This is a genomic window from Phaeobacter piscinae (genome assembly GCF_002407245.1).
GTDB lineage: Bacteria > Pseudomonadota > Alphaproteobacteria > Rhodobacterales > Rhodobacteraceae > Phaeobacter > Phaeobacter piscinae.
Genome location: NZ_CP010681.1, coordinates 400,537 through 457,210, shown reverse-complemented (window position 1 = coordinate 457,210; position 56,674 = coordinate 400,537). Strand labels below are relative to the sequence as shown.

At 57.8% G+C, this 56,674-nt stretch carries 56 protein-coding genes, 1 tRNA gene and 1 riboswitch (2 of these 58 running past the window's edge); of the genes, 28 read left to right on the top strand and 29 right to left on the bottom strand.

The genetic code is table 11. From position 1 onward, the window contains the following. From phaeop14_RS02115 to phaeop14_RS02100, 4 genes are all read left to right on the top strand, one after another. Positions 1–1,263, top strand: partial view of a UvrD-helicase domain-containing protein gene (locus phaeop14_RS02115; protein ID WP_244905797.1) — the 3' portion only. The gene continues 1,746 nt to the left of window position 1, outside the view; only the last 1,263 of its 3,009 coding nucleotides appear in the window; its start codon lies beyond the left edge, outside the window; its stop codon occupies positions 1,261–1,263. Positions 1,264–1,680: 417 nt separating this feature from the next. Continuing rightward, positions 1,681–2,940: an ABC-three component system protein gene (locus phaeop14_RS02110; RefSeq protein WP_158524504.1), complete on the top strand. Its 1,260-nt coding sequence runs from the start codon at positions 1,681–1,683 to the stop codon at positions 2,938–2,940. Further along, a complete protein-coding gene (locus phaeop14_RS02105; RefSeq protein WP_145957387.1) occupies positions 2,933–3,448 on the top strand; it encodes an ABC-three component system middle component 5 in 516 nt (171 codons plus the stop codon). Before phaeop14_RS02110 ends, phaeop14_RS02105 begins: the two co-directional genes overlap by 8 nt. Further along, a complete protein-coding gene (locus tag phaeop14_RS02100) occupies positions 3,445–5,340 on the top strand; it encodes an AAA family ATPase (RefSeq protein ID WP_096788614.1) in 1,896 nt (631 codons plus the stop codon). The genes phaeop14_RS02105 and phaeop14_RS02100 overlap by 4 nt, the downstream gene beginning before the upstream one ends. A gap of 231 nt (positions 5,341–5,571) precedes the next feature. Here the strand turns inward: phaeop14_RS02100 and phaeop14_RS02095 are convergent, their stop codons facing one another. Then, positions 5,572–5,979 (bottom strand): hypothetical protein, encoded by a 408-nt coding sequence (locus phaeop14_RS02095; protein ID WP_096788613.1) that lies wholly within the window; start codon positions 5,977–5,979, stop codon positions 5,572–5,574. Between the two features lie 94 nt (positions 5,980–6,073). Further along, a complete protein-coding gene (locus phaeop14_RS02090) occupies positions 6,074–6,451 on the bottom strand; it encodes a hypothetical protein (RefSeq protein ID WP_096788612.1) in 378 nt (125 codons plus the stop codon). Positions 6,452–7,259: 808 nt separating this feature from the next. On the opposite strand from phaeop14_RS02090, the gene phaeop14_RS02085 reads away from it, so the two are divergent. Together phaeop14_RS02085 and phaeop14_RS02080 are read left to right on the top strand one after the other, a co-directional pair. After that, positions 7,260–7,445 (top strand): hypothetical protein, encoded by a 186-nt coding sequence (locus phaeop14_RS02085; RefSeq protein WP_096788611.1) that lies wholly within the window; start codon positions 7,260–7,262, stop codon positions 7,443–7,445. Next, positions 7,445–8,497, top strand: coding sequence for a tyrosine-type recombinase/integrase (locus tag phaeop14_RS02080; protein ID WP_096788610.1), 1,053 nt, complete (start codon positions 7,445–7,447; stop codon positions 8,495–8,497). Before phaeop14_RS02085 ends, phaeop14_RS02080 begins: the two co-directional genes overlap by 1 nt. Positions 8,498–8,576: 79 nt before the next feature. On the opposite strand, the gene phaeop14_RS02075 is transcribed toward phaeop14_RS02080, so the two are convergent. The 3 genes from phaeop14_RS02075 to ychF form a co-directional block, all read right to left on the bottom strand. Continuing rightward, positions 8,577–8,666 (bottom strand) — tRNA-Ser (locus phaeop14_RS02075). Between the two features lie 176 nt (positions 8,667–8,842). Beyond that, positions 8,843–9,763 (bottom strand): nucleoside hydrolase, encoded by a 921-nt coding sequence (locus tag phaeop14_RS02070; protein WP_096788609.1) that lies wholly within the window; start codon positions 9,761–9,763, stop codon positions 8,843–8,845. A gap of 155 nt (positions 9,764–9,918) precedes the next feature. Continuing rightward, complete coding sequence (gene ychF, locus phaeop14_RS02065) at positions 9,919–11,016, bottom strand: redox-regulated ATPase YchF (protein WP_096788608.1); 1,098 nt, start codon at positions 11,014–11,016, stop codon at positions 9,919–9,921. Between the two features lie 296 nt (positions 11,017–11,312). On the opposite strand from ychF, the gene phaeop14_RS02060 reads away from it, so the two are divergent. The 7 genes from phaeop14_RS02060 (at position 11,313) to phaeop14_RS02030 (ending at position 17,365) form a co-directional block, all read left to right on the top strand. Beyond that, positions 11,313–11,825, top strand: coding sequence for an acyloxyacyl hydrolase (locus phaeop14_RS02060; protein WP_096790200.1), 513 nt, complete (start codon positions 11,313–11,315; stop codon positions 11,823–11,825). A gap of 112 nt (positions 11,826–11,937) precedes the next feature. Next, positions 11,938–12,729 (top strand): tryptophan synthase subunit alpha, encoded by a 792-nt coding sequence (gene trpA / locus phaeop14_RS02055; RefSeq protein ID WP_096790199.1) that lies wholly within the window; start codon positions 11,938–11,940, stop codon positions 12,727–12,729. A gap of 136 nt (positions 12,730–12,865) precedes the next feature. Continuing rightward, positions 12,866–14,032: an alpha-hydroxy acid oxidase gene (locus phaeop14_RS02050; protein WP_040170984.1), complete on the top strand. Its 1,167-nt coding sequence runs from the start codon at positions 12,866–12,868 to the stop codon at positions 14,030–14,032. 124 nt (positions 14,033–14,156) lie between these two features. Continuing rightward, positions 14,157–14,786, top strand: a complete 630-nt coding sequence (locus phaeop14_RS02045) for a 50S ribosomal protein L25/general stress protein Ctc (RefSeq protein ID WP_040170986.1) — start codon at positions 14,157–14,159, stop codon at positions 14,784–14,786. A gap of 198 nt (positions 14,787–14,984) precedes the next feature. Further along, a complete protein-coding gene (gene pth, locus phaeop14_RS02040; protein ID WP_096788607.1) occupies positions 14,985–15,731 on the top strand; it encodes an aminoacyl-tRNA hydrolase in 747 nt (248 codons plus the stop codon). A 77-nt stretch (positions 15,732–15,808) separates the two neighbouring features. Beyond that, positions 15,809–16,972 (top strand): serine hydrolase domain-containing protein, encoded by a 1,164-nt coding sequence (locus phaeop14_RS02035; protein ID WP_096788606.1) that lies wholly within the window; start codon positions 15,809–15,811, stop codon positions 16,970–16,972. Positions 16,973–16,981: 9 nt separating this feature from the next. Continuing rightward, complete coding sequence (locus tag phaeop14_RS02030) at positions 16,982–17,365, top strand: DUF2237 family protein (protein WP_040170993.1); 384 nt, start codon at positions 16,982–16,984, stop codon at positions 17,363–17,365. A 77-nt stretch (positions 17,366–17,442) separates the two neighbouring features. Here the strand turns inward: phaeop14_RS02030 and trpB are convergent, their stop codons facing one another. The 17 genes from trpB to miaB form a co-directional block, all read right to left on the bottom strand. Then, the gene (gene trpB / locus phaeop14_RS02025; RefSeq protein WP_096788605.1) at positions 17,443–18,696 is read right to left on the bottom strand and encodes a tryptophan synthase subunit beta; all 1,254 of its coding nucleotides are present in this window, start codon (positions 18,694–18,696) and stop codon (positions 17,443–17,445) included. A gap of 155 nt (positions 18,697–18,851) precedes the next feature. Beyond that, positions 18,852–19,505, bottom strand: coding sequence for a phosphoribosylanthranilate isomerase (locus phaeop14_RS02020; RefSeq protein ID WP_096788604.1), 654 nt, complete (start codon positions 19,503–19,505; stop codon positions 18,852–18,854). A 7-nt stretch (positions 19,506–19,512) separates the two neighbouring features. Beyond that, positions 19,513–19,863 (bottom strand): lipopolysaccharide assembly protein LapA domain-containing protein, encoded by a 351-nt coding sequence (locus tag phaeop14_RS02015; protein ID WP_014879148.1) that lies wholly within the window; start codon positions 19,861–19,863, stop codon positions 19,513–19,515. Continuing rightward, entirely contained in the window at positions 19,863–20,147 is a 285-nt protein-coding gene (gene ihfB, locus phaeop14_RS02010; RefSeq protein WP_008560927.1) for an integration host factor subunit beta, read from the bottom strand. Before ihfB ends, phaeop14_RS02015 begins: the two co-directional genes overlap by 1 nt. Before the next feature lie 333 nt (positions 20,148–20,480). Further along, entirely contained in the window at positions 20,481–22,160 is a 1,680-nt protein-coding gene (rpsA, locus tag phaeop14_RS02005; protein WP_014873584.1) for a 30S ribosomal protein S1, read from the bottom strand. A gap of 326 nt (positions 22,161–22,486) precedes the next feature. Next, positions 22,487–23,092 (bottom strand): (d)CMP kinase, encoded by a 606-nt coding sequence (cmk, locus tag phaeop14_RS02000; RefSeq protein WP_040180445.1) that lies wholly within the window; start codon positions 23,090–23,092, stop codon positions 22,487–22,489. Further along, a complete protein-coding gene (gene aroA / locus phaeop14_RS01995; RefSeq protein ID WP_096788603.1) occupies positions 23,089–24,438 on the bottom strand; it encodes a 3-phosphoshikimate 1-carboxyvinyltransferase in 1,350 nt (449 codons plus the stop codon). The genes cmk and aroA overlap by 4 nt, the downstream gene beginning before the upstream one ends. A gap of 133 nt (positions 24,439–24,571) precedes the next feature. Further along, positions 24,572–25,336: a tRNA (guanine(46)-N(7))-methyltransferase TrmB gene (gene trmB, locus phaeop14_RS01990; protein WP_096788602.1), complete on the bottom strand. Its 765-nt coding sequence runs from the start codon at positions 25,334–25,336 to the stop codon at positions 24,572–24,574. A gap of 92 nt (positions 25,337–25,428) precedes the next feature. Then, positions 25,429–26,148 (bottom strand): COG3904 family protein, encoded by a 720-nt coding sequence (locus tag phaeop14_RS01985; RefSeq protein ID WP_040171749.1) that lies wholly within the window; start codon positions 26,146–26,148, stop codon positions 25,429–25,431. Between the two features lie 165 nt (positions 26,149–26,313). Further along, positions 26,314–27,495, bottom strand: coding sequence for a methionine adenosyltransferase (gene metK / locus phaeop14_RS01980; RefSeq protein ID WP_096788601.1), 1,182 nt, complete (start codon positions 27,493–27,495; stop codon positions 26,314–26,316). Positions 27,496–27,501: 6 nt separating this feature from the next. Beyond that, positions 27,502–27,550: riboswitch (SAM-SAH riboswitch) on the bottom strand. 61 nt (positions 27,551–27,611) lie between these two features. Continuing rightward, positions 27,612–29,123, bottom strand: a complete 1,512-nt coding sequence (gene lnt / locus phaeop14_RS01975; RefSeq protein WP_096788600.1) for an apolipoprotein N-acyltransferase — start codon at positions 29,121–29,123, stop codon at positions 27,612–27,614. Then, complete coding sequence (locus tag phaeop14_RS01970; RefSeq protein ID WP_040171029.1) at positions 29,120–30,019, bottom strand: hemolysin family protein; 900 nt, start codon at positions 30,017–30,019, stop codon at positions 29,120–29,122. Before phaeop14_RS01970 ends, lnt begins: the two co-directional genes overlap by 4 nt. A 5-nt stretch (positions 30,020–30,024) precedes the next feature. Further along, the gene (gene ybeY / locus phaeop14_RS01965) at positions 30,025–30,555 is read right to left on the bottom strand and encodes an rRNA maturation RNase YbeY (RefSeq protein WP_096788599.1); all 531 of its coding nucleotides are present in this window, start codon (positions 30,553–30,555) and stop codon (positions 30,025–30,027) included. Between the two features lie 122 nt (positions 30,556–30,677). Further along, positions 30,678–31,685, bottom strand: coding sequence for a PhoH family protein (locus phaeop14_RS01960; protein WP_096788598.1), 1,008 nt, complete (start codon positions 31,683–31,685; stop codon positions 30,678–30,680). A gap of 153 nt (positions 31,686–31,838) precedes the next feature. Next, the gene (locus phaeop14_RS01955) at positions 31,839–32,135 is read right to left on the bottom strand and encodes a hypothetical protein (RefSeq protein ID WP_096788597.1); all 297 of its coding nucleotides are present in this window, start codon (positions 32,133–32,135) and stop codon (positions 31,839–31,841) included. 11 nt (positions 32,136–32,146) lie between these two features. Further along, complete coding sequence (locus phaeop14_RS01950; RefSeq protein WP_096790198.1) at positions 32,147–32,707, bottom strand: OmpA family protein; 561 nt, start codon at positions 32,705–32,707, stop codon at positions 32,147–32,149. Between the two features lie 214 nt (positions 32,708–32,921). Further along, positions 32,922–34,247 carry a tRNA (N6-isopentenyl adenosine(37)-C2)-methylthiotransferase MiaB gene (gene miaB, locus phaeop14_RS01945; protein WP_040180449.1) on the bottom strand — a complete coding sequence of 442 codons (1,326 nt, stop codon included), beginning with the start codon at positions 34,245–34,247 and terminating at the stop codon, positions 32,922–32,924. Positions 34,248–34,390: 143 nt separating this feature from the next. Between miaB and phaeop14_RS01940 the strand changes: the two genes are divergently transcribed. After that, the gene (locus phaeop14_RS01940; RefSeq protein WP_192870580.1) at positions 34,391–35,260 is read left to right on the top strand and encodes a glycosyltransferase family 2 protein; all 870 of its coding nucleotides are present in this window, start codon (positions 34,391–34,393) and stop codon (positions 35,258–35,260) included. A 39-nt stretch (positions 35,261–35,299) separates the two neighbouring features. Here phaeop14_RS01940 and phaeop14_RS01935 read toward each other — a convergent pair whose 3' ends face one another. Next, a complete protein-coding gene (locus phaeop14_RS01935; RefSeq protein ID WP_096788595.1) occupies positions 35,300–36,097 on the bottom strand; it encodes a phytanoyl-CoA dioxygenase family protein in 798 nt (265 codons plus the stop codon). A 124-nt stretch (positions 36,098–36,221) separates the two neighbouring features. Here phaeop14_RS01935 and phaeop14_RS01930 point away from each other — a divergent pair, with 124 nt between their 5' ends. Next, a complete protein-coding gene (locus tag phaeop14_RS01930) occupies positions 36,222–37,130 on the top strand; it encodes a LysR family transcriptional regulator (protein ID WP_096788594.1) in 909 nt (302 codons plus the stop codon). 6 nt (positions 37,131–37,136) lie between these two features. On the opposite strand, the gene irrA is transcribed toward phaeop14_RS01930, so the two are convergent. After that, positions 37,137–37,553 (bottom strand): iron response transcriptional regulator IrrA, encoded by a 417-nt coding sequence (gene irrA / locus phaeop14_RS01925; RefSeq protein ID WP_014873568.1) that lies wholly within the window; start codon positions 37,551–37,553, stop codon positions 37,137–37,139. 235 nt (positions 37,554–37,788) lie between these two features. Here irrA and fabA point away from each other — a divergent pair, with 235 nt between their 5' ends. Genes fabA through phaeop14_RS01910 form a run of 3 tightly spaced genes read left to right on the top strand, consistent with a single transcriptional unit; the run spans position 37,789 to position 40,373 of the window. Further along, on the top strand, positions 37,789–38,298 hold the full coding sequence (gene fabA, locus phaeop14_RS01920; protein WP_014879135.1) for a bifunctional 3-hydroxydecanoyl-ACP dehydratase/trans-2-decenoyl-ACP isomerase: 510 nt from the start codon (positions 37,789–37,791) through the stop codon (positions 38,296–38,298). 47 nt (positions 38,299–38,345) lie between these two features. Next, positions 38,346–39,575 (top strand): beta-ketoacyl-ACP synthase I, encoded by a 1,230-nt coding sequence (gene fabB / locus phaeop14_RS01915; RefSeq protein ID WP_040171054.1) that lies wholly within the window; start codon positions 38,346–38,348, stop codon positions 39,573–39,575. Between the two features lie 6 nt (positions 39,576–39,581). Beyond that, the gene (locus tag phaeop14_RS01910) at positions 39,582–40,373 is read left to right on the top strand and encodes an enoyl-ACP reductase FabI (RefSeq protein WP_096788593.1); all 792 of its coding nucleotides are present in this window, start codon (positions 39,582–39,584) and stop codon (positions 40,371–40,373) included. Between the two features lie 54 nt (positions 40,374–40,427). On the opposite strand, the gene phaeop14_RS01905 is transcribed toward phaeop14_RS01910, so the two are convergent. Further along, a complete protein-coding gene (locus phaeop14_RS01905; protein ID WP_096788592.1) occupies positions 40,428–41,522 on the bottom strand; it encodes an NAD(P)H-dependent flavin oxidoreductase in 1,095 nt (364 codons plus the stop codon). 83 nt (positions 41,523–41,605) lie between these two features. Continuing rightward, positions 41,606–42,034: an FKBP-type peptidyl-prolyl cis-trans isomerase gene (locus phaeop14_RS01900; protein ID WP_024098385.1), complete on the bottom strand. Its 429-nt coding sequence runs from the start codon at positions 42,032–42,034 to the stop codon at positions 41,606–41,608. 187 nt (positions 42,035–42,221) lie between these two features. Between phaeop14_RS01900 and phaeop14_RS01895 the strand changes: the two genes are divergently transcribed. The 8 genes from phaeop14_RS01895 (at position 42,222) to phaeop14_RS01860 (ending at position 50,904) form a co-directional block, all read left to right on the top strand. Then, positions 42,222–42,908 (top strand): haloacid dehalogenase type II, encoded by a 687-nt coding sequence (locus phaeop14_RS01895; RefSeq protein WP_096788591.1) that lies wholly within the window; start codon positions 42,222–42,224, stop codon positions 42,906–42,908. Between the two features lie 52 nt (positions 42,909–42,960). Then, positions 42,961–43,779: an alpha/beta fold hydrolase gene (locus phaeop14_RS01890; protein ID WP_096788590.1), complete on the top strand. Its 819-nt coding sequence runs from the start codon at positions 42,961–42,963 to the stop codon at positions 43,777–43,779. Beyond that, positions 43,776–44,750 (top strand): threonine ammonia-lyase, encoded by a 975-nt coding sequence (locus tag phaeop14_RS01885; protein ID WP_096788589.1) that lies wholly within the window; start codon positions 43,776–43,778, stop codon positions 44,748–44,750. The genes phaeop14_RS01890 and phaeop14_RS01885 overlap by 4 nt, the downstream gene beginning before the upstream one ends. A 37-nt stretch (positions 44,751–44,787) precedes the next feature. Beyond that, entirely contained in the window at positions 44,788–45,990 is a 1,203-nt protein-coding gene (locus phaeop14_RS01880) for an endonuclease/exonuclease/phosphatase family protein (RefSeq protein ID WP_096788588.1), read from the top strand. Positions 45,991–46,084: 94 nt separating this feature from the next. After that, complete coding sequence (pcaD, locus tag phaeop14_RS01875; protein WP_040180467.1) at positions 46,085–46,873, top strand: 3-oxoadipate enol-lactonase; 789 nt, start codon at positions 46,085–46,087, stop codon at positions 46,871–46,873. Between the two features lie 181 nt (positions 46,874–47,054). Then, entirely contained in the window at positions 47,055–48,404 is a 1,350-nt protein-coding gene (locus phaeop14_RS01870) for a lyase family protein (protein ID WP_096788587.1), read from the top strand. Positions 48,405–48,550: 146 nt separating this feature from the next. Then, positions 48,551–49,642, top strand: coding sequence for a Zn-dependent alcohol dehydrogenase (locus phaeop14_RS01865; RefSeq protein WP_096788586.1), 1,092 nt, complete (start codon positions 48,551–48,553; stop codon positions 49,640–49,642). Between the two features lie 29 nt (positions 49,643–49,671). Further along, positions 49,672–50,904 carry a mandelate racemase/muconate lactonizing enzyme family protein gene (locus phaeop14_RS01860; protein WP_096788585.1) on the top strand — a complete coding sequence of 411 codons (1,233 nt, stop codon included), beginning with the start codon at positions 49,672–49,674 and terminating at the stop codon, positions 50,902–50,904. A gap of 99 nt (positions 50,905–51,003) precedes the next feature. Here phaeop14_RS01860 and phaeop14_RS01855 read toward each other — a convergent pair whose 3' ends face one another. Next, positions 51,004–51,852 carry a fumarylacetoacetate hydrolase family protein gene (locus phaeop14_RS01855; protein ID WP_096788584.1) on the bottom strand — a complete coding sequence of 283 codons (849 nt, stop codon included), beginning with the start codon at positions 51,850–51,852 and terminating at the stop codon, positions 51,004–51,006. A gap of 70 nt (positions 51,853–51,922) precedes the next feature. Further along, positions 51,923–54,880, bottom strand: a complete 2,958-nt coding sequence (locus phaeop14_RS01850) for an ABC transporter transmembrane domain-containing protein (RefSeq protein ID WP_096788583.1) — start codon at positions 54,878–54,880, stop codon at positions 51,923–51,925. A gap of 351 nt (positions 54,881–55,231) precedes the next feature. Here phaeop14_RS01850 and phaeop14_RS01845 point away from each other — a divergent pair, with 351 nt between their 5' ends. Next, on the top strand, positions 55,232–55,567 hold the full coding sequence (locus tag phaeop14_RS01845) for a DUF3307 domain-containing protein (RefSeq protein WP_241770559.1): 336 nt from the start codon (positions 55,232–55,234) through the stop codon (positions 55,565–55,567). Positions 55,568–55,616: 49 nt separating this feature from the next. On the opposite strand, the gene phaeop14_RS01840 is transcribed toward phaeop14_RS01845, so the two are convergent. Beyond that, positions 55,617–56,087 carry an Lrp/AsnC family transcriptional regulator gene (locus phaeop14_RS01840; RefSeq protein ID WP_096788582.1) on the bottom strand — a complete coding sequence of 157 codons (471 nt, stop codon included), beginning with the start codon at positions 56,085–56,087 and terminating at the stop codon, positions 55,617–55,619. A gap of 139 nt (positions 56,088–56,226) precedes the next feature. On the opposite strand from phaeop14_RS01840, the gene phaeop14_RS01835 reads away from it, so the two are divergent. Then, positions 56,227–56,674: the start of an indolepyruvate ferredoxin oxidoreductase family protein gene (locus phaeop14_RS01835; protein ID WP_096788581.1), read on the top strand. 2,975 nt of this gene lie beyond the right edge of the window; the window shows 448 of its 3,423 coding nt (coding positions 1–448); its start codon is at positions 56,227–56,229; its stop codon lies off the right edge, out of view.

The window sequence follows — 56,674 nt, the reverse complement described above, 5'->3', positions numbered from 1 at the left end:
CTCAAGATTTTCGGCGCGGTCTTTCGCGAGTATCAGTCCCGCCTTGGCGACCGCATCGACTTCGAGGACATGGTGAACCGCGCCACGGAGTTCGTCGAGAGCGGGCGCTACCAGAGCCCGTTCCGCCACATCCTCGTCGACGAGTTTCAGGACATCTCGACAGGTCGTGCGAGGCTGATTCAGGCACTAAAACGCCAGCACTCCGATGCCAAGGTGTTTGCCGTCGGCGACGATTGGCAGTCGATCTACCGCTTTGCCGGGTCGGATATCCACATCATGCGCAACTTTGGAGCGGAATTCGGTGGCACCTATTCAGGGGCTACTGGAGTCCATCGCACCGTCGATCTCGGTCGAACCTTTCGGTCGGTGGACAAGATCGCTCTGGCCGCCCGTCGCTTCGTTCTTCGTAACCCCGCTCAGATCACCAAAACGGTGATACCGGCAGGCAAAACTGACGAACCTTCGATCAGGATCGCTTGGACGCGCCGCGACAACGGGGAGAAGACCTTGAGCGACGCAGTGGCCGCTCTTGCCGCCACTGAAGGTAAAGAAGGCCGGAAGCCGTCCATCCTTATCCTCGGGCGGTATCGTTTCCTGAGGCCCGATATAGAGCGTCTCCAGCGTCAGAACCCCGGGGCGACGATCAACTTCAAGACCATCCATGCATCGAAAGGCCTGGAGGCCGATCACGTCATCATCCTCGGAGCCGACAACGCAAGGATGGGCTTTCCGTCCATGATCGTCGACGACCCTCTGCTCGGCCTGGTATCGCCCGAGGCCGAGCCATACCAAAATGCCGAAGAGCGGCGAGTCATGTATGTCGCCGTGACCCGGGCCCGTCGGACTGTGACCATACTCGCTTCCGAGGCCCGCCCCTCCGTCTTCGTCGAAGAGCTGATGAGTGAACCTGAGTTCGGCGTAGTGGTGCCTTTGGATGCTCAAAAGCATACCCACACCTGTCCGGCTTGCGGTGGGCGTCTGCTACATATGGCCGGAAAGGACGGTCGCGATTGGTATCGCTGCGAGCACGTGAAGCTGTGCGGCAGCAGCATGTCGGCTTGTCCGGCCTGCGGTGTCGGCCTTCCGATCCATTCCCAGACCAAGGGAGAACTTGTTTGCACTGATTGCGGGGAGACCCAGCAGGCTTGCCCCAGTTGTGAAGCAGGATGGCTTGTCGAACGGCGCGGCCGCTTTGGAGCATTTCTCGGCTGTGTCCGCTTCCCTGACTGTGCTGGAAAAGCCAAGCTAAAGAAAAGCGCATGACAGGCTGAAAGAGCACGCCCCAGCCGCCATTGGCACGACCTTCGACAAAGGTCCACAGGCAGCGCATTCGGGACGTTCATGATCGCCGCAGCGAAGGGTATCCGCGTCGCCTAAGTGTAGAAGGAATAGGGGTAGTCAGGCTTCAAGAGGGAGTTCTGCAATGACGTCGGCTGGCAAGCAACTGCCCTACCCAGCCACATAATTTGCTAAAAAAACGATGATCGGAACTTTCCAGGCGGTGAGACAATAGCGGTATCCTAATCTGCATATCTTGCGGTGGTGGATTTCAAAGGTCACCCAGGACAAGGCGAGCCGAAAAACTTGACTATTTTCTCTTCGCGAAACAATTACTGGTTGCGCAGAGGGAGCTTCTGACTATCCTCTGATCCAAGAATTCAATCAACACAGAGCAATGAATTGAAACAAGTTTTTCCCGAATGCTCAGCTGAGACCGAACAAGCCCCAATTTTGGACGTTGTATATATCCACGGTCTTGGTGGTGACATTGAGAAAACTTGGCAACGAGACCCCAAAACCTTCTGGCCGAAGTGGATTGCCTCCGACTTTCCTGAGTGCCGAGTATACGTTGCCGGATACGACTCTACAAAATTTGCGGGATTTCTTTCGGGTGGCGGAGCGTCGCTACAGGACATCGCGACAATGATGGCAGACGAGTTGATCAGCAGGGAGCATCCGGCGCCAAATTTGCTACTCATATGTCACAGCCTGGGCGGGTTGATCGCCAAACAGTTGCTCCGGAAATGCGAGGATTCTCTGGACACGGACTTTAATGAACTCGCCAGCTCTATTCGAGGTTTTGTATTTTTGGGCACTCCTCATCAGGGATCGCAACTGTCTTCATCCATAGATGCGATCCTCAAAAACTTCACAAGCACACAGGCAAAACAGCTTCGATACTCTGACGATGCCCTGATAGACTTAAACAGCCACTTCAAGGGCGCCATGTCCCGAAGCGATATCGTTGTGAAATCCTACTACGAAACGAAGAAAACTTGGGGCGTGATGGTGGTCGATAAAGTCACGGGTAACCCTGGCGTGCTTGCGAGCGAACCCGTTGCCGTAGAAGCCGACCATGCAAAAATTTGCAAGCCCAAGGACCGGGAAGCGAAAGTCTACAAATCTGTTTGTGCAACCATCAGAAAGATCCTTGGGAAAGTCGGCCCTCCTATTAACGATGGAGGACAACCTAACCCCTGCATCCCTGCCTCATCCAGTCAAAATGGTGAAACCGAGAATGCAGAACAGCCATCGGTAATCATGAGCGATTATGAGTATTTTACCACGGCGGCCACGGATGACAGAAGAGACTTAGAAACCAAACTCAAGGATGCCAATCGAGCCTATCTATCGCGCGATGCACGAGGGAAAAAAGAAAGGTTTGCGATGGAATTGAGAAGCCGAATTGCTCAACCATCAGCAATAACCAGATACACGAAGCTGATGTCTGACGTGGATTCTCGATACAAGCGGCATGTTTCAAGGGTCATCGCGGAATCTGGTAATGCAGAAGACATAGATGAGGAAATCCAGAAAAAAGTGATCAATCCATGCGTTGAGCTTCATTCTACCAAGGATCACGAAATCACCGCTAAGCATGTAGACGAAGTTCTCTATTACCTTGCTGGCAATTGTCATTTGGCTTGGGACAATGACTGAATTTAGAATTTGGCACTCCTCGCGTGACCCATATCACTGTGCATTTCGAGTGATTTCTCTACTGCTCGCGTGTCGGCAAAGCCTGCCAATTGGGAAACTGCGCATTCTCGATATGTATTTTCTATACCCACCGCTCCTCCACAGGCTCTCGTTACCAACTGAAGAAAAAGCCAAGTTTCGCGATCTGAAGATCACAAGACCCGAAAAAAACTTTGTGCGCCTTCCAGGCACTGCTTCAGTTTGGCAAGACCTCCAGGTTTTCCAGTCAACCGCCCTAAAGCAACTCGCGGGAAGAGGGCTGCTCAAACGTGACGCTTTGGAGAGTCAAAACGCGTTACTCGATGTTGACTTGGTGCCTCCTACTCTCGTTCGTAGAGCTGGTGAACAAAGCCATGAAGAGAAGAAACTATTGAATTTCTTGACCCAAGACATCGCCAAAATCCCTTTCAGTGGTAAGTCCGGGTTAATCAAACGGGCCGGAATTCCAGCAAGGGGGCCAGTTCAATGAACGCAAGACTTCGCATTGATCGTTTGCTCGTAACACGAGGAAGCTCGGTTTTGTTTGATGAGAAGTTCCATGAAGGTGTGAACATCATCCATGGCTCGAATGGGGGCGGCAAATCGACTATTGCCGACTTTATTTTTTTTGGACTTGGAGGAGATCTTCGAGAATGGAAGCCGTCTGCATCTCGTGCAGAAAAGACTATTCTCGAGATAACCACTCCCGCAGGGAAGATGACGCTTCGCCGTGATAGATCTGAAAAAAGTGGCCGTCCCATGGATATCTTTTTTGGGAGCATGACGGACGCGCTTCAAAGTGGTGAGGACAGCTGGCAGACACAGCCATACAAACGCACGGAACAAGGGTATAGTTTTAGTCAAATATTGTTCAGAGCCATGGGCTTGCCAGAAGCCATCAGCGACGGCTCAAGCAACATCACTATGCATCAAATCTTGCGCTTGCTGTATGTTGACCAGCTAACACCAGTTCAGAGGATTTTTCGGGTCGAAAGCTTTGACACTTGGCAAACTCGCCAAGCTGTTGGCGACCTGTTATCAGGTGTCGGCGGATATGACCTCTTTGAAAAGCAGCTCAAACTACGCGAGGTATCGAAAAGGTATGACGACGCGAACGCACAATACAAAAGCTTGGTAGCGGTTGCATCGGGATACGGAGAACAGGTTCTCACTGAGCATATTGAACTTGCTATGGAGAAAACAAAGAAAGAGCGGAAAACTCTTCTCGGTGTAATCGAAAGCTTGATGGCTACGACGGCGAGTGAGGGCCGACTGCCAGAGGTTGAGAGAAACAGGAAGGACGCAGCGAGATCCTACAACGCGGCACGCAAGACGGTCAGCAACCTTGAGGAGCAGATTGAGACGCTTTCATATGAGATTTCAGATGCGGACCAATTTGTTGACCACCTGAGACAATCTCTGCGCGACTTTGAAGCTGCGTCAGAAACCTTCTTAGCTCTGGGTCATTTGGATTTCGAACTCTGCCCTTCATGCTTCTCACCGGTAACCGAAAAGCCGATAGGCCATTGCCAGCTGTGCAATACGCCGCGATCAAAAGAGGACGATGACTCAAGAACCCTGGCCGTGAAATTGGACCTTCAGATGCAGTTGCGAGAGTCACTCTCGCTGCAAGCCGCGCGGAAATCTGAATTCACTGAAAAAAAATCTGCGCTTCGCGTAGCTAAGAGATCCCTGCAGAAGGCTTCAGCCACAATGGAGTTTGTTCGCTCCGGTCCCTCAAGTGGTAGAGAGGCAGAGATCGCGGAACTGAGTCGGAAGATTGGATTTATTGACAGCGAACTTGAAGGCTTACAAAAGCGCCTTGAAATAGCAGCAAAAATTAAAGCTGCCTCGACCGCCAAGGATGATCTTAAAAATCAGCTCACACGCCTAAAGAAAGAAATTGAATCCATTGAGCGAAGTCAGGGGTTGCGCAAAACCAAGGCATACTCGCTGATATCCAAAGAGGCCAAGAAGCTTCTGGACTTGGATATGGCGGAACATAGCGACTTCGGAGACATTGATCATGTGAGCTTCAATTTTGCAGGTGATTGGATCGCAATTAACGGCGAAAAAAACCGTGCAGGTAGTGCCAGCGGTATGGTGGTTCTGAAGAACAGTTTTGCGGCGGCAATGTTGAACGCCTCTCTGATAGACAAGGGCTTCAACTTGCCTCGCTGGATGTTGTTCGACAATGTTGAAGACAAGGGGATGGTTGAGGAGAGATCTTGGAACTTCCAGCGTCAGCTCGTCAGTTTGTCGTCGAAAGCCAAAACACCTCATCAAATCATCTTTACTACCTCAAAGATCGCGCCCGAATTGGATGGTTCCAACTTTGTTGTTGGAAGAAAATACACCCGTGCGCAACGCTCATTGAACTAAGTTTCCTACAGCAGTGAGCAGGTCTCATGGCCGGTCCACAGAGACCAGAACTGCTCAGTTTTGGTCCCTCAATCTGCCGGCAGGACCGCCTCCCTTCAGCGGTCGCTTTGAGACGAAACCGAAATGCTGGGATCAACCAATGATCGTGATTGTTTGATCCCAGCAATGCGGGCCACAGTAATCATGCTGCCCAATGCAGAAATATTATGAAGTGTTCCAGGTTTCGAAAACTCAACTTCTGTGCTGTTCCAATGAACTTGCCCACCGCCGAGCGTTCGAAAGATCGCGCAGGGCCCGATTGGCGGAAGTAAGGCATTTGATGCAGACAACGGCCCGCCGCATCAGTTCCAGATCACGGTCGAAGATGACGTCCTCGTCAGTGTAGCATTCGAACGCGCGATCACCATAGCCAGTTCTCATCGCATTCATTTCAGCTCGAAGTATGTCGCCAACCTGGTCAACTGTGAACAGATCTGATTTCCCCAGAATATCGCCGTTCTTCAGCTTCCCCAGAAGGCTTCGGTAAGAGAGGTCGAACGATGGTTTGATCGGAAGCTCCAGTAGCTCGATGGCCTTGGCAAAATCATGGCCAGTCACGAGGCAATGATATGCCATTTCTTCGATTTTATCGCGGGACATAGTCGGTCTCCTTTTTCTGCCCGTTTTGGTGAACCCAGCAGGAGGCTGAATTCTCAAGCGGTCGGCGTATGCAGTGCCGACCGGAAACACTGCTTTAGGCAGCAAGGAGATAGTCAGAGAGCGGCTGTCCGGGGTCGCAGTCGATGCGATACAGAAGGTCGGTCAGAGCTTCTGTCAGGAGGCAGATTTCTTCGACATACGGATCGCTGGGATCCAGATCCGCGAAGTATGCCGCCTCGATACGATTTTCGTCGTGCACGTAGTAGAGCGACAGCAGCTCGTGTAGTTCGACGACGCCGCTCTGAAGACGGCGGGTCATCGCATTTGCACTGCGAATTTCATCCAGCAGAGATTGGGTGCGTTTCAACGCAAACTGACCAGCGAGGACGAGGGATGCGCTCTGAAGAGCCTGATCGTGCTGGTAGGTAAAGTCTTGGATTTCGCGGAGCGGGTTCAGGGGAAAAATGCACATGGGAATCCTCCGGTGCTATGCCAATCGACCGAGCGTGACTGGCTTCAAGGGCGCCTTTCTTCTCCTTTCCGGCGCTTAGTTTTGATGTGATCATGCTTTGGGGTTTTCGCGGGGTTCATCACGACACCCCTGAAGACCGCAAACCTGATCACATAGTCCAAGAAAGAAAGAGCATTGCTCTGCTTCTTAAGAACTTGAGTTAGCCGCTACGCGGCGCCTCCGCTCGCGTCTCTCAAAACGACATATCGACTTTGTAAACTGAGAGCGTCGCAAATCTCTTTGCGGAAATGGCGAACTTTTCTCGAGGTTAGACAGATCATTTCCTAATTATTTGAAATATATACACAAAATGCTCTCTTGGCAGAAGCGGAGGGACTGCAACATGTGATAGAATTCAAGTAGTTATCATGTTGAACCTACAAAACACATACTCAATCAAAGCAAAGAAAATCCGACATTTGGCGAACTAAGACACTCTGCTTCCTCCGCCAAAAGAGGAGGAGGTTCTCAGCGTCGACGCCAGTCCAAACGAAACACTTTTGCTATCCAGGAACTTTTTTTACTTTTGGGCTTTGGAAATGCAAAAATTGGCCAATATACTGATTACAAATGATATTTTTCACATACAGCCTTGACATCCTCTGTTGCTCTGAATACCTGTAGGGCGAGCAGAGGCTCAACTACGGCATTCAGCCATCTTGTTACCCAACCGCGTTCGGCGGTTCGGGCGAAAATTGCGCACTATTGAGTTGCTATTGCGGGGATCCCGCAGAACGCAGCCCGATAGCGCCATGACAAGGATGACTGCATGGCCAATAGAAGAGCGAGCATCACTCAAGCCGAAATTTCACGCGCTCTGAAAGCAACTCGAGACGCTGGTTATGATATAGAGAGGATCGAGATTGATCCTCGTGCCGGGCTCAAGATCATTATCGGCGGCGCCGATACTCCATTCACACCAAATGAATGGGATAAAGTGCTGGAGCTGAACTGATGGCGAAGGCTCCTAAAAAATTCCCACGTGCATCCGCGTATATCGACCGCCATGGTAAACGGCGATGGAGGCATCGAGACAAATATGGCAAGTCCACCGAGTTGGGGAGGGAGTATGACTCCTCAGAATTCCGTCGGCGCTACAAAGCCGCCGAAGCAGGGGAACCAATATCCAGCGCACGCTTCACGCCACCTCCTCGGTCCATTTCAGCACTGATTGCGCATTACTACGCGACGGTCGAGTTTCAGGGCCTTAGCGTGGCAACAAAAGCGACATACAGAGGGATTCTCGAAGAATTTCGAGAGGGTTACGGGCATTTGTCCGCTGTCACGGTTAGCAGGCGCCACATTAAGGAGATCCTCGAACGAAAAGCCAAAACACCATGGGCGGCCAAGAAGCTGCGACAAAGGCTGAAAGTGCTTTTTCAGGAGGCTATCGAGCTGGAATGGCGAGACGACAATCCGGTGGACCATATCAAGCCCATCAAAGCCAAGACAAAGGGCTTCCATACCTGGACTGAAACGGAAATCGCGACCTTCTTTACACACCATCAACCTGGCTCTGTCCCCCACACAGCTATGACACTGATGCTATACACTGGTGCCGCTCGCGTTGATGCTGTCAAGTTGGGGCCTTCCAACATCAGACGGGGACGACTGATATATGTCCGCCAGAAAACGGCGCAATCCAAAGGGATGGAAATAAGTATACCGATTGCTCCGGCCCTGAAGCGCGTATTGGATGCCATCCCAAAAGCGAACGCCACGTTTCTCCAAACGAAATCAGGCCTTCAACGCTCTGAGAAAGGACTGGGCAAAGATATGCGGAAATGGTGCAACGCGGCCGGGCTCCCCGAATGTTCTTCACATGGGCTTCGCAAAGCCATTGCTCGTCGATTAGCTGAAGCAGGTGCTACACCGCACCAAATCATGGCAGTTACTGGACACAAAACGATGGCCGAGGTGGAGCGCTACACTCGAGACGCAGACCGTGCTAAGTTAGCAGATAGTGGAATCAAGAAAATGGCGAAGAAGTTCGGAAAAAAGAAATGACGGAAACTTGGCGAACCCATCTGGTCGGTTCGCCAATTTCAAATCTAACCCCCTGAAATCAAAGGAATAAAGATGAAGGTGGCGGAGACGAAGGGATTCGAACCCTCGAGACCCTTCCGGGCCTACTCCCTTAGCAGGGGAGCGCCTTCGACCACTCGGCCACGTCTCCGCTGACCCGTCTATCAGCGCAACCAAGCTGAGAACAAGGGCGAAATGCGCTTTTTGGGAAAAAATTTCCGCGCGTTCAGTCGGAGATCCAAAACCAGTATCGCCCCACCGCGATGTGATGCGGCGGGGCGATATATTACTCTGTTTGTAATGATCTGCGGGGCCCGCTCTCACTGCTTACGGCAGGATGGCAAGCCGCTTCAGGAAGAGAGATTTCACAGCGTCTGCGTCAACACCCATGTAGACATCGATGGGCTGGCGGGCGCTGTCAGAGGCGAGGCGGGTTTCGCCCGATGTCTCGCCCTCGCAGGACACTTCCATTGCCACCGCACGTGCAGTGAACAACTCCGGATGGGTACAGGCGATGACCGCAGCAGGATCATGCAGGGAGCAGCCGTCGAACTTTCCAACCGTTTCGTAGAAATGCAAATAGAAGACCGACATTTCCTGCAGCATGCCACCCAATTCCGGTGACGTCGCCGCTATAGCGGAGAAATCGTCTTTGGTGCACAGGATACGGTGGGTCACATCAAGGCCCACCATTTCAACCTTCGCACCGGAGCCAAAGACAACATCAGCCGCATGGGGATCATGATAGATATTGGCCTCTGCATGCGGAGTGATATTTCCACCCTCCTCAAGCGAGCCACCCATGATGACGATGCGTTTCACGTTCTTTGCGAACTCAGCGTCGCGCTGGATCGCGTGGGCAATGTTGGTCAATGGACCAATCGGGCAAACCACCAGATCGCCCTTGTGTTCACGCGCCATGCGGATCAGGAAATCAGCCGCGTCCTCGTCCAGGGCCTGCCCCTTTGGAGTCTTGGCCGGGATATCACCAAAACCCTCGGCACCGTGCACATGGGCCGAAGGCGTGAAGGGCGGCAGTACGAGCGGTGTTTCTGCGCCGTGCGCAACGGGCAGGTCCAGACCAGCAGCTTCCAGCAGGCGCAGCGCGTTGCGGGTCGCGGTTTTGGTGGTCACATTGCCAAAGATCGTGGTGAGCCCCAGTAGATCAATGTCAGGCGCTGCCGCTGCGTAGAAAATCGCCATGGCATCGTCAATACCGGGATCCGTGTCGATGATCAGCTTTGTCATTTTTATCCTTCCGACTGTTTAATCGTGAGGGTTTAGCATTTTCGTTAGCGATAACTCAAGCCTGCCACTTTCAGGAATAGACGACAACTCTCTCAACAAAATACCCGCCTTCGCTAGAAGACGGGCATTGAGCGTTGTCTAAATTCTGCAAGTGATCAGGTGTTGAACAGGAAGTGCAGAACGTCGCCGTCCTTCACGACATAGCCCTTGCCTTCGGCGCGCATTTTGCCCGCCTCCTTGGCGCCTTGCTCACCGTTGTGGGCGATGAAATCCTCATAAGCGATGGTTTCTGCCCGGATGAAACCCTTCTCGAAATCGCCATGGATGACGCCTGCCGCCTGCGGTGCCGCGGTACCTGTGCGGATCGTCCAGGCGCGGGCCTCCTTAGGGCCGACGGTGAAGTAGGTTTCCAGATGCAATAGCTCGTAGCCTGCACGGATCAGGCGATCCAGACCCGCTTCGGCCAGCCCCATTTCAGAGAGAAACATCTCAGCTTCTTCCGGCTCCAGCTGGCTGATCTCCTCCTCAATCTGGGCGGAGATAATCACATGGGAATTGCCCTGGGCGGCCGCGATCTCTGCCACTTTGGCAGAATATTCATTGCCTTCGACGGACTCACTTTCACCGACATTGCAGACGTAGAGCACTGGTTTGGTGGTCAGCAGCTGCAGCATTTTCCAGGCCTTGGCGTCCTCGGCGTCGACCTCAACCAGACGGGCGGGTTTCCCCTCCTCTAGCATTGCTTGCGCGTCCGCCAAAAGGCGATCCTGCTGCTGCGCTTCCTTGTCATTGCCCTTCAGCTTGCGCACCAGATTGGCGCGACGCTTCTCAATGCTTTCCAGATCGGAGAGCATCAACTCAGTCTCAATCACCTCAGCATCGGCCACCGGATCGACGCGGCCATCCACATGGGTCACGTCGCCGTCTTCAAAACACCGCAGCACATGGGCAATAGCATCGGTTTCACGGATGTTGGCCAGGAACTGATTGCCCAGACCTTCACCTTGCGAGGCGCCTTTGACGAGGCCTGCGATATCCACAAAAGTCATCCGGGTCGGAATGATCTGTTTGGACCCGGCAATCGCCGCCAGCTTGTCCAGCCGGGCGTCCGGCACGCCAACTTCGCCGACGTTTGGTTCGATGGTGCAAAACGGAAAGTTCGCCGCCTGCGCCGATGCGGTTTTCGTCAATGCGTTGAACAGGGTCGACTTGCCGACGTTCGGCAGACCCACGATTCCCATTTTAAAGCCCATTTCGGCCTCCTGATGCCACTTGGGAGGTGCTTCTAGGCAGCATTTTGCGGTGACGCAAGCGCGCATCTCCGGCTCACGCCTCGGCTCCAATCCACCGGCCCCTCTGCGCTGCATGATCACCGCTAGGATTGTCGGCACCGATGCAGAGCACATAAAAAGTCAGCAAGAGGTGCAACCATTTGGCGACACTCGCGTTACTTTGAACAGGGCGTGATGCATTTGGCCAATTGGACAGTGGACATTTCCCTGATTTCGCAGATCATTTCAATCAAGCTGACCAACACGAGATTACGAATATGACTTTACGCACCTTCGTTACAGCAGCCCCCTTCGCCTGCGCCCTGATGCTGGCTAACGCCCTGCCCGCCACGGCTGGTGACTGGATATTCGGTGCAGGATATTCAAGCTTCTCCCGCGATGGCGCTGAGGACAGTGCGCTGGTGTCAGTTGAATATCAGCACGATGCGTTCTGGCAACGCGGCAATTTCGATGCATCCTTTGGCGCGGCGCTGGACGTGCAGACCACCGGCGATCTGTTCATCGGTGCTGGCGCAGTCGGCAAATGGCACCTGCAACGTGGCTGGTTTATCGAAACCAGTGTGATGCCCGGCGCCTACACCGAAAGTGTAAGGCTGAACGACTTGGGATCCACCTTTGAAATTCGCAGCGCAATCGCCGTCGGCAAGGAATTTGCAAACGGCAAATCGCTGTCGCTGGCTCTGACCCATAAGTCCAACGCGTCAACAGCGGACATCAATCCGGGGGTGAATTCACTGCTGCTGCGTTGGCATGTCCCATTCAACGGCTAACCGGTCATCAAACGGCATCTTCTGCGGCACTGTGGGGACAATGAGGCGCACGGGATTGATTTCCGCCGAAACATTCGGCACACCGGGGCGGACACATCTAAAAGGCCCGATCATGACCCGCATTGACGCCAAATTCGCCGAATTGAAAGCCGCCGAGAAAAAGGCCTTCGTTGCCTATGTCATGGCGGGCGATCCTGACTTCGACACCTCCCTTGAACTGGTCAAGGGCCTGCCTGCGGCGGGTGTGGACGTGATTGAACTGGGCCTGCCCTTCACTGACCCGATGGCGGATGGTCCAACCATCCAGCTGGCCGGTCAGCGCGCGCTCGAAGCTGGCATGACATTGGAGCGCACGTTGGAGTTGGCGCGTGCCTTCCGCGCCGTAGACAACACCACACCCATTGTCATGATGGGCTACTACAACCCAATCTACAGCCGCGGCGTCGACACCTTCCTCAAGGACGCCAAAGAGGCGGGCATCGATGGGCTGATCGTTGTGGACCTGCCTCCCGAGGAGGACAGCGAACTCTGTTTACCTGCACAGGAAGCGGGGCTGAATTTCATTCGCCTGGCGACCCCGACCACAGATGACAAACGACTGCCCCGCGTGCTGCAAAACACCTCTGGATTTGTGTATTACGTCTCGATTACCGGGATCACCGGAGCCGCAGAAGCCGAAGCAACCAATGTGGGCCCTGAAGTGGCCCGGATCAAATCAAAGACAGATCTGCCCGTCATCGTTGGATTCGGCATCAACACACCCGAAAAATCACAAGCCATCGCATCCGTTGCAGATGGCGCCGTGGTCGGCTCGGCCATCGTCAGCCAGATCGGTGCCGGCAAACCGGTGGGCGAGGTCCTCAGCTTCGTCAAATCCCTCGCTGATGGCGCGCATTCCGCCTAAGTCATTATTCAGTAACACCCTTTACTGAGGCCGCGCCGGGTTGGTGCGGCCTTTTTGCTGTGTCGAGATCATGGATTGCGCTTTCGCCCCTCAATTGGTAAGAATTTATTACCAAATCAGGGGTGAGGACAAAGCCGTGCCGGTCATTACCAATATCAACGATCTGAAACGCATCTACGAACGCCGCGTGCCACGGATGTTCTATGACTATGCGGAAAGTGGCAGCTGGACCGAGCAGACCTTTCGCGACAACACCAGCGACTTTGAAAAGATCCGCCTGCGCCAGCGCGTGGCCGTCGATATGGCTGGGCGCAGCACAGCCAGTCAGATGATTGGGCAGGACGTTTCGATGCCTATTGCCCTCGCCCCGGTTGGTCTGACGGGCATGCAGCACGCGGATGGCGAGATCAAAGCCGCGCGCGCGGCTGAAGCCTTTGGCGTGCCCTTCACGCTGTCGACCATGTCCATCAACTCGATCGAAGAAGTCGCCGACGCCACAACCAAGCCTTTCTGGTTCCAGTTATACACCATGAAGGATGATGATTATGTGCGCCGCCTGATCCAGCGGGCCAAGGATGCCCGATGCTCAGCTCTGGTGATTACACTGGATTTGCAGATCCTCGGCCAACGCCACAAGGATCTGAAGAACGGCCTTTCTGCCCCACCAAAGCTCACGCCCAAGACCCTTGCCAATCTGATGACCAAATGGACCTGGGGACTACAAATGCTAGGCGCCAAGCGGCGCAATTTCGGCAATATCGTCGGTCATGTGGAGGGTATTTCCGACGCCTCATCACTCGGCGCCTGGACTGCGGAACAGTTCGATCCCTCGCTTGACTGGGGCAAGATCGCCAAGCTCATCGAACTCTGGGACGGCAAGGTCATCCTGAAGGGTATTCTGGACGTCGAAGATGCCAAGATGGCCGCCAAGCTCGGAGCAGATGCCATCGTGGTGTCCAACCATGGTGGCCGCCAACTCGACGGCGCGCTCAGCTCAATTCAGATGCTGCCCGCAATCATGGATGCGGTTGGTGATCAGATTGAGGTTCATCTGGACAGCGGTATTCGCTCTGGTCAGGACGTGCTGAAAGCGCTGGCACTGGGGGCCAAGGGCACCATGATCGGACGCGCCTTTGTCTATGGGCTTGGTGCGATGGGCCAGGAAGGGGTTACCCGCGCGCTGGAGGTCCTGCATAAGGAGCTGGACACCACCATGGCCTTGTGTGGCGAGAAATCCGTCGCTGATCTTGGCCGCCACAACCTCTTGGTACCGGAAGATTTCGGCGGACGCTGGCAGGAATAGCTGGCACCGCGCCAGCCCTGATCCGGTTTGCGACTTGCAATATCGGCCGATCCGGTCTATGCGCACGGCTTCACGCGGGGTGACAGCCTTGGAGGCACCCCCATTATCAAATTGGAGAATTATCATGGCTGGTCAGATTCCTGATCTTGTTTGCCAAGAACGTACGGGGTCGGGCAAGGGCGCCGCTCGTGCAGCACGTCGTGCTGGCATGGTTCCTGGTGTTGTATTTGGTGGCGATGCGGATCCCGTATCCATCCAGATCCCCTTCAACGAACTGCTGAAAAAACTGAAAGCCGGTCGCTTCAAGTCCACTCTGTGGAACCTGAAAGTGGAAGGTCAGGAAGACGTGCGCGTGATCTGCCGCGACGTTCAGCGTGACGTTGTAAAGGACCTGCCGACCCACTTCGACCTGATGCGCCTGCGTCGCACCTCGAAGGTGAACCTCTTCGTTCCTGTTGAGTTCATCAACGAAGAAGAAGCGCCCGGCATCAAGCGTGGCGGCGTTCTGACCGCCGTACGCCCTGAGGTAGAGCTGGTTGTGACCGCAGGTGACATCCCTGAGAAGCTGGTTGTTGACCTCGCCGGTCTGAACGTTGGCGACACCGTCACCATCTCGGCAATCAAGCTGCCTGAAGGTGCAAAGCCGACCATCGACCGCGACTTCGTTGTGGCCAACATCTCCGCTCCGTCGGGCCTGAAGTCCGCAGACAACGAAGAGTCTGAAGACGAAGCCGAAGCGGCCGCAGAAGAATAGGCTCCGACCGAAAGGTTTGGAACGTGAGAGCGAGGCCGGTTTTGGCCTCGCTTTTTTTGTCTGTACGTGAGTGAAGGCCTGTCGCACCGACCACCTGCTCACCACAGAATGATATGCGGGGTCTGGATTTTTTCCCTGAAACGCGCGATGTAGCGCCATAAGACAGTTCCCTATCCCAAACACATCGTTGAAGTGTGCATGAAACTATTTGTTGGTCTTGGAAATCCCGGTGCAAAATATGCAGGCAACCGGCACAATATTGGCTTCATGGCTCTGGATCAGATCGCCAGCGACCATGGGTTCTCGCCGTGGAAATCCAAGTTTCAGGCACAGATCAGCGAAGGCGTTCTTGGGCGCACCAAAGTGCTGCTGCTGAAACCGCAGACCTTCATGAATCTGTCCGGCCAATCCGTTGGCGAGGCGATGCGGTTTTATAAACTGACCCCTGCTGATGTGACCGTCCTTCACGACGAGTTGGACCTGGCACCGGGCAAAGCCCGGGTCAAACAAGGCGGCGGACATGCGGGTCACAACGGGTTGCGGTCGATCCATTCTCATATTGGCGCCGACTATAGCCGCGTCCGCCTGGGCATCGGCCACCCCGGTCACAAGGACGCTGTCGCAGGCTATGTATTGCGCGACTTTGCCAAGGCAGATGAAGCCTGGCTCGATGACCTGATGCGCGGAATCTCCGACGGTGCCGCCCAGCTGGCCGCAGGGGACGGTGGAAAATTCATGAATGCCGTGGCGCTGCGCGTCGCCCCCCCGCGCAGCTCTGGTTCCGGCGCAGAAGGCAAAGAGCGTAAAGCTGTCACCAGTTCAAAAAAAGCGGCACAGCCCGACACCAAGAAGACGCCTCCCCTTGCCTCAGAGGCATCCACTGCTGAGAGCGCCGATGACACCCCGCCGTCGGCTATTGAACGGCTTCTAAACAAGTTCAAGTAACCAAAGTTTCCGTTGCGTCCTGTTTGCGCGTACGGACTGCGGCTGGCTAGGCTCAGCCGTGTCCGAGGAGGATTATTATGCGTCGATATTTAAAGTTATTTTCTTATTTTCTCATTATCTTACTGATCTTCGCAGGGGCTCTTGCCTATTGGCAGCGCGAGCAACTGAGCCGGTTGATGGCCGTTAACACGCTGTTTGACGAAGATCGCATTGTTTCCAATTTCTCTAATATGGACGGTGCATTTTTGACCGCTCCGCTTGATCGCGGCGGCGGCGCGGTAAGCACCCTGCCATCCGGGGTGGAGATGACCTTGCCTCCCGGTGCACAAGACTGGATCAACCGCCGCACAGTGACCTCCCTGCTGGTTTTGAAAGGCGGCCAGATACGCCACGAGAGCTACTATCAGGGCACAGGGCCCGATGATTTGCGGATCTCTTGGTCGATGGCAAAAAGTTATCTCTCCGCACTCTTCGGCGTACTGCTGCGAGAGGACAAGATCCGCTCTCTGGATGATTTGGTCATCGAGTATGCGCCAGAGCTGAAGGGGAGCGCTTATGAAACGGCCAGTATCCGCAATGTGCTGAATATGGCCAGCGGCGTGAAATTCAACGAGGACTATCTGGACTACGATTCCGATATCAACCGGATGGGCCGTACTCTCGCGCTTGGTGGGACGATGGATGATTTCGCCGCAGGCCTGACGGAAACAATCGGAGGACCGGGCGAAGCTTGGCAATATGTGTCCATCGACACCCATGTTCTGGGCATGGTTATTCGTGGTGCAACGGGTCGCCCGGTCCCCGAGTTGCTGTCTGAGAAAGTATTGCGGCATCTAGGGCTGGAAAGCGCTGGCTACTACCTCACGGACGGCGAAGGTGTTGCGTTTGTTCTTGGCGGCATCAATCAAACCACACGCGACTACGGACGCTTCGGCCAGATGATCGCCCAGAACGGCCGCTACAACGGCAGACAGGTTGTGCCTCAGGCCTGGATCGCGGCCTCGACCCGCCCATCCGCCCCGACCAAGGCAGGCCGGATCGGGTATGGGTTTCAATGGTGGATCCCGAAGAACGCGGTTCCGGGTGAATTTCTGGCCAGAGGCGTCTACGGGCAATATATCTACATCAACCAAGGCCGCGACGTCGTCGTTGTGGTGACCAGCGCCGACCGGGGATTCCGCAAACCTGGTGTTGCGGATGAAAACATCAAAATGCTGCGCGCATTGGCAAAATCACTGTAGGATAGCCCCATGGATCAGGACGACAGCATAAATGTGAACGGGGAGGCACTGGCCCCCTGCTCCACCACTCCCTTGACCGGGTTTTTCCGGGACGGCCATTGCAACACCTGCGCGCAGGATCAAGGCAGCCATACGGTCTGTGCGGTTATGACTGACGAATTCCTGGCTTATTCCAAATACGTCGGCAATGATCTGTCCACCCCACGACCTGAATTCGGCTTTGCAGGGCTAAAAGCAGGCGATAGCTGGTGCCTCTGCGCTGGACGCTTCCTGCAAGCCGCCGACGAGGGCTGCGCGCCGCAGGTCAATCTGGCAGCGACACATAAACGCGCGCTGGAGATCATACCGCTAAGCGTGCTGCAAAACCATGCATTGCCGGGAGATGTGGCCTAAGGTCATGACCCGTTACCAGAAACGAAAAAAGGCGCCCGCGATGCGAGGCGCCTATTGTGTTCTTCGCTTTGCTGGGATCAGTCGCTGTCGCGACCTTCGGTATCCGACATATCGAACCCCAGGTGACGCGCGACGGTAAAGATATCCTTGTCGCCACGACCACACATATTCATCACAATAATATGGTCCTTGGGCAGGTCGGGAGCGATCTTCATCACATGGGCCAGCGCGTGGCTCGGCTCAAGCGCCGGAATGATACCTTCCATAGCGCAAGACAACTGGAACGCCTCCAGCGCTTCCTTATCGGTGATGGACACATAGTCGGCGCGGCCGATGTCGTTCAACCAGGCATGCTCCGGGCCGATGCCGGGATAATCAAGCCCGGCAGAGATGGAAAAGCCTTCCAGAATCTGGCCATCATCATCCTGCAACAGATAGGTCCGGTTGCCGTGCAACACGCCGGGACGCCCGCCAGTGAGCGAGGCACAATGCTGCATCTTTTCATCAACGCCTTTTCCGCCGGCCTCAACACCGATGATATTGACCGATTTGTCATCAAGGAACGGATAGAACAGACCCATCGCATTGGAGCCGCCACCGATCGCTGCGATTACGGTGTCCGGCAGGCGCGCCTCGCCCTCCTGCTCGGCCAGCTGCCAGCGAACCTCTTTGCCGATCACAGACTGGAAATCCCGCACCATGGCCGGATAGGGATGCGGCCCGGCCACTGTGCCGATGCAATAGAACGTGTCGTGCACATTGGTCACCCAATCCCGCAGAGCATCATTCATGGCATCCTTCAGCGTACCACGGCCAGAGGTCACCGGAATGACTTCGGCCCCCAGGAGGCGCATGCGGAACACATTGGGCGCCTGACGCTGCACATCATGCGCGCCCATATAGACCACGCATTTCAGGCCGAACTTGGCGCAAACCGTAGCTGTCGCCACGCCATGCTGGCCAGCGCCGGTTTCCGCAATGATCCGATCCTTGCCCATGCGGCGGGCCAGAAGGATCTGCCCAAGCACGTTGTTGATCTTATGCGCGCCAGTATGGTTCAGCTCATCCCGTTTCAAATAGATCTTCGCGCCGCCCAGATGCTCGGTCAACCGCTCGGCGAAATAGAGCGGGCTGGGGCGACCGACATAGTTTTTCCAGAGATCATCCATCTCCGCCCAGAAACTAGGGTCGTCCTTGGCGCGATCATATTCCTCTTCCAGGCTGAGGATCAGCGGCATCAAAGTCTCGCTGACGAACCGCCCACCAAAAATACCAAACCGCCCCTGTTCGTCGGGACCGTTCATGAAGCTGTTGAATAGATCTTCGGCCATGGTTCTTTCCTTCTTCGCGGCGCTCGATATGAGTATAGCGCGGCCTGCTCCGGGTAAAGAGAGGTGCAGCGGATTCTAGGGTCTGATGCGCAATGTCGCGGCGCTAAGGTCAGGTGTGTAAGTAAGGTCAGGCGTGTAACGCCGATCTGCGCGCCTCAGCGGCGCGGCGCGCCAGCGGCTGCACAGAACGCGCGAATGCGGTCAGGATCCTTTACACCCGGCGCACTTTCGGCACCGGAGGCGACATCGACCTGACGTGCCCCCGTGACGCGGATCGCCTCCGCGACATTCTCGGGCGTCAGCCCACCGGCCAGCATCCAAGGGGTGCGCCAGTATTTCTTGCGTGCCAGAAGCCCCCAATCAAAGGTAACGCCATTTCCGCCCGGCAAGACAGCGCCCTTCGGCGCCTTGGCGTCCACCAGAATCTGATCGGCAACGGCCTCATAGGTCTCGATCCTTTGAATATCCTCGAGAGTGGACACCCCCAGCACCTTCATCACAGGCAGACCATAGCGCGCCTTCACCTCGGCCACGCGCTCCGGCGTCTCCTGCCCGTGCAACTGGATCATATCCAATGGAACTGCGGTGGTGATTTCATCCAGCATGGCGTCATCCGGATTGACCACCAACGCCACCTTGCACAAGCCGACCGGCGCCTCTACGGCGAGTGCCGTGGCTTCCTCTACGGTCACTGAGCGAGGGGATTTTGCAAAGAAATTGAAGCCGATATAGGCCGCGCCAGCATCAGCCGCGGCGACGATGTCCTGCGGCGTTTTCAGCCCGCAAATCTTAACCCGAATGTCCATCATGAGAGCGTCAGCTTGCTTCGTCGAGTATAGCAAGGACTTCGTCTTTGCCCTCGTGCTTCTGCTTTTTCAGACGATTGACCTCACGCGACAACTTCTTCGCTTCGCGGGCCTTCAGATCTGCCTCACGACGGTGTTTGTGTTCACGCAGCCATTCAATGATGAAGCCAATGATCAGGCCAACAGCGATGCCACCCAAAACAACCACAAACAGGGGCAGTTCAATGCGGAAATTATAGCCCAAAAACTCGGCAAAGGCAGTCGGCATCAGCTTGAGCTCAACCAGACCCCGATTTGCCAATGAGACAGAAATAAGGGCGATGGCAATCACCCCAAGATAGGCGTAGCGAATATAGCGCATCAGGCTTTTCCGTTCAGGCGGTCCCTCAAGAGTTTACCTGTCTTGAAGAACGGCACGTGTTTTTCTTCAACATGGACCGTTTCACCCGTGCGGGGATTGCGACCAACCCGCGCATCCCGCTGTTTCACTGAGAAGGCACCAAAGCCCCGCAGCTCCACACGGTCGCCGCGCGCCATTGCGTCGGTCACCTCTTCGAACACCGTATTCACGATCCGCTCCACATCACGCTGATACAGGTGCGGGTTTTCGTCTGCAATCTTCTGGATCAATTCCGAGCGGATCATTTCTCGGCCCTCCCAAGCCAAGCTAGGCACAGTTTCTATCCCACGACTATAGGTACAAAACCTCAAACCGGGAACAGTGGATGCAGGCCTGCCCCGCAAATAAGTCAGCGTTTGCCTATCATTAGGCGAGTTCTGGCGACTTCGACCCGCAATGCCGAGATGGGATCCCCTCAATTCCGCTGCAAGCGGTCGCAATTGTATTTGTGATTCGCAGCGATTTTTCGCCCGTGCCCACTCCCAGGCTAGGGCAGAGCAGCCTGCGACAAAAAGAAACGGCCCCACCCCAAGGGGCAGGACCGTTCCAAAGTCTTCAGCCTAGGCTGGCTACTGAAATCAGTCGCCTGTTTTCAGCGCTGCGCCCAGAATGTCGCCCAAGGACGCACCGGAATCGGAGGAGCCATACTGTTCGACGGCTTCTTTTTCTTCCGCGATTTCGCGTGCTTTGATCGACAGACCCAGACGGCGGGTCTTGCCGTCCACGTTGGTCACGCGCACGTCAACCTTGTCACCAACCGAGAAACGCTCAGGGCGCTGTTCGGCACGGTCACGGGAGAGATCGGAGCGGCGGATGAAGGACTTCATGCCTTCGTATTCCACTTCGATGCCGCCTTCTTCGATGGCGGTGACGTTCACGGTCACGATGGACCCGCGCTTCACGCCGCCAACGGCTTCAGCGAACTTGTCGCCGCCCAGGGCTTTGATCGACAGGGAGATACGCTCTTTCTCGACGTCCACTTCGGAGACAACGGCCGAAACCATGTCGCCTTTGCGGTAGTTCTGAATCGCGTCTTCGCCGCGCTCGTCCCAGGAAAGGTCGGAGAGGTGAACCATGCCGTCGATGTCGCCGTCGAGGCCGATGAACAGACCGAATTCGGTGATGTTCTTGACTTCGCCTTCGACCTGAGTGCCCTCGGGATGTGTTTCTGCAAACACTTCCCACGGGTTGCGCATGGTCTGCTTGAGGCCCAAGGACACGCGGCGCTTGGCACCGTCGATTTCCAGAACCATGACGTCGACTTCCTGGGAAGTGGAGACGATTTTGCCCGGGTGGACGTTCTTCTTGGTCCAGGACATCTCGGAGACGTGAACCAGACCTTCGACGCCCGGCTCCAGCTCAACAAATGCACCGTAATCGGTGATGTTGGTGACGCGACCCTTGTGCACGGAGGACAGCGGGTATTTGGCGCCAACCAGATCCCACGGATCTTCCTGCAGCTGCTTCATGCCGAGGGAGATACGGTGAGTCTCTTTGTTGATCTTGATGACCTGAACCTTGACGGTTTCGCCGATCGACAGGATCTCGGAGGGGTGGTTCACACGGCGCCATGCCATGTCGGTGACGTGCAGCAGGCCGTCAACGCCGCCCAGGTCAACAAACGCACCGTATTCGGTGATGTTCTTGACCACACCATCCACTGCCTGACCTTCGGACAGGTTGCCAATGACTTCGGCACGCTGTTCGGCGCGGGACTCTTCGAGGATTGCACGACGGGACACAACGATGTTGCCACGACGACGGTCCATCTTCAGGATCTGGAACGGCTGCTTCAGACCCATCAGCGGGCCAGCGTCGCGCACGGGGCGAACGTCAACCTGCGAACCGGGCAGGAATGCAACAGCGCCGCCCAGGTCGACAGTGAAGCCGCCTTTGACGCGACCGAAGATAGCACCTTCGACGCGCTGGTCGTCTGCGTATGCTTTTTCCAGGCGATCCCATGCTTCTTCGCGGCGCGCCATCTCACGGGAGATAACAGCTTCGCCACGGGCGTTCTCAGCAGCGCGCAGGTAGACTTCTACTTCGTCGCCAACAGAGATTTCGGGAGCTTCGCCAGGGTTTGCGAATTCTTTAAGCTCAACGCGGCCTTCCATTTTGTAGCCGACGTCGATGATGGCCTGGCCCGCTTCGATCGCGATGACCTTGCCTTTAACAACGGAACCCTCTTCGGGGGTGTCCATTTCGAAGCTTTCGTTCAGGAGGGCTTCGAATTCCTCCATCGATGTGTCTTGAGCCATGTGGTCTCAGGTTTCCTTTACAAATCGGTTTTATCTGGCCGGGCGGTTGTTTCCGCCGGTCTTGAAGATTGGTCCTTATGAGGCGCAGCACAGGCCGGTCTGATCAAACAAACACAAAGGGCCGAGGTGTGCCCCGACCCTGCTCAGAATGCCGTCCGTGCGTTAACCGCCTCTATAGTGACAGCGCGTTTAGTATGCGGATTCCCGCTCCGGCGCAAGGGAAACCGTCATCAGGCACCGAGGAGCGGCGAACGATCATGAGTTCGCAGCAGGTTCAGACAGCGCGTGATCACGGGCCGTGGAGCCGTGACAGCAACCGGATCAGGCTAGCGCCGCGCATCAATCGCCGCTATGGCCATCGCCACGGCCTCATCAATCGTGAGAGCACTGGTATCAATCAGCACTGCATCGCTGGCAGGTTTCAACGGCGATTCCGAGCGGTTGGTATCGCGTGCGTCCCGCGCCTTAACATCTTCCAGAACTTCGGCATAGCTGGTGGGATTGCCCGCTGCCATCAACTCCTGCAAGCGGCGCTGCGCACGGACTTCGGCGCTGGCTGTCACGAAAAGCTTGGCCTGCGCGCGCGGGCAGATCACCGTGCCGATGTCCCGCCCGTCCAACACCGCCCCGCCTGCCCGGCGGGCAAAAGCCCGCTGAAAATCAACTAGCGCCGCGCGCACCTCAGCAATCACCGCCACTTTGGATGCGGCCTGTGCCACCTGCGCTGTGCGCAGTTCTGGCCGTTCAAGATCATCCGGCAGCAGCGCAAGGGCGGCCTCTATCGGCTTATCCCCGGCAAGCATCCGCGCGCCAACCGCGCGGTAGAGCAGGCCCGTATCCAGATGGCCAAATCCGAAATGGGCCGCAACCGCCCGAGAAATCGTGCCCTTGCCAGCGGCAGCCGGGCCATCAACTGCAACGGTAAAACTCATGCCGTTGTCTCTAGCCGCGCCCCCAGCGTGGTCATCAGCCGGGTGAAGATCGGGAACGACGTAGCAATGGGCGTGCCATCATCGACAGTCACGGATTTCTGGGCTCCCATACCCATCACCATGAAAGACATCGCGATCCGGTGGTCAAGGAAGCTCTCGCAGGTGCCTCCGCCGGGGACACCTTCCGGGCCCAGACCGGTAACGGCCCACCAATCCTCCCCCTCTTCAACCATCACGCCATTTGCGCGCAACCCCCGCGCCATCGCGTCGATCCGGTCACTTTCCTTTACCCGCAGCTCCTTCACGCCGGTCATCATGGTCTTGCCCGTCGCAAAGGACGCGACCACCGAAAGCACCGGATATTCATCAATCATCGAGGCCGCGCGCTCCGGTGGGACGTCAATCCCCTTCATATCGGGCGAGTAGCGCGCGCGCAGATCCGCGACCGGCTCACCGCCCTCTTCGCGCATATTTTCAAAGGTCAGATCCGCGCCCATATCCCGCAGGGTATAGAACAACCCTGCCCGCGTCGGGTTGAGACCAATCCCGGGTACCAGCACATCAGACCCCGGCGTAATCAGTGCTGCACAGACCGGAAAGGCAGCGCTCGAGGGGTCACGCGGCACCGCGATGACCTGCGGTTTCAGCTCAGGCTGCCCGGTCAGTGTGATGACCCGGCCTTCATCCGTATCCTCGACAGTGATCTCGGCGCCAAACCCTGCCAGCATCCGCTCAGAGTGATCGCGGGTTGCCTCTTTTTCGATCACAACTGTCTGCCCCGGAGCATTCAAACCGGCCAGAAGGACCGCGGATTTCACCTGCGCGGAGGGCACGGGAACCGCATAGCGCACCGGTGTCGGCTCAGCAGCACCAACAATTGTCATAGGCAGACGCCCACCGGAACGACCAACAGACTGGGTCCCAAACAGGGCGAGCGGATCGGTTACCCGCGCCATTGGTCGTTTGTTGAGGCTGGCATCCCCTGTGAAGGTAACCGTGATAGGAGAGGTCGCCATAACCCCCATGATCAGGCGCACACCAGTGCCGGAGTTGCCGCAGTCGATCACCTGGTCCGGTTCCGCCAGCCCACCAACGCCCACACCATGCACAGACCAATTGCCGCCACCGTGATTGATGACCTCCGCCCCCATGGCCTGCATCGCCTTGGCCGTATCCAAGACGTCTTCGCCCTCAAGCAGGCCCGAAATCTTGGTCTCCCCCACGGCCAGCGCGCCCAGGATCAGCGAGCGGTGCGAGATTGATTTGTCGCCCGGAACCTCGGCAATGCCGGTCAGCGGATCCGCGCGGTGCGAGGTCATCGGGATGGGCGTACCGTGTCCGGACATGAGGAGCCTTTCGAAATGCTAGCGTTCACAATTGGACTACCCAATCGCTTGGTGTCGGTCCAGCGTGTTTTCCCATTGCCGCCACGCCCCGCAAGATATTGCACCACGCACAGAGCAACGTCAGGCAGCAGGATCAGAGGCGACGGAATGTCATATAATGAGGCGTACGGCCTTCGCGCAGGGCCTTTTGCTCATAGCGGGTCGAGATCCAGTCATCCCAAGCCACGCGCCAGTCATCCGGTCCCTCTGCCAGCCACTCGAACCCGGCCTGCGGCACCTCTTCCATGGTCTGGCGAACGTAGTCGGGAATATCCGTAGCCACCCGAAAGATCGCGCCCGGTTTCAGGCATTTTGCGAGGGGTGCCAGATGTTCCTGCGTGACAAAACGGCGCCGATGGTGGCGCGCCTTTGGCCAAGGATCAGGGTAGAGTAGAAACGCACGCGAAATCGACTGCTCCGGCAAGACATCCATCAGGTCACGGGCATCGCCGGGATGGACCTTGATATTATCCGCCCCTGCACGGCGGATTTTGCCCAGCAGCATTGCGACGCCGTTGATATAGGGTTCCGCACCGATGATGCCGACATCCGGGTTCGATTTGGCCTGATGCACCAGATGCTCACCACCGCCAAAGCCAACTTCCAGCCAGACGTCGCGCCCGCCGAACATGTTCTGCAGATCCAAGGGTGTACGATCCGGGTTCACATCCCAACCCACCGCGCCGGGGCTGAGCGAGGCCAGATCCTCGTCAATATAGCGCTGCTGGCTGTCTTTGAGCTGTTTGCCCTTCAGGCGCCCGTAGAAGTTACGCCAAGGCGCACCACTCTGATGTTTATCAACCGCGTTGGGCCGACTATCGCCGGAGGGCGCCTGGTTGTGTTTGGTGTCATCAGACATCGGGGATTTTTCCTATCGAGCGTTCAAAACCTGGCCGCCCCTCTGCCCGATGCAGCGGTCTGGGTCAAGCCAGCCACCGCGACGCCCCCGCTCTAGGGGGTCTCGCGCAGCACCCCCGCCGCCATCAGACGCAGCCGGGTCGGGTACCAGACATCCTCGGGGTTGGTTTTCAGCGTCTCAATCGCAAAGGCCGGATCCACACCGCGCTGCATCATATACTTTAGATGGCGAAAAACCTCTGACTGCGTATCACGGTAAATCCAGGTCCCGAATTCAAACGGTGTGGCCCAGTTTTCATCCTTGCGCCACAGGCGATAATAGCTCTGCACCGCTTTCGGTGCCCAGTCGCGCTGATGAAAGCCAATCTTCGACCCGAGGGTCATCTGACGTCGATTGCCGGCCAAGAAGATATCAACACAGGCGCTGATGCATTCTCCGACCACCCAGGTATCCAGCGCGTGATCCTGAACAATATCAGCGATCGACTCACCCGCGTAGACACTGCCTCCCCCACTGTTCAGCTGGAGCCGCGTTATGGCGGGGTTGGCATCCAGAATATCGCGAAAGGGTTCGATATCATCATCGCTGATTTCACCGGTTTCTGCGTGCTGCGTGCCATCAACCTCCTGCGCAACCAGATTGTCTGTATCGTAGATCAGCGTTGTCCCATCAATTTTGAACTTGGGTGGAAGCGTTTGCCGAGCCTGCGCCACATGCGGTATCAACGAGACTGCCAGCACACAGGCCAATCCCCACAGCGCAAGCCGCCGACACGCGCGCAGGTGCAGGATGAACCAGCAGCGAGACCCCATCAAAGTCAGCTCCATAACATTGCAATTACAGAACTATACTGACCGCAAAATACCCGGATCTCCAAGTGCTTTGCACATCTGAAACCGCCGGATGTGGCGCCCAAACGAAAAAAGGCGGGGACACCCCCGCCTGTTCTCAACACAAATTGGACATATGGAACTGGGTCAGATCGCTTTTGTCAGCGCCTCAACCAGATCAGTCCGCTCCCAGCTGAAACCGCCATCAGCATCCGGCTCGCGACCAAAATGACCATAGGCCGCGGTGCGTTCATAGATTGGCTTGTTCAGCCCAAGGTGATGGCGAATACCGCGCGGCGTCAGATCCATAATCCGATCAATCGCCGCCTCAATCCTGGCCGCATCCACATCGCCCGTACCATGGGTATCGGCGTAGATCGACAGCGGTTTGGCAACGCCAATCGCATATGACAGCTGAATCGTGCATTTATCTGCAAGCCCCGCCGCCACAACATTCTTGGCAAGATAGCGCGCCGCATAAGCCGCTGAGCGGTCAACCTTGGTCGGATCCTTGCCGGAGAATGCTCCGCCACCATGAGGGGCTGCACCGCCGTAGGTGTCGACGATGATCTTGCGCCCGGTCAGACCCGCATCCCCGTCCGGACCACCAATAACGAATTTACCGGTTGGATTGACGTGCCAGACGGTCTCATCGGTCAACCAGCCTTCAGGCAGGGTCTCGTGGAAATAAGGTTCTACGATGGCGCGGATGTCGTTGGAGGTCAGCGTCTCGTCCAGATGCTGGGTCGACAGCACCAGCGAGCTGACACGCACCGGTTTGCCATTCTCATAGACCACCGAAAGCTGCGATTTCGCATCCGGGCCCAGCGTCGGCTCGGTGCCGTTCTTGCGCACCTCAGCGAGGCGCCGCAGGATTGCATGGCTATACTGAATCGGTGCAGGCATCAGTGCGGGTGTTTCATTGGTCGCGAAACCGAACATGATACCCTGATCACCTGCGCCCTCTTCCTTGTCGGCAGCGGCATCGACGCCTTGGGCGATATGGGCGGATTGCTCGTGCAGCAGGTTGGTGATCTCCACCGTCTCATGATGGAACTTATCCTGCTCGTAGCCGATGTCCTTGATGCAGGCGCGGGCGATCTCATCGATGCGGCCCATGTAATCGTGCAGTTTGTCCTGATCCGACAAACCCACTTCCCCCCCAATGACCACGCGGTTCGTGGTCGCAAAGGTTTCGGCCGCGACGCGGGCCTCAGGCTCTTCGCTCAGAAAGGCGTCCAGAACGGCGTCCGAAATACGGTCACAGACCTTATCCGGGTGTCCCTCGGAAACCGATTCCGAGGTGAAAGTATAATTCGTGCGGGTCATGAAAGGTGCTCCGTTGGGTTTAGCCTGCCACGCCAGGAAGCCGTTGTGGCAGTAATCGAACCGCAGTACGCGGGGAGACGTGTGTCGTCAATCTATAATGCCCAGAGGTTAAGCAGCTATGACCCGCGTGCAAGTGTGGTGCTGCGTCGCAGCGCCAGCCCGCCAAGGACGATGCAGAAAAGAAACACCGGCAGATCTCCGGTCTGTGCGTAAAGCGTTCGTGGCAGCGGTGCAGGCAGCACCACATCCAGATAGCCCGCAACGCCCAGAGGCAGGGCGTCCAAAATCCGGCCATAGGGATCAATCATGGCCGAGATCCCGGTATTCGCAACGCGCGCCATGGGCAAGCCCTGCTCAATCGCGCGCATCCGCGCCTGAACCAGATGCTGATAGGGGCCAGAATAGGTCCCGAACCACGCATCATTGGTGATCTGGATCAGCAGGTCTGCCCGCCCCGGTGCGGCATTCACATCCTGCGGAAACACGGCCTCATAGCAAATCAACGGCAATGCCTTTCCCACAGGCAGATCCAAAAGCCGAGGTCCCGGCCCCGCCGCATAGCCCGCCCCGGCCTGCGACGCAAAACCATGCACGCCAAAACGCGCCATCAGATTGCCCGCCGGTATATACTCCCCAAACGGGACCAGATGCGCCTTGTCATAGATCTGGGCAGGAACATTGCTGCCCTCCAGTACAATCGCTGAGTTGTGATATCGCCCATCTGTTCTGCGCTGGATGCCCAACATCACCGGCGTATCCCCTGCGGCAGACACAACCTCATCCAAGACATCTTCGGCGTAGTTCAACATCAGGGGAATCGCCGTTTCCGGCCAGAGGATGAGATCCACCTTCGATCCATCAGCAGCAGGCGCACGCGAGTACTCCAACTGCCGTTCGACAAACGACCAGCGCAGGTCCGGGTGCCATTTCTGATCCTGAGGCGCGTTGGGCTGCACAAGGCGCAGCGTGTGCTCGGTCAGTGCGGCGACGGGTGGTTTGGGCAGAAACACCACGATGGCACCCACTGCAATGACCGGCAGCAGCGCAGCCACCGGGCGGTGGCGGATCAAGCCAAGTGGCACGGTGGCACCCAAGGTCAGGAGACTCAGGCCATGTGATCCGATCCAAGGCAGCAACTGCGCAGCTGGGGTATCGATCCAGAACTGCCCGAAAGCGGCCCAAGGCAGGCCGGTCAGGACATAGGCCCGCGCGAACTCCGCCAGCGACAGCACAGCGATGAGCAACAACAGCCTAGCTGCCCCTTGCCCAAACCGCACCGCAACACCAAATGCCAGTGCCCAAAACAGCGCCAACCCGCCCGCAAGGCCCAGAACTGCAAAAGGTGCCATCCAGGCATAGCGGTCTGCATCAATCTGAAATGGCTCGTAGATCCAGACCATGCCGACGGAAAAGTAGGCCGTTCCCAGCAACCAGCCAAACAGCGCGCCTTGGCGGGGCGAAGACGCCTGAAGCAGCTGATATCCAGCCACACCAAGGCATAGCGGCACCAACCAAAGCGCGTGAAATGGCGCCAATGCAAACGCCAGCAACCCGCCCGCTGCGACAGCGGTAGTAGCAGGTAGGAACGCGGGCCGAAGGCTGGTCGCCGACCAGACCGTAGTGGTCATCCCGAACAATCCGGCAGCCGCACCCGCAGTCGCTTGATACGGCGCGGATCAGCGTCCATGACCTCAAACTCAGGCCCATCCGGGTGCTGGATCACCTCGCCCCGGGCAGGTACGCGACCAGACAGCATGAAAACCAATCCGCCAAGGGAATCGATTTCCTCACCGTCCACATCCTCGTGGCTTGTCAGCGACCGGCCGATTTCATTCTCGAATTCATCCAGTGGGGTACGGGCCTGTGCGACGTAGCAGCCCTGCTTCTCGCGAAACCAGGTCTGATCCTCACCGGCATCATGTTCATCCTCAATCTCGCCGACAACCTGCTCGATCAGGTCCTCGATGGTCAGTAGGCCGTCGACTCCGCCATATTCATCAATCACCAGCGCCATGTGGCGCCGTTCGGCCTGCATCTTGGTCAGCAGAACACCAATTGTCATCGACGGCGGCACGAACAGAAGCGGTCGCACCATGCCTTCGAGACCGAAATCCGCCTCGGTGCCGTTGAAGCCATGCATCAGGGCGAAATCTTTGAGATGGACAAAGCCAATGGGCGTATCCAGCGTGCCCTCATAGACGGGAATCCGGGTAAAACCGCTTTCGCGAAAAATCTGAACCAGTTCATCCTTGGGTGTGGAAACCGGGATCGCGACAATCTCCGCTGCGGGAATGGCCACATCCTCGACCCGCAGGCGGCGGAGGTTGATCATCCCATGCGGCTGGTTCGGCAGACGCTTGTCCGGACCGGTAGTCACGTCGCCTTCAGTCTCTGCCGGGGCGAAGGAGCCGAAAATTCGCCCCAGAAACCCCGTTGATTGTGCAGCCGCGACACTGTTGTCAGCGCTGCCCTTGTTCTCCAGCGCGCCCTGCGCTGCGTTAGAACTTCCGTCTATATCGTCCATCGTTCCTATCCGATACGCCCCTGATTGGGACTGTCATCCAAAGTATATGGGTCATCGATACCCATTTTGCCAAGTATCTGCACCTCAAGACGTTCCATCAAAGTGGCGTCAGGGTCACGAATGTGATCGTAACCCAAAAGATGCAACACTCCGTGAACGATCAAATGACGCAGATGATCCGCCAAAGGTTTGCCTGCATCTTCTGCCTCGCGTGTACAGGTCTCATAGGCAATCGCAATATCACCCAGCGGGATTTCGCCAGTAAAATCCGCCTCAGGCAGCAGCGGCTCGTCGCCCGCCTCCTCTGGCGAAAGATCCTCCGCGGGCCAGCTGAGCACATTTGTAGGCTTCGCCTTCTGGCGAAACTCAGTGTTCAGCTCCATGATCCGTGCGTCATCGCAAGCCAGCAGAGACAGCTCGCAATCGTCAACATCCAGACCAAAATGCCCAAGCACCGCATGGATCGCCTGTTCCGCATATGTGATGAGGTCGGCGTCCTGCCAACGGCTGTCATCTAGGGAGATGTCGAGGGTCATTGTTCAAATCTCACAACCAAGGCTGTCCGCAGTCGCATGCGATGTCGGCGCGGGTTCCATATGTCAACACCGTGGAACCCGGCCTCATACTATCCAACAAGATCAATCCGTGACGAATGTGATCAGGCGGGTTTCTCATCCGCCTCATAGGCCTCGATGATGGCGGCCACAAGCGGATGCCGCACCACGTCGCGCGACGTGAAGTAATTGAAGCTCACCTTGGGAATGCTGCTCAGCAACCGTTCGGCATCTGCCAGCCCTGATGCGACCCCGCGCGGCAGATCGACCTGGCTGCGGTCGCCAGTGATCACCATACGCGATCCTTCGCCCAGACGCGTCAGAAACATCTTCATCTGCATCGTTGTGGCATTCTGCGCCTCGTCCAGCACGACAAAGGCATTGGACAGCGTGCGACCGCGCATAAAGGCCAGCGGGGCAATCTCGATCTGTTTTTCTTCCAACAGCTTCGCCAATTGCTTACCCGGCAGAAAATCGTTCAGCGCATCGTAGAGCGGCTGCATATACGGATCGACCTTGTCCTTCATATCGCCAGGCAGATACCCAAGCTTCTCGCCAGCCTCTACGGCGGGACGGCTAAGGATGATCTTGTCGACATGGCCAGTGATGAACATGCTGACCCCAACCGCGACAGCCAGATAGGTCTTACCGGTACCGGCCGGACCGATGCCAAATGCCAGCTCATGTTCGAACAGAGACTGAACATAGGCTTTTTGCGCATCGGTGCGTGGCTCGACCAGTTTCTTGCGGGTCTTGATCTCGACCTTGCCCCCCCGGAACATCTCCAGCTGGCTGCCGGGGTCGGCGACCTGTTCCTGCCCCATCCGCAGCTCGCGATCAATGTCGCCGGCCTCTACGCTTCGACCAGTTTCCAACCGATCATACAGTGCGGCCAGAACTGCTGCCGCCTGGTCGCGCGCGGCTTCTTCGCCCAGCACCGAAAGCTGGTTGCCACGCCGGACGATCTGCACACCGAGCTTTTGCTCAAGCGTCGCAAGATTGCGGTCGTATTCGCCGCACAGATCAATCAACAGTCGGTTGACGGGAAATTCAAGCAGCGCCTCGTGGGAGGCATCCTGCTCCTGCGATGGGGTCAAAGTGCCAATGGCCAATCCGGTCTCCTGTCTTTGACGGTGTTCTCTCAGTGTGCCCCTCGACTCGCCCCGGCGCAAGCTGCGCATCCGCAATTTCACGCGATTGAAACAAAATGGCCGCCCCGAGAGGGCGGCCAGCAGCTTGGGTTTTGAACATCCGGGCTGATCCGATCAGATCGGATCCTCAACGCTGGAGCCTGATTTGAACGGACCAACTGCAGTATTTGGTGGTGCAACGCCAGAACACACCGGACGCCCATCCGGCGCCAGACGTTGCGACAGATAGCCTTCCACACCGTCGTCGATGATCCAGTGATCACAGCCGGTAGGATCCACCCAAATCCCAGCCTTTAACTGAGAGAGATCCTTGCTGTCGAAACCGCGATCCACGGTCTTGTCGACCTTTTCGTCACAGGCCGCGAGACCAATCGCCACCGATGCCAGCAACGCTGCTTTAATGAATGACATAGACGTGCTCCTCAGCGCAGGCAGATGATTTCAACGCGGCGGTTCTGCGCCATATTGGCGGCAGAATCATTGGGTACGCGCGGATCGCGTTCGCCGTAGCCGCGCGCCTCAAGGATGCGCGCGCCGGCCGATTGGCCGACCTTAGCAACCGCATTTGCCCGGCGCTGAGACAGGCGCATATTGTACTCATCCGATGCACGACTGTCGGTATGGCCGGTAATGATGAACGAACCCGCATTCGCGGATTGAAAAAACTCTCGCAGGCGCTGTTGCCCTGCGGCGCTGATGTGATGCCTGTTGGTGGCAAAGAACTGATCGCTGGGCATCACGCCGCAGATATTGCCCCGGCGGCAAACCGGTTTTCCGTCGCGGGTAACATGCGGAGTCATAAACCCTTCGGCGCCATCATCCATCACCCAGTGCTCACAACCGTCGGGGTCCACCCAGATGGTAGGCACATAGCTCTGGCCGATCACAACGCCGACGCCTGCATCCTGCGCCATCAACGCACCAGCGCTCAGGCAAATGGTCGCGGCAGCAGCAGAAAGAACCCCGCCCAGCTGTTTCGTCAGTGATTTCAACACACCCAAATTCCCTTCACCAGTCGTTCGCAGGCGCACCCCAAGCATGCGGCAAGAGCCACTTGCGGATCAGTCCCGCAATATTCGCAGGTATAGGACGCAAATTGCAATCATTTGCTTAAGGAAATCAGAAGTTTCACGCCACCGTAGCAGGATTGAGACCATGGCGCGGTCGACGCGGTACCAGCCGTTACCACACCGCCAGTTACTTTTCGATCAGCGCACCCGCCAGCGAGTTGGCCCCGGAGGACAGGATCCGCACCCGGGCGAGATCCCCGATGGCCCGGTCACAATCCGCGACATGGACCGCATGCAGATAGTCGGATTTCCCGACCATCTGACCCGGGAAACGCCCTGCCTTCTCAAACAACACGGTGACGTCACGGCCTACCATGCTGTCCTGAACCTCACGCTGCTGTTTCGTCAGCAGAGCCTGCAGTCGCTGAAGCCGGTCGTCAGCGGCCGCGGGGTCGACCTGCGCGCGCTCTGCTGCCGGGGTGCCGGGGCGGGTGGAGTATTTAAAGGAATAGGCGGTGCCATATTTGACCTCCTCCACCAGATCCAAAGTCGCCTGAAAATCCTCTTCGGTCTCTTCCGGGAAGCCGACGATGAAATCGCCGGAGATCAGGATATCAGGACGCGCGGCGCGGATGCGCTCGATCAGCCGCAGATAGCTTTCGGCGGTATGCGCACGGTTCATGCGCTTCAGGATCTTGTCGGACCCCGCCTGCACCGGCAGGTGCAGATAGGGCATCAGTTTGGCACAGGTGCCATGCGCCTCGATCAGGTCGTCCTGCATATCATTGGGGTGCGATGTGGTGAAGCGGATGCGCTCCAACCCATCGACCTTGTCCAGCTCCCAGATCAGCTGTGCCAGCGTCATATCCCCGTTGGGGCCGGCGCCATGGTAGGCATTCACGTTCTGGCCCAACAGGGTGATCTCTCGCACGCCGCGTTCGACCAGATCCTGCGCCTCTCGCAGGATACGATCTGCCGGGCGCGAGACCTCGGCACCACGGGTGTAGGGCACCACGCAGAAGGCGCAGAATTTGTCGCAGCCTTCTTGCACCGTCAGAAACGCGGTCGGCCCGCGCTTGGCCTTGGGGCGGTTCTTCAACTTCTCGAATTTGTCTTCCTCAGGGAAATCGGTGTCCAGCACCTTTTCGCCGGTCCGCGCCTTGGCTTCCATTTCTGGCAGGCGGTGATAGCTTTGGGGGCCAACCACCAGATCAACCAGCGGCTGACGACGCATGATTTCCTGTCCCTCGGCCTGCGCAACGCAGCCTGCGACGCCGATCTTCAGATCCGGTTTCTCCGCCTTCAGCCCCTTGAAGCGGCCCAGTTCGGAATAGACTTTTTCCGCGGCCTTCTCCCGGATGTGGCAGGTGTTCAGCAGGATCATATCCGCATCATCAGGCGATTTGGTTTCAACATAGCCTTCGCCGCCCAGCGCCTCGGCCATGCGTTCACTGTCATAGACATTCATCTGACAGCCATAGGTCTTGATAAACAGCTTCTTCGGGGCGCTCATGGGGACAACCTTTTCAGCGGAGGGGTCGCAACAGCGGCGTGGCATAGCCGGAAACGGCTCTGCTTGCAATGCCGCCCCGATTACCCGATTTTAGCAGCAACCGCCAGATAAGGGCGTCGGCAGAGAGCAGTAGGCAATCGGATATGATGCATTCATCACTCGAGGGATTTCTCGAACATGCCAAAACGGCCCTGACAAAAGGGCCTGTCGCCCTGATCTTTGTCGAAGACAAGGTTGAGATCGCAACAACCCTGCGCCACCACCTTGATCTAGGCTTCGCGACGGTCGTGGTGTTTATGCCCGATGCCTTTGATATCCCCTATGATCTGGAAACACGTATCGAGCGTGTGCCGTATGATTGCAGCAGGCGGGATGCCGTGTTCGATGCGATAAACAAAGTCATAGCGGCGGCCGCACCCGGATGTTGGCTCTACTACTGCTACAACGCCGAATACCTGTTCTATCCCTTCTGCGAGAGCCGGAACGTTGTGGAACTGCTGGGCTTTCATGCTGAAGAACGCCGTGACGCAATGCTGAGCTATGTCATCGATCTCTATGCCGGGGATCTTGCGGCGGCGCCGAATGGGGTTTCGCTTGACACCGCGCATCTGGACAAATCCGGCTATTACGCCCAATCGCGCAACGATCCGCAGACGGGTCACCCGCTGGACCGTCAGCTGGATTTCTACGGCGGCGTGCGCTGGCGGTATGAGGAACACATTCCGGCCGCCAGTCGCAAGATCGACCGGATTTCGCTATTTCGCGCCAAACCTGATCTGCACCTGTTCGACGATCACCGCTTTAGCGAGCCGGAGTACAACACCTACGCCTGCCCCTGGCATCACAATCTGACGGCGGCCATCTGCTCGTTTCGGACAGCAAAGGCGCTGAAGCGCAATCCCGGGTCCTCCTTTGAGATTGATAACTTTCGCTGGCACAATTCTGCTCCGTTTGACTGGCACTCGCGCCAGCTTCTTGATCTGGGGCTGATGGAACCGGGGCAGTGGTTCTGAAGGTCTGAGCCGGCACATCAGCCCAGACCCAGATATCCATCAGCGCTGCAACAGAACCGGGAACCAATCCTCGCGCAGAATCTGACCCGGCGTCATCTCATGGCCGGGATATGGCGGCGACGTGGGTCCAGGGCGTTCGATGTAGCGCGCATCATCTCCCACAAGACGCAGCGAAAAGGCACGACGACGGGAGCGGCTGGTATTGGCGCGTGCTCCATGCAGGGTGCGATAATTGAATGCGACCGCATCACCCGGCTGCATCTCCCATTCTTTGACTGTCATGCCCTCAGCATCTGGATCCGGAACCGACATGTATTGCCCCTCATCGGCAAAGAACCCTTCTTCAGACACCCACCGTGTCGGCAGGACCTCTTTCTCCCACCGGTGAGAGCCCGCGACACAGCGCAGTGATGCATCCGTGACCGGGTCAAGCGGCGACCAGAAGCTTATGGTCTGCCGGCCTTCAACAAAATAGTAGGGACCATCCTGATGCCAGGGTGTCGCCATGGAGGTGCCCGGTTCCTTCACCAGAACATGATCATGAAACATCTGAACGCGTTTGGACTGCATCAGATCTGCTGCAATATCGGCGACGGGTGAGTGTTTGATCGCCTCCTCAAACTGCGGGATTCGGGTCCAGTTGCAATAGTCGTCAAAGAAGCGCCCTGTCTGGCCCTTCTTTTCGTTGTTAGAGGCATAGGGGCCCGGCTCAGCCATATTGGCCTCCACGCCGTCACGGAGCAGCTCCACCTGATCCGCGAAAAGCCCGCGTATCAGCACCACGCCGTCGCGTTGGAACTGATCGATATGATCCTGAGTGATGAGGGGATGAGGCATGGGGATTGTCCTTGGGATCAAAATCTGGGCTGCGACGGCGGGCGCTTTGGCCCGCTTGCCCCCGATCTTGCACACAGAGGCTGAGCATGCTCAAATAATATCTTAATATGCAAAAAATAATCTGATGTTATATTTAACCCTGCGCCACTACGAATACGTCTGCGCTATTGCGCAGCACGGCAGCCTCTCCGCCGCAGCGGCGGCGGTGCATGTCAGCCAGCCTGCGCTGTCCACCGCCCTCGCGCGGATTGAGGCGCAGTTGGGGGAGACCCTGTTTCTGCGCCGTCGTGGCGCCGCGGTGGTTCTCACACCGCAGGGACGCAGTTTCGCAGCACGTGCGCAAGCGTTGCTGGAGCAGGCTGCACGGTTGGAACGCCAAGGCAGCGAGGATGCGACCGGCCAGCAGCTGACGGTTGGCTGGTTTACTGACCTCGCGCCCTTTCTGCTCGCTCCCGCTCTTAAGCGTCTTCGCACCGCCCTCCCGGGTGTCGCGATCCGTTACAAGGTCGACCATTTTGAACCACTGATCGCCGCGATGATCGCTGGGGATATTGACTTGGCCGTCAGCTACGACCTTGGCGTGGATGCCAGTTTTATGCGTCAGGAGCTGTTACGCCGGTCGCCCGTTGCACTACTGCCGCACTGCCATCCGCTGGCAGGGCGGGATCACTTGGCGCTGGCAGATCTAGCTGAGCAACCGCTGATTCTATCAGAAGAGGGGCACTCCGTGCGCCATATGCTTGGGCTGTTCAAATCTATCGGCACCTTGCCCCGTATCGCCCACCGCGCCGCATCGGTTGAGCTGTTGTGCAGCTTGGCCGCCCACGGCGAGGGCATTGGCATCACCTACAGCAGACCACCCGGCACAAATTCCTACGGCGGGCCCGGATTGGTCTCGGTTCCGATCAGTGACGCGTCTGCGGAGGAACCTCTTGTGCTGATCAGCCACAGCCGCGCTGCGCTCGGCAGCGTGATCCAGCGCGCACAAGGCATTTTGGCAGACGTGGTAACGGCCGGTTCACCGGATCAGTGAAGATCTTCAGATTTTGCGCAGGCGGATCACAACATCCACAGAGGCAATCTCGACGCCTTGCGGTGCCGCCGGGAGGCTCTTGATCACCAACTGGTCGGATGGCGCATCTGACAGACGCCCCTCGTCCTCCCAATAAAAGTGAGGATGGTCATGGGTGTTGGTGTCAAAATAGCTTTTGGAGCCATCCACAGTGATTTCCTGCAACACACCCGCATCGCAAAACGCGCGAAGCGTATTGTAGACGGTGGCAAGGGACACAGCGGCCCCTTTATCTTTGGCTGCGTCAAACAGGCTTTCAGCGGTGACATGGCGGTGTTTGCCATCGCCCACGAGCAATTCTGCCAGCGCCACCCGCTGACGAGTCGGGCGCAATCCGGCTGTTTCCAGCCAGTTGGTAGCGATATCTGCGGGTGTTGGCGTCATAAAGCAGGTCCTGCATAGCGTTGCTGGACGTATTTATAGGCCGAATGGGTCACTGTATTCAATTCAATTTGCGCGGCGTCTGTACCTCCTCCTAGACTGTTACAGTTGAAAAACCTGAAGGCCACAGGCGGGATGCCGGTTGTCCCGCTGCGCCCGGAACCCTTGCAGGAGAGTCGAAACGGGTGCTACAGGGGGCCAGATAGACGATGATAACATAGGCAGGAGAAGCGCCAGCATGGCCGATTACCCCAGCAGCTTTGACAAAGACGATTTGCTAAAATGCGCCAGAGGCGAGCTGTTTGGCCCTGGCAATGCGCAGCTGCCCGCCCCCCCCATGCTGATGATGGATCGCATCACCGATGTGTCCGCAGATGGCGGCGCCCATGGCAAAGGTCACATCACAGCCGAGTTCGACATCACCCCTGAGCTATGGTTTTTCGACTGCCATTTCCCCGGCAACCCGATCATGCCCGGCTGTCTTGGTCTTGATGGTCTCTGGCAGCTGACCGGCTTTAATCTCGGTTGGCGCGGCTGGCAGGGGCGCGGCTATGCTCTGGGTGTCGGTGAGGTCAAATTGACCGGTATGGTGCGCCCGGATCGCAAGCTGCTGACTTACAAGATCGACTTCACCAAGGCGATCCAGACCCGCCGCCTGACCATGGGTGTTGCCGATGGGATCGTCGAGGCAGATGGCGAAGTCATCTACCAGGTCAAAGACATGAAGGTGGCCCTGTCCGAGAGCTGATCCGCAGCTTTCCTCTGGCCCCCTGAAACAGCATAGGAGTACGCAGCATGCGTCGTGTCGTCGTCACCGGTCTGGGCATCGTCTCGTCCATCGGGAACAATGCCGAAGAGGTCCTTGCCTCTCTTAAAGCAGGGAAATCTGGCATCGAAGCCAGCCCTGAAATGGCCGAACATGGCTTTCGCAGCCAGATCGCGGGCACGCTCAAGCTGAATGTGGCGGACCATGTCGACAAACGCACCCTGCGCTTCATGGGCGCGGGCGCGGCCTATGCTCATATCGCAATGAGCCAGGCGATTGCTGATGCCGGCCTGTCCGACGATCAGGTGGTGAACGAGCGCACGGGCCTTGTTGCAGGCTCAGGTGGGCCCTCCACATCGGCCATGCTGACCGCCCATCAGACCGTTCTGAAAACCGGCGCGACCAAGCGTATCGGGCCGTTCGCAGTGCCCAAATGTATGTCTTCCACGATCTCTGCCAACCTGGCGACCGCCTTCAAGATCAAGGGCATCAACTACTCCATCACGTCTGCCTGCTCGACCTCGCTGCATTGCATCGGCAACGCAGCCGAGCAGATCATGATGGGTAAACAGGATGTGATGTTTGCCGGCGGCGGCGAGGAGCTGGACTGGACGCTTTCGTGCCTGTTCGACGCGATGGGCGCAATGTCGTCGAAATATAACGACACGCCCGAAAAAGCCTCGCGCGCCTTCGATCAGGATCGTGACGGGTTTGTGATTTCCGGCGGCGGCGGCATTGTTGTGCTGGAAGATCTGGATCACGCCTTGGCCCGCGGCGCCAAAATTTATGCTGAAGTCACCGGCTTTGCCGCGACCTCCGATGGGCACGACATGGTCGCCCCCTCTGGTGAAGGCGGCGAACGCGCGATGCGTCTGGCCCTTCAGTCCCTGCCGGACGGCCGCAAAGTAGACTACATCAATGCCCATGGCACCTCGACCCCGGTTGGCGACGTCGGCGAAGTCGAAGCGGCCCGCCGCGTCTTCGGTGCGGGCAATGTCCCTCCGATTTCGTCCACCAAATCGATGACTGGCCACGCACAGGGCGCGGCTGGCGCCTTGGAGGCAATTTTCTGCCTTCTGATGCTGGACAACGACTTCATCACCCCGTCGATCAATGTCGACACCCTGGCCGAGGGTATTGAACCCGCAGAGGTCGCGACCCAGCTGGTGGAAAACGCCGGTCTGGACAGCGTGATGACCAACAGCTTCGGCTTTGGTGGCACCAATGGCTCAATGGTCTTGAGCAAGTACAAAGGATAACGGCGGATGTCAGGAGTATTGACGGGCAAGAGTGGCCTGATCATGGGGGTCGCCAACGATCGTTCGATCGCTTGGGGTATCGCCAAGGCCATGGCTGAGGCCGGAGCGGACCTGGCCTTTACCTATCAGGGTGAGGCATTCGGCAAGCGTCTTGAGCCGCTGGCGCAGAGCGTTGGCAGCGATTTCATGGTCGATGTCGATGTGACTGACGATGCCTCACTTGACACAGCCTTCGAACAGCTGTCTGCACGTTGGGACAGCATCGACTTTGTCGTTCATGCTATTGCCTATTCAGACAAGGCGGAGCTGACCGGGCGGTTCCTTGATACCAGCCGCGAAAACTTCAAGAACTCGATGGATATCTCGGCCTATTCCTTTGTCGAGGTGGCCCGCCGGGCCTATCCGCTGATGAAGGATGCGGGCGGTACTCTGCTGACGCTGACCTATCAGGGGTCAAACCGTGTCGTCCCCAACTACAACGTCATGGGCGTCGCGAAGGCAGCCCTTGAAAGCGCCACGCGCTATCTGGCCAATGACCTCGGCCCGGAAGGGATTCGTGTCAACGCGATTTCCCCCGGCCCGATGAAGACCCTGGCCGGTGCGGCCATCGGTGGTGCGCGCAAAACCTTCAAGCATACGGCGCAGAACGCCCCGATGCGGGACAATGCAACGCTGGAAGCCGTTGGTGGAACCGCTGTCTACCTCGCCTCTGACGCCGGAGCCTGCACCACCGGTGAAGTCATTCGCGTCGACGGGGGATTTCACGTCCTTGGAATGCCGCAGCAGGACAATCTCTGATCGCGACTATTCGCGACCAAAAGACCGAAGGGCACCCGCAGCGGTGCCCTTTTCTTATTCCGGCGTACGGCTCCCCTGCTGCGCTACTGTCAATTCCCGTGCAAGCGTGGCGACCAGCTCGGCCGTTGGCATCGCCCGCGATTGGGCGGCACCCTGCCCTGCCCATTGCGCACCATAGCCAACCTCATCACGATTTTTTGCCGCCGCGTTCAGCGCCTTCCCGGCATCATAAGCGATAGGGTAATCCGGGATCTCAACATCACGGTTCTGGCGCCCCCAATCGGTAAATCGATTGCCCAGGCAGCGTGCCGGACGACCTGAGATCACCGCGGTCATTTCCGTTTCGGGATCGTCGGCCAACAAGGCTGCCCGATATCCTGCGTCGGCACTGCTCTCCGGGCAGGCAATGAAGGCGGTGCCAAGCTGCGCCGCTGCAGCGCCTGCAGACAGAGCATCAGCGATATCCGCCCCGGTCATCATCCCGCCCGCGGCGATCACCGGCAGCGTCTGTGCCGCCGCCAATTCGCGGACCAGCGGTAAGGTCTGCAGCCGCTCATCCTCACCGGTGGGATCAAAAATGCCCCGGTGGCCGCCCGCCTCCCACCCCTGCGCAACAATGGCATCAATGCCAGCGCGCTCCAGGCTACGGGCCTCAGTCAGCGAGGTTGCGGTGGCGAGCACTACGACACCTGCGGTTTTCAATGCCGCGATGACATCCTGCGAAGGCAGGCCAAAGTGAAAGCTAACAACCGCCGGGCGCTGCGCGATCAACATGTCCTGCATGTCGCGATCTACGCAAAAACTGGTGTATATTTCGCGCAAACCCTGCGGTGGCGTCGCGCCGAAGCCTTGGAACACCGGTGATAGATATTGAAGCCAAGCTGCCTCTCGCACAGGGTCGGCGGTCGCAGGTTGATGGCAGAACACGTTGACATTGAAGGGCCGCTCGGTCAGTGCCGCTGTCTGAACAAGCATTTTCTCGGCCTGTTCGACACGTGCCGCGCCGATGCCCAGAGCACCGAGCCCGCCCGCATTGCTGACGGCCGCCGCCATTTCGGGCGTACTGACACCCGCCATTGGAGATTGCAGGATCGGCACGGATATCCCCAAGCGATCCATCAATGCTGCTGACGTGGAAATCCCGCTCATCTCACCCTCTTTCGCCACAAATCCTATTTGCGCAAAAGAGCCGGTTTGATGAGGCGGCGCAAGAGGCGCCACCTCATCCCGTCTTAGTTGATTGATACCAATTCGATATCAAAAATCAGATCCTTGCCCGCCAGCGGATGGTTGGCGTCAAGGGTCACGGTCGCTTCGGTCACTTCAACCACGGTTACCGGCAGAACTTCCCCGGTTGGAGCCTGCATCTGCAGCTGGGTGCCGACCTCAAGCGGGATGTCATCGGGAATGCCTTCGCGCGGGATGGTCTGACGCGCCTCATCATGGCTGGGGCCATAGGCCTGATCCGCAGGAATGTTGAGCGTCTTTTTCTCGCCTGCGGTCATGCCAGCCAGACCTGCGTCCATACCTTCAATGACCTGACCGGAGCCAACGGTGAACTCAAGCGGCTCGCGCCCTTCAGAGCTGTCAAAGACGCTGCCGTCTGTCAGCTTGCCTGTGTAGTGGATGCGTACGGTATCGCCGCTTTTTACCTCGGTCATGGGACCTCCAGTTGGTTTCACGTTACAAAGGCGCGCACAGTATAGGACCCACCCCTGATGTAAACCCAACCGACCAGCGCCCCGAACTGGTAGCTGTTTGTCACGGAATGCACCGCATTGTGGCTGGAATTGACGTCCGTTTTGCGCCTAGGCTGGTCCAACCGCAGGACACCGGACGGGAGACCCCATGGCGATCACAACCTGTATCTTCGATGCCTATGGCACATTGTTCGACGTGACGGCGGCCGCGCGGCAAGCCGCACAGGAGCCGGAGTTTCCGCATCTGATCGACCATTGGGCCGAGCTGGCCAATCACTGGCGACTGAAGCAGCTGCAATACACCTGGCTGCGCGCCATCACCAATGCCTACACGGATTTCTGGCAGGTCACCCAAGATGGTTTGGACTGGGCGATGGACGCCACCGGCCTCAGTGGGGATCCGCAACTCCGCAAACGGTTGCTCGATCTCTATTGGCAGCTTCAGGCCTATGAGGAGGTGCCGCAGATGTTGCGCGCGCTCAAAACGGCTGGGCTACAGACAGCGATCCTGTCCAATGGATCACCTAAGATGCTGGAAGGTGCAGTAAACTCGGCCGGTGTGAGCGGGCTGCTGGACGATGTCTTGTCTGTCGAGGCCGTCGGGGTCTTCAAACCCGATGCACAGGTCTACGACCTCGTCGAGGCACGGTTCAACTGTCAGCGCGACGAGGTATTGTTTGTTTCCTCCAACGGCTGGGACGCCGCCGGCGCGGCGGGGTATGGATTCACCACAGCCTGGGTCAATCGGAGCGGTGAACCGATGGATCGCCTGCCTTGGACACCACATCATATCCTGAGCGACCTGAGCAGTATTCCGACATTGCTTGGGACATAATCCCGTGTCGCTTACATCAGGACCGCTTTCAGTCTTCACCACCTCGGATGGGATGCAGCTCGCCTATGACGATCCCGACCAAACAGGCATGGAGGGCCGCCCCCCCTTGCTGTGTCTGGCCGGTCTGACCCGCGACGGGCAGGATTTTCGATATCTTCGGCCGCACATCCGTGGGCATCGCGTGATCACGCTGGATGCACGCGGCAGAGGCAGGTCGCAATACGCCGAGGACATTCACAGCTATTCAGTCCCACGTGAGGCACAGGATGTGATTGAGCTGCTGGATCATCTAAATATTGATCGCGTCACACTTCTTGGCACCTCTCGCGGTGGACTGGTTGCTATGGCGCTGGCCGCCTTGCACAAACACAGGCTGGCTGGCGTGATCCTGAACGACGTAGGGCCAGAAATCCCAGCGGATGGCATCGCGCGGATCATGGCCTATGTCGGGCATCGCCCAGTGGCCAAAACTCATGAACAGGCCGCCTCGGTGCTGGCGGCACATATGGCCCCAGCATTTCCCGATGTGCCAATGGCGCGTTGGCGCGAGGAGGTGGAGGTTTTCTACACCCAGACACAGGACGGTTTGGCCCTACGCTACGACGCGCGGTTGCGCGACGCCTTACTGGCACAGGCAGCCGCCGGGCCGCCGCCGAATCTGTGGCCGCTGTTCCAATCCCTCAGGGGGGTGCCATCGGGCGTCATCCGTGGGGGCAATTCGGATATTCTCAGCGCCGATACCTACCAAAAAATGCAGCGCCACCTACCGGAGCTGCTCGCCGTGGAGGTCCCGGACCGGGGTCATGTCCCCTTCCTTGATGAGCCCGAGTCGCTGGCGCTTATCCATCGCATTCTGGAGATTGTTCAATGACATCCTTTGCCGCGATTACCGCAGCTGCCGACCGCCTGAGTGGTCACGCACGGGAGACGCCGTTGCTATCTTCGCCGTTTCTGGATGACATTGCCGGACGCCGTGTCCTGGTCAAGGCCGAGTGCCTGCAACACACTGGTTCGTTCAAGTTTCGCGGCGGCTGGGCTGCCCTTTCTGCACTGTCCGACGACCAGCGACACCGTGGCGTACTGACCTATTCCAGTGGCAATCATGCACAGGGAGTGGCCGCTGCGGCTGCCGCACATGCGACGCCCGTCGTGATCCTGATGCCGCAGGATGCGCCAGCCATCAAGATTGCCAATACACGCGCGCTCGGCGCGGAGGTGGTTTTGTTCGACCGGGCCAAAGACAACCGTGATGCCATCGGAGCAGAACTGGCAGAGGTGCGCGGCCTTACCCTGATCAAACCCTACGACGACGCAGAGGTTATCGCCGGACAAGGCACTGTTGGCCTTGAGATTGCCCGCCAAGCTGCGGACCTTGGCGTGAGCGAAGCGGATGTTCTGGTGTGCTGCGGTGGTGGTGGTTTGACCGCCGGCGTCGCGCTTGCTCTGGAACAGACCGCGCCAAAGATGACAGTCAGCCCTTGTGAACCTGAGCGTTTTGATGATGTCGCCCGATCACTGGCTGCAGGTGAAATCTGCCGGAACGAGGCCTCTGCGGGGTCACTTTGTGATGCAATCCTGACGCCTGCACCGGGCGACATCACCTTCCCCATTCTGTCGCGTCTCTGCAGCTCCGGCATCGTGGTGAGCGAAGAGGACGCGATGCGCGCCATGGCGCTGGCCTTTTCACGGCTGAAGATCGTGTTGGAACCCGGCGGCGCTGTGTCTCTCGCAGCCGCCCTGTTCCATGGTGACCAATTGAGCGGCCCTGCCACAATCGCTATCGCAACAGGCGGCAACGTCGACGCAGCCCTTTTTGCCGAGGCGTTGCATCGGTTCGGCTGACTCCGAATGACCGCCCTTATCGAGTTTGGAGTACCACATGACCGAATTCACCATTGCATCCTTCAACGTGAAAAACCTGATAGGTCCGGATCAGGAATACTATAAATTTCAAAGCTACACGCCGGAGGAATACGCGTGGAAGTCCGATTGGATGGCTGATCAGCTGCTGACCCTGGATGCCGATATTGTCGGGTTTCAGGAGATCTTCGAGGAAGCGCCGCTGCGTGAGATCATCGCTGAGACCGACCGGCGCGGGCAGGAGGCAAATGCCGCCAGCCTGCCGGACCGATCCAAACGCTATCATCGCAAGGCAATTTTCCGCAAACTGGCCTATACGCCCTACACTGAGGCTGAGCTGGCCTTTGCGCCCAACATAAACGACAGCGAAACACCAGGGAAACGGCGCCCGGGCCTTGCTATCCTGTCGCGATATGGCTTCGCTGAGCCGGTCGAGATCATTCAGGATCTGCCGCAACCCCTGGATATTCCGATGGCCTGTCTTGGTGGCGAAGAGGACGCGGGCTATTACACGCTGAGACGGCTGTCGCGCCCGATCATGAAGGCCCGGATCCCTGTCGCCGGGCAGATTGTCAGCGTTTTCAACTGTCATCTGAAATCCAAACTGGGTGAGTTCATCACCCCGCAAGGCGCACCCTACCCGCCCGAGACCGTGCTCACGGCCTATGATGCGGGAGGTCGCGCCTTGGGCGCGCTGCGTGCTGCGCTGCGCCGTATGGCTGAGGCCTGGGTGCTGCGGCGGATGGTCTTGGACGAATTGGAACAGAACCGTCCGGTCATGGTATTGGGAGATTTCAATGACGGGGAAAACGCCGTCAGCTCCGAAATCATCAGCGGCGAGACGCCGTTTAGGAATTATTCCTGGATGCTGCGCCATGACGCCCGGCACACCGGCGACCGTTACAGTGCAGAGGAGGATCGGCACATCCGTGAAACCATTGACAGGTTTCGATTGCGGTCAGCAGAAAAGCAATTCCTCAGAAAGTCGCTCCGCGATGTGGTCTACACCACGGCCTTTGGCGGCGTTCATGAAAGCATCGATCAGATCTACATGTCTCGCCATTTTGATCCGGACTGGGCAGGCCACATAGGAGAGATGGAATATTTCAGCGTCTTCAATGACCATCTGACTGATGGCAGCCATCCCGAAGCTCCCTACAACAAACTCGCCTCTGATCACGGGCAGATCATGGCTCATATGCGGCTCAAATCTGCGGGTTAGGGTCGCATATGCTTATTTCTTCACGCACCGGCTGACTTTACCTGACGGGTAGCCCGCGTTAGAAAGCGCGACCGAACACACCCCGGAGCCCCCTATGCCATTCGCTGAACTGGGCGATGTCCAGCTACACTACCAACTGGATGGAACCGCCGACGGACCTCCTTTGGTCTTTGCCAATTCTCTTGGCACTGACCTGCATGTCTGGGATCAGGTGGTAGAACGGCTGCCAAAAGAACTGCGCATTGTCCGCTATGATCTGCGTGGCCATGGCGGGACACCTGCAACGCCTGCCCCCTACGCCATGGGCACCTTGGTCCGCGATGCCGAACGGTTACTGGACCAGTTGCAGGTGAAGGGCTGCATCTTCGTCGGGCTGTCTATCGGCGGCATGATCGCGCAAGGGCTGGCGATCAAGCGGCTGGATCTGATGCGTGGGCTGGTGCTGTCAAACACCGCCGCCAAGATCGGGACTGCCGCTAGCTGGCAACAGCGCATTGAGGCGATCAAGCGTGATGGGATTGAGGCCGTTGCGGACAACATCATGGAGCGATGGTTTGCCCCGGCATTCCGCAAGTCGCCCGAGCTGTCTCATTGGCGCGACCACCTGCTCCAGCAATCGGTCGAGGGCTACATCGGATGCTGCGCGGCGATCGCAGGCACAGATTTTTACACACCGACCAGTGGTTTACGATTGCCGACCTTAGGCATTGCGGGCTCAGACGACGGCGCGACACCGGCGGATCTGGTACGCGAAACCGTCGACCTCATCCCCGGTTCCAAGTTCGAGCTGATCCGCCGCGCCGGTCATATACCTTGTGTCGAACAGCCCGAGGCTTTTGCGGATCGTCTGATCACCTTCCTGAGGGAGCAAGGCCATATCTGATGGCTGCTGGGCCGCGGCCCGGTGCGCCTTCGGGAGCGTGCGAGCGACCACAATATCTGGCACAAATGGTAGCCGACCGCCCTCACGATAGGGTAACAGACCTGAATATACCCCATTTGCCGCCTATTGCTGCCCCAACCGGATAGCAGCAGTCATAGCAACCCTTGGTGAAAGATCTCTGATGGCCGCTTCTCTCTTCGACAGTCAGCTCTATGCTTCATTGTTTCCTGCGGGAGATATTTCCCGGCTGTTTTCAGACAGCGCAGAAATCCGTGCCATGCTGCTGGTCGAAGGGGCACTGGCCAAGGCGCAGGGCAAGCTCGGCCTGATCCCGGAAGAGAGCGCTGCAGCGATTGGCCGCGCGGTGATGGAGGTCGCTCTGGACCCCGGTGCATTGGCCCAATCGGCCGGACAGAATGGCGTCCCCGTGCCCGGTCTGGTGAATGCATTGAGGGACGAAATGAACGCACCGGAGCACGCCCAATATGTGCATTGGGGGGCAACCTCGCAGGATATTATGGACAGCGCTTTGATGCTGCGATTGCGGCAGGCACTTGCAGCTGTTGAGACTGATCTGCTCACCCTGCTTAAGCAACTTTCCGATATGGCGGGCACCCATGCCAACCTTCCGATGGCTGCACGCACCTATGGTCAGTTGGCCACCCCGACCAGCTTCGGGGCCGTTGTGGCCACGTGGGGGCAGCCTCTGGCTGCACTGCTCGAAGAGCTGCCAGTGCTCCGTCAAACCTGTCTGCTGGTGTCACTGTCCGGTGCTGCTGGAACGGCCAGCGCATTGGGATCCAAGGCCAGCGAGCTGCGCGCCGAAATGGCTGCGGGATTGTCGCTGGCGGATCCGCATCGCAGCTGGCACACGGATCGCAGCCCGGTTCTGCGGATCGCGGACTGGCTCACCCGCGCCTGCACTATAATCGGGAAATTGGGGACCGATTGCCTGGCCCTGCGCCAAAGCGGCATTGACGAGCTGACAACCAGCACGGCAGGTGCGTCCTCAACCATGCCGCAGAAACAGAACCCGGTTGCCGCCTCAGCGCTGATCGCGCTGGCATCGCAGGCGACCGCACAGCTTTCGGCTCTGCATCATGCCGCCGCGCATCAGCACCAACGCGACGGCGCCAGCTGGTTTGGCGAATGGCTGAGCCTTCCACAGATCGTTTTCTGCGCCGCAACAGCCGCCCGGACGGCTGTCTCCATGACCAAAGGGCTGGCGCCAGACGCCAAGCAGATGTTGCGCAACCTCCACGCTGCCGATGGGACAATCTATGCAGAAGCGCTGAGCTTTGCCTTGGCAGAACAGATGCGGCGAGGTGAGGCGCAGGCCGCGGTCAAGGATCTCTGTGTCAAGGCTGCACAGCAGGGCGTACCCCTGCAAGAGGTTGCTGCCGCGCAATTTCCAGAGCTGGATCACGCAACACTCTTTGACGCAACCCGGCAACTTGGGTCAGCCCCGGACGAGGCACAACGATTTGTAAAAACAGTAGCCGCTCTGAAAGGCCGCAAAGAATCGACGTGATACGCTGCTCATCAGCGATCTAGGCGGGCCCATCCTGCTCTCCCTGCGCCTATGTGCCTCGGGATACGACGTTTCACTGACGGTTTCAGACTTGCAGCCCTCCTCCCCCCGGTCCACCGTGGCCTGCAAACAGGGAGAGAGATCGCATGCCAACCATCAAAGCCGCCGTCTGCCACGAGTTTGGTAGCCCTCTCGTGATCGAAGATGTCCAGCTCGCCGCGCCTCGCACTGGAGAAGTTGAGGTGACACTGGACGCCGTTGCGATCTGCCATAGCGACATCTCCTTTGCAGAGGGCGCCTGGGGTGGGTTTTTGCCTGCCGTTTATGGCCACGAAGCCGCTGGCGTGATCAGCGCCGTCGGCGACAATGTACAGGGCTTCGCTGCGGGGGACAGCGTTGTCGTCACTCTGATCCGATCATGTGGCAGCTGTCCCAGCTGCGCAGGCGGTGCGCCCACCCTATGCGAAACCCCCTATGATGCAGTCAACGGCCCGCTCAAAACCGCTGACGGTGCGCCGTTGATGCAGGCAATGGCCTGCGGTGCCTTCGCAGAGCGAGTGGTTGTGGATCAACGCCAGATCGTAAAAATCCCAAGCGAAATAGCCAAAGATGTCGCCGCGCTTATCTCCTGCGGCGTCATCACGGGCGTTGGTGCGGCAGTGAACGCCGCAAAGCTGCGCGCGGGCGAGGATGTTGTTGTGATCGGCGCGGGGGGCGTTGGCCTCAATGCGATCCAGGGCGCCCGCATCGCAGGTGCGCGCCGGATCGTTGCCGTCGATCTAAGCGAGGAAAAGCTGGAGATTGCCAAGGAGTTTGGCGCGACCCACACCGTTCTCGGCCGCCTCGATGCGCCATGGAAGGCCTCATACAAGGCTCTTGGTGGCAGAGGGGCTGATGTTGTTCTGGTCACGGTCGGCGCTATCCCGGCCTATGAGCAGGCCACGCGATATCTGGGCATCGGCGGGCGCATGGTGATGATCGGCATGCCGCACTCAGGCGCAAAAGCCAGCTATGAGCCGGTCATCATGGCCGCTATCGGACAAGGCATGATCGGCTCCAAAATGGGTGACGTGGTAATTCAGCGCGATATTCCGTGGATGGTGGACCTCTATCAGCAGGGGCGCCTGAAGTTGGACGAGTTGATTTCCGGGCGTTGGAGCCTTGAAGACATCAATGCAGCAATTGCCGATACAAAAACAGGATCGGCGCGTCGCAACGTCATCCTTTTTGACCAATAGACCTCAGAGCAGACACGGAAGAACCTGACATGAAACTGCAAGATCTGGACATCATTGTCACCGCTCCCCCCGCTCCTGGCTGGGGAGGGCGCTATTGGATTCTGGTCAAGGTGACCACCGACACCGGTATTACTGGCTGGGGTGAATGTTACGCCGCCTCCGTTGGCCCTGACGCAATGACGCATGTGATCCGCGATGTCTTTGAGCGGCACATGCAGGGCATGAACCCCGAAAATATCGAATGGATGTTTCGGCGGGCCTATTCATCGGGTTTCACGCAGCGCCCCGACCTGAGCGTCATGGGCGCCTTTTCTGGCCTTGAGATCGCCTGCTGGGATATCCTCGGCAAGGATCGTGACCGGCCAGTTCACGCTTTGATTGGCGGGCGAATGAACGACCGGCTGCGTGCCTATACCTATCTTTATCCACTGCCCCATCACGATATTGATGCGTTCTGGAACACGCCCGAACTGGCGGCCGAATCCGCAATCGCAGCCGTGGAAAAAGGTTACACTGCGGTCAAATTCGACCCCGCCGGTCCCTATACGATGCGGGGGGGGCATATGCCGGCCCAATCTGACATCACCCAATCCGTCGCCTTTTGCCGCGCGATCCGCAAAGCTGTCGGCGACAGGGCGGATCTATTGTTCGGCACACATGGCCAATTTACGCCGGCAGGGGCTATTCGGCTCGGTCAAGCATTGGAACCTTACGAACCCCTGTGGTTTGAGGAGCCCACGCCTCCCGATTTGGTCGCAGATATGGCTCGGGTTGCAGATCGGGTGCGCATCCCGGTCGCGACAGGGGAACGGCTAACAACGAAAGCGGAGTTCGCCGCCATCATACGGGCAGGTGCGGCAGAAATCCTGCAACCGGCCTTGGGGCGATCCGGCGGTATCTGGGAGACCAAGAAAATTGCGGCCATCGCCGAAGTCTTCGGCGCACAGATGGCGCCTCATCTCTACGCCGGTCCTGTCGAGTGGGCGGCCAATATCCAGCTTGCAGCCTCAATCCCCAACCTCTTGATGATCGAAACAATCGAGACACCGTTTCATGCGGCGCTGATTAAACAGGGGATCACTGTGGAGGACGGTTTCGTGATCCCGTCAGACGCGCCAGGTCTTGGCATCGAGGTCGACGAAGATCTAGCCCGCGCCCATCCCTTTAACGGGGATGATCTGCACCTCAACATGCAGGATGCCCCATGCAACTATGCCGAGGGCAACAGTTTTGTAGGTGGTGCCCCTCCTATCGAAAAATAACCAGCGCCACGCAGGAAAGGCGCACGGCCTGACCCAACGGGGCCGGATCTTGGTCAAGATCCGGCGACGGGCGGGAGTGCATGCAATGAACAAATACAGTCAGCTGTCTTCGACGATATGCTGCTGCTGTTCACCCAGCCCATCGATGCCTAGCCGCAGGGTATCGCCCGCCCTCAGATAGATCGGGTCGGGTTTCTGCCCCATCCCCACCCCCGGCGGTGTCCCGGTTGCAATGAGGTCACCGGGGTGCAGTGTCATCAACTGGCTGAGATGTGAGATGATTTCTGCGACGGAGAAGATCATCGTACTGCTGTGACCCTGCTGCATGCGCTTGCCGTTCACATCACAGTAAAGCACAAGTTGCTGCGGGTCGGGAACCTCATCGGGTGTTACCAGCCACGGGCCAATCGGGCCGAAACTGTCGCAGCTCTTCCCTTTGGTCCATTGCCCGGACAGATCCATCTGGAAAGATCGCTCCGAGACATCGTTGACCACGCAATAGCCCGCCACATGGTCAAGCGCGTCTTCAATCCCGATGTATTTGGCTGTTTTCCCAATCACCACGCCCAACTCTACCTCCCAGTCGGTTTTCTGCGCGCCGCGCGGTAAAACCACTGGATCGTTTGGGCCACTGATGGCTGAATTCGCCTTTAGAAACAGGATCGGATGCTGTGGGATCGCAAGTCCCGCCTCCTCAGCATGATCCCGGTAGTTCAGGCCGATACAGAGAAATTTGCCAACGTCGCCAACGCAGGGGGCCAACCTCGGCCCTTCCTGAACGATCGGCAAATCTGCCAGCGGAAGCGATGCCAGCTTCGCTTGCGTGTCATGCCCTAGTTCTGCGCCCGTGAGATCCGCGATATGCTCGCCTAGGTCTCTCAGAGTGCCATCGTCGGCTTTGAGACCCGGACGAATACCGGCATCACTATAGTATCTCAGTAATTTCATGGCAGTCGCCTCCCCTCGATCCCAAATGCCCGCGCCTCTCATGGACGCGTATACAGTGCCTCAACAGCGATCAACTTGACACATAGCCTGCGACGACTTGCAACAGTTTAAACGCGGTCGCTGCATCGTTTTCGACAACCGCAAGGAACTCCTCCTCACCAATCCGCAAACAGGTCAAATCGGTTTCCGCAATCATGCTGAGGGCACGGGGTTCCTTCCGGATCAGACCCAATTCGCCGACCAGACGACCCGCGCCGACCTTGGCGACCAGGCGATGTGCCTCCCCGTCCTGCGGCAGGTATAGCCCTGCCTCCCCCTCCAGCACCATATACGCGCCATCGCTGGCCTCATCGTCTTTCAGAAACACGGTGTCACCGGATTTTGCCGTGTACCAGCGCGCGCCAAAGGCCAAGAGACGCAGCTGACGGCGATTGAGTTCGGAGAACAGCTCTGTCTGCTCCAGCGCTCTGAGTTTGCGCGCAAGGTCCGCACTCCCTGCGCCATCGCTGACCGCATCCGCAACCGGGCTGTCGCTGACCAGTCGTCCCTGACGCAGTTCATAGTAGCCGTCGAAAACATCCGGGCTCTCGAAGCTGCTGCCAAGGTAAATCAGCGTGGTGTCCGGCAACAGCTGGCGCAGATTCTTATGGATCGCGATCCGGGTGTCGAGATCATAACTTGCCATAGCGGCGTCCAAGATCAAGATATCGGGACGTTTGATGGACGCCCGTGAGAACGCAAGCGGCTCGGCAAAACTGGCAGCGAGCCCCTGCCCGCCCAGCGCGATCGGCAGATCAAAGATCAGCTCAACCACGTGATCACGGACACCGTTCTTCACCAGCACATCCGAGACAAGTTTCTGCACCTCTTCCGCCCGCCCGCCGGCGCTATCGGAAATTTTGCCGAACAGGGCGTTTTCCAGAACCGTCAAGCCAGGTGCAAATGCCCGGTCATCAAGCGGTTCGAAAATATCATCCAGCGTTGCCATCAGCTGGCTGGAATGGCTCTGCCGGAAGGCCAGAATGCGCTCTTCTATCTCACTGCTGAACGCCGCACCGATCTGCTCGGCTGAAATGCTGAAGGGGACGATCAGCAACCGCGCCAGCTCCTCATGGCTCAGCGCGGAGACACCATCGTTACGGGTCTTATCCACCAGCGCGAGCGCGCCCTCATAGGCCGAGGCCTCCAGACCCAGCTTGCGGAACAGGGGATGATCGGTGCCATCGATACCAAAGATCTGCCGCAGCATTTCCACGACATCACGGCTAAGGGCCACAAGATCCGCGTCCAGATTGAGGTCACGCAGTTGATCAAGGAAATCGTCCTGTTGGCGCAGCACGTCTTCGCTCATGCGGCCCTGTGTGGTCGCATAAAGCAGGTTTTCAGCCACTGGCAGTGCCGGGTTGTACCGATCAGGTGCCAAGAAATGCACATAGTCATCTAAGCCCGCGTCGATGACGGCCTGCTGCACGGTGCCCCGCAAATCGACGAGTTGCTGCGCCAGTTCCGGGTGGCTTGAGGCCTCAAAGCGTTGCTCGACCCCGCGGCGAAACAGCGCGGTGTCAGATCCAATGCCTGAAACCAGCCTGAGCCACCAGTCGCGCAGCTCCGCCTCGCTGGAGAACCCGGCGAGGGCCGGATCCAGCCACGACGCGTCGAGTGGATCGGGGCTATTGCCTGCCCGCTGCGCCACATCATACCGCCGCAGATCCTGTGCGGCTCCCAGTGGCCGCTGTCGGATCGGCATCATCACATTGTCGCCAAACGATCCCTGAAACAACACCGGTCGGGAGGTGGCATGCCCGATACGTGCAGCGATCACCGCCTGATGAATGTCGCGCATATTCTGGCCATCAATCGAAACCTCACCGGCCGAGGGCAGCAATTCCCGGGTCAGCAACCCCGCCAAGGCGCGGCGGTCTTCCTCCGACGGGGCGGCGACGCCAATCACCTTCCCTGCCGGAAACCGCGCGTTCAGATCTTCCAGAACGAGATTGCCATTGGCATCACGAACATTGACCCCCTCAACGACGATATCACCCTTCAGGCGCTGCAATTCATCCGGTGCGCCGGTCATCAAGGCCTCGTCCACCATTCCCGGAGGATCGAACCGCTCCAGGATGACATCCCAACGCAACGCCATATCCTGCGTTTGGTTGTAGTAGGCCAGCAACTCCTTCCAGGGCGACGCCAAATCCTTGTAGGCTGCGAGAGCTGCAACCAACGCGCCAAGCGAGACCTTGCCCTCCAGCACCAGGTAGCCGCCCACCGCGTAGAACAGGAACGGCGTCAACTGCGTGATGAAGTTGTTGAGAAACTTCATGAAGAATTTCTTCTGATAGATCTCAAACCGGATGTCATAAAGCCAGCCAAGCCGGTCAGTGATCACAGCCATCCGGTAGCGCCAGCCGCCATTCAGACGCAGGGTCGACGCCCCCGCCGCACTCTCTCCTATTTCGGAGGCCAAGGCCCGAATCTGGCGTATGCGTTTCTTGTTCAGCAGGTTGATCTGGCGTTGCAACATCGGGATCAACCAGCCCTGCAACGGAATAAGCGCAACAGCCGCCAACCCGAACCAAACATTCTGCATGAACAGAAAATACAGGATGGTCAGCATTTGACCCGCCTGCAGAACTGGCTGGCTGACCGCATCCCCCATGAGCCCGCCCATCGGTTCGCTCTCGGATGTGATCATGGAGACCAATTCACCCTGGCTGACCCGCTCGAAATATGGCTGCGGAAACCTTAGCACACGCGAGATCAACCGATAGCGAAACCGCCGCAACATCCGTTCGGCCAGAATGCCCTTCATCGTGTTGATGCGCATCTTCAGCAGACCATGGGCCAGCACCGCCACAAGGAACCCGCCACACAGCAGCCAGAGGTAGTGCAGCTGTGTCAGCTCATAACCAAACAGATCAATGCTGGAACTTTGGGCACCGATAGCATCATTGATGATGCGCTTTGGCAGCTCCAGAGTCAGGTACAAGAGTGGAAACAGGCAGGCGGTAACCAACAGCAAGACCAACTGGTCGCGCTTGGAGTAAGTCCAGATAAACCGAAAGAGAGTGCGTTCTATGGGACGGCTCCGAAATGGCGACAGTTGCTGAAACGGATCCTGATATGCCTAGCCCGGATTGCCCGTTGCAGGCAATGGCAACAGGGCGATCCCGTCATCAAAGAATCTTCGCAAGCCTCAAGACAACACTGAGATCCGACACAGTTGACGGGGCGTCGCGACGAATACTGTTACAGGCCATTTGCCAGCATCCAAAAAATACGTAAGCTTTCAGAGCTCGCGACACAAAATGAGGCCGTTCCTTTGTCAGATCCTCTCGCATCCCTGTTGGGATTGCTCTGCCTGCTTCAGATCAAGCACATGTTTGCCGATTTTTATCTGCAGACGCCTAAAATGCTGTCAGGCCGCGGGGAATATCTGCATGCGGGGCGCGCGCAACATGCTGGGGTTCATGTATTGGGGTCGATCATCGCCTTTGTGATTATGGGGGCACCGGTCGGGTTTGTTCTGATTATCTGCGCACTGGAATGGGTCGCCCATTTCAATATCGACTATTGCAAGGCCTGCTATTCCAAGCGCAAAGAGTTGGCGCCCGATATGGCTGTCTATTGGCGTGCAATGGGGACCGATCAGGCGCTGCACCAGCTCACCTATCTGGCGATGGCAGCGGCCTGGGCCCATGTGAGTTTCGGTTAGATCTCCCCGGAGTCGAGCGGCGCACACCCCGTCACCAATTCGGCCCGTCCTAGGGCGCCACGGGTTCGTCGCGTTTAATCGTCCGCAGAACAACATTTGTCTGCGCGCTGGCCACCGCAGGCAAGCGGAACAAAAACTCTTCCAGAAATCGGTTGTAGGCGTCCAGATCAGGCGCCAGCACGCGCAGGTGATAGTCTGACTGCCCAGTGGTCGCATAACATTCCTGAACCAGACGGCTGGTTTCCACCGCCCTGATGAAATCTGCCAGCTTATCACGATCATGACGTGTCAGCTGGACATGGACGATGGCATGAAACCCCAGTCCCATCGCCTTTGAATTCACAACGGCACCATAGCGTTCGATGATGCCATCCTCCTCAAGCATACGCACCCGCCGCCACAGCGCTGAGGTGGACATGCCGACTGCGTCAGCCAGATCCGCATTCGACATCCGCGCATCCTGCTGAAGGAGTGTCAGGATGCGGTGGTCACGCTCATCCAGCACCAATTCATCACTCATGGCAATTTTTTCCAGATTACCTCACCTGATGGTACGTATATTCACTTTTTGGTCTGCGAACAAATAATCTGGCACACATTTTCTACATGACCGGGTTATTCTTTCAGATGATAGCCACTTTGATGCAAGGGATGCCTCCATGACCCAGCTCAGCCATGATTTCCGCAGCTACCAGCTGGATGACCGATATGAGTATACCAAAGGCCGCGTTTTCCTGACCGGCACACAGGCACTCGCACGGGTCATGTTGGATCAGGCCCGGCGCGACAAGTCTGCGGGATTGAACACGGCGGGTTTTGTCTCCGGGTACCGCGGGTCGCCGCTGGGTGGAGTTGATCTGGAATTCTGGCGCAGTCGCAAACGCATGGATGCGCACAACATCACCTTCATGCCTGCCGTCAACGAAGATCTAGGCGCAACTGCTGTTTTGGGCGCGCAGCAAGCCATTCTCGGCCCTCACTGTGAGGTCGAGGGCGTGTTTTCCATGTGGTATGGCAAAGGACCGGGTGTCGATCGATCCGGCGATGCTCTGAAACACGGGAACGCCTATGGCTCATCAGAAAAGGGCGGCGTGCTGGTGGTTGCGG

What these genes read in the sequence shown, in the direction of transcription:
- phaeop14_RS02105 (WP_145957387.1), top strand. Translation starts at nt 2,933, where the DNA reads ATGACTGAATTTAGAATTTGGCACTCCTCGCGTGACCCATATCACTGT.
- phaeop14_RS02100 (WP_096788614.1), top strand. Translation starts at nt 3,445, where the DNA reads ATGAACGCAAGACTTCGCATTGATCGTTTGCTCGTAACACGAGGAAGC.
- phaeop14_RS02095 (WP_096788613.1), bottom strand. Translation starts at nt 5,979, where the DNA reads ATGTCCCGCGATAAAATCGAAGAAATGGCATATCATTGCCTCGTGACT.
- phaeop14_RS02090 (WP_096788612.1), bottom strand. Translation starts at nt 6,451, where the DNA reads ATGTGCATTTTTCCCCTGAACCCGCTCCGCGAAATCCAAGACTTTACC.
- phaeop14_RS02085 (WP_096788611.1), top strand. Translation starts at nt 7,260, where the DNA reads ATGGCCAATAGAAGAGCGAGCATCACTCAAGCCGAAATTTCACGCGCT.
- phaeop14_RS02080 (WP_096788610.1), top strand. Translation starts at nt 7,445, where the DNA reads ATGGCGAAGGCTCCTAAAAAATTCCCACGTGCATCCGCGTATATCGAC.
- phaeop14_RS02070 (WP_096788609.1), bottom strand. Translation starts at nt 9,763, where the DNA reads ATGACAAAGCTGATCATCGACACGGATCCCGGTATTGACGATGCCATG.
- ychF (WP_096788608.1), bottom strand. Translation starts at nt 11,016, where the DNA reads ATGGGCTTTAAAATGGGAATCGTGGGTCTGCCGAACGTCGGCAAGTCG.
- phaeop14_RS02060 (WP_096790200.1), top strand. Translation starts at nt 11,313, where the DNA reads ATGACTTTACGCACCTTCGTTACAGCAGCCCCCTTCGCCTGCGCCCTG.
- trpA (WP_096790199.1), top strand. Translation starts at nt 11,938, where the DNA reads ATGACCCGCATTGACGCCAAATTCGCCGAATTGAAAGCCGCCGAGAAA.
- phaeop14_RS02045 (WP_040170986.1), top strand. Translation starts at nt 14,157, where the DNA reads ATGGCTGGTCAGATTCCTGATCTTGTTTGCCAAGAACGTACGGGGTCG.
- pth (WP_096788607.1), top strand. Translation starts at nt 14,985, where the DNA reads ATGAAACTATTTGTTGGTCTTGGAAATCCCGGTGCAAAATATGCAGGC.
- phaeop14_RS02035 (WP_096788606.1), top strand. Translation starts at nt 15,809, where the DNA reads ATGCGTCGATATTTAAAGTTATTTTCTTATTTTCTCATTATCTTACTG.
- phaeop14_RS02030 (WP_040170993.1), top strand. Translation starts at nt 16,982, where the DNA reads ATGGATCAGGACGACAGCATAAATGTGAACGGGGAGGCACTGGCCCCC.
- trpB (WP_096788605.1), bottom strand. Translation starts at nt 18,696, where the DNA reads ATGGCCGAAGATCTATTCAACAGCTTCATGAACGGTCCCGACGAACAG.
- phaeop14_RS02020 (WP_096788604.1), bottom strand. Translation starts at nt 19,505, where the DNA reads ATGATGGACATTCGGGTTAAGATTTGCGGGCTGAAAACGCCGCAGGAC.
- phaeop14_RS02015 (WP_014879148.1), bottom strand. Translation starts at nt 19,863, where the DNA reads ATGCGCTATATTCGCTACGCCTATCTTGGGGTGATTGCCATCGCCCTT.
- ihfB (WP_008560927.1), bottom strand. Translation starts at nt 20,147, where the DNA reads ATGATCCGCTCGGAATTGATCCAGAAGATTGCAGACGAAAACCCGCAC.
- rpsA (WP_014873584.1), bottom strand. Translation starts at nt 22,160, where the DNA reads ATGGCTCAAGACACATCGATGGAGGAATTCGAAGCCCTCCTGAACGAA.
- cmk (WP_040180445.1), bottom strand. Translation starts at nt 23,092, where the DNA reads ATGAGTTTTACCGTTGCAGTTGATGGCCCGGCTGCCGCTGGCAAGGGC.
- aroA (WP_096788603.1), bottom strand. Translation starts at nt 24,438, where the DNA reads ATGTCCGGACACGGTACGCCCATCCCGATGACCTCGCACCGCGCGGAT.
- trmB (WP_096788602.1), bottom strand. Translation starts at nt 25,336, where the DNA reads ATGTCTGATGACACCAAACACAACCAGGCGCCCTCCGGCGATAGTCGG.
- phaeop14_RS01985 (WP_040171749.1), bottom strand. Translation starts at nt 26,148, where the DNA reads ATGGGGTCTCGCTGCTGGTTCATCCTGCACCTGCGCGCGTGTCGGCGG.
- metK (WP_096788601.1), bottom strand. Translation starts at nt 27,495, where the DNA reads ATGACCCGCACGAATTATACTTTCACCTCGGAATCGGTTTCCGAGGGA.
- lnt (WP_096788600.1), bottom strand. Translation starts at nt 29,123, where the DNA reads ATGACCACTACGGTCTGGTCGGCGACCAGCCTTCGGCCCGCGTTCCTA.
- phaeop14_RS01970 (WP_040171029.1), bottom strand. Translation starts at nt 30,019, where the DNA reads ATGGACGATATAGACGGAAGTTCTAACGCAGCGCAGGGCGCGCTGGAG.
- ybeY (WP_096788599.1), bottom strand. Translation starts at nt 30,555, where the DNA reads ATGACCCTCGACATCTCCCTAGATGACAGCCGTTGGCAGGACGCCGAC.
- phaeop14_RS01955 (WP_096788597.1), bottom strand. Translation starts at nt 32,135, where the DNA reads ATGTCATTCATTAAAGCAGCGTTGCTGGCATCGGTGGCGATTGGTCTC.
- miaB (WP_040180449.1), bottom strand. Translation starts at nt 34,247, where the DNA reads ATGAGCGCCCCGAAGAAGCTGTTTATCAAGACCTATGGCTGTCAGATG.
- phaeop14_RS01940 (WP_192870580.1), top strand. Translation starts at nt 34,391, where the DNA reads ATGATGCATTCATCACTCGAGGGATTTCTCGAACATGCCAAAACGGCC.
- phaeop14_RS01935 (WP_096788595.1), bottom strand. Translation starts at nt 36,097, where the DNA reads ATGCCTCATCCCCTCATCACTCAGGATCATATCGATCAGTTCCAACGC.
- phaeop14_RS01930 (WP_096788594.1), top strand. Translation starts at nt 36,222, where the DNA reads ATGTTATATTTAACCCTGCGCCACTACGAATACGTCTGCGCTATTGCG.
- irrA (WP_014873568.1), bottom strand. Translation starts at nt 37,553, where the DNA reads ATGACGCCAACACCCGCAGATATCGCTACCAACTGGCTGGAAACAGCC.
- fabA (WP_014879135.1), top strand. Translation starts at nt 37,789, where the DNA reads ATGGCCGATTACCCCAGCAGCTTTGACAAAGACGATTTGCTAAAATGC.
- fabB (WP_040171054.1), top strand. Translation starts at nt 38,346, where the DNA reads ATGCGTCGTGTCGTCGTCACCGGTCTGGGCATCGTCTCGTCCATCGGG.
- phaeop14_RS01910 (WP_096788593.1), top strand. Translation starts at nt 39,582, where the DNA reads ATGTCAGGAGTATTGACGGGCAAGAGTGGCCTGATCATGGGGGTCGCC.
- phaeop14_RS01905 (WP_096788592.1), bottom strand. Translation starts at nt 41,522, where the DNA reads ATGAGCGGGATTTCCACGTCAGCAGCATTGATGGATCGCTTGGGGATA.
- phaeop14_RS01900 (WP_024098385.1), bottom strand. Translation starts at nt 42,034, where the DNA reads ATGACCGAGGTAAAAAGCGGCGATACCGTACGCATCCACTACACAGGC.
- phaeop14_RS01895 (WP_096788591.1), top strand. Translation starts at nt 42,222, where the DNA reads ATGGCGATCACAACCTGTATCTTCGATGCCTATGGCACATTGTTCGAC.
- phaeop14_RS01890 (WP_096788590.1), top strand. Translation starts at nt 42,961, where the DNA reads ATGCAGCTCGCCTATGACGATCCCGACCAAACAGGCATGGAGGGCCGC.
- phaeop14_RS01885 (WP_096788589.1), top strand. Translation starts at nt 43,776, where the DNA reads ATGACATCCTTTGCCGCGATTACCGCAGCTGCCGACCGCCTGAGTGGT.
- phaeop14_RS01880 (WP_096788588.1), top strand. Translation starts at nt 44,788, where the DNA reads ATGACCGAATTCACCATTGCATCCTTCAACGTGAAAAACCTGATAGGT.
- pcaD (WP_040180467.1), top strand. Translation starts at nt 46,085, where the DNA reads ATGCCATTCGCTGAACTGGGCGATGTCCAGCTACACTACCAACTGGAT.
- phaeop14_RS01870 (WP_096788587.1), top strand. Translation starts at nt 47,055, where the DNA reads ATGGCCGCTTCTCTCTTCGACAGTCAGCTCTATGCTTCATTGTTTCCT.
- phaeop14_RS01865 (WP_096788586.1), top strand. Translation starts at nt 48,551, where the DNA reads ATGCCAACCATCAAAGCCGCCGTCTGCCACGAGTTTGGTAGCCCTCTC.
- phaeop14_RS01860 (WP_096788585.1), top strand. Translation starts at nt 49,672, where the DNA reads ATGAAACTGCAAGATCTGGACATCATTGTCACCGCTCCCCCCGCTCCT.
- phaeop14_RS01855 (WP_096788584.1), bottom strand. Translation starts at nt 51,852, where the DNA reads ATGAAATTACTGAGATACTATAGTGATGCCGGTATTCGTCCGGGTCTC.
- phaeop14_RS01845 (WP_241770559.1), top strand. Translation starts at nt 55,232, where the DNA reads ATGTTTGCCGATTTTTATCTGCAGACGCCTAAAATGCTGTCAGGCCGC.
- phaeop14_RS01840 (WP_096788582.1), bottom strand. Translation starts at nt 56,087, where the DNA reads ATGAGTGATGAATTGGTGCTGGATGAGCGTGACCACCGCATCCTGACA.